Annotated in this window: 54 protein-coding genes and 2 pseudogenes (2 of these 56 only partly in view); 20 read left to right on the forward strand and 36 right to left on the reverse strand. The window is 73.0% G+C overall.

Annotation, left to right across the window (positions count from 1 at the left end; translation table 11 throughout):
• Positions 1 to 8, forward strand: partial view of a WD40 repeat domain-containing protein gene (locus I3F54_RS06625; protein WP_240117668.1) — the final stretch only. 4,129 nt of this gene lie to the left of the window's left edge; only the last 8 of its 4,137 coding nucleotides appear in the window; the start codon falls outside the window, past its left edge; it ends in the stop codon at positions 6 to 8.
• A 234-nt stretch (positions 9 to 242) separates the two neighbouring features.
• Positions 243 to 1,028: a glycosyltransferase family 2 protein gene (locus I3F54_RS06630; protein WP_240117669.1), complete on the forward strand. Its 786-nt coding sequence runs from the start codon at positions 243 to 245 to the stop codon at positions 1,026 to 1,028.
• Here I3F54_RS06630 and I3F54_RS06635 read toward each other — a convergent pair.
• Both I3F54_RS06635 and I3F54_RS06640 read right to left on the reverse strand, forming a co-directional pair.
• Positions 1,006 to 1,200, reverse strand: coding sequence for a ferredoxin (locus I3F54_RS06635; protein WP_240117670.1), 195 nt, complete (start codon positions 1,198 to 1,200; stop codon positions 1,006 to 1,008). The genes I3F54_RS06630 and I3F54_RS06635 overlap by 23 nt on opposite strands.
• Before the next feature lie 106 nt (positions 1,201 to 1,306).
• On the reverse strand, positions 1,307 to 3,127 hold the full coding sequence (locus I3F54_RS06640) for a prolyl oligopeptidase family serine peptidase (protein ID WP_240117890.1): 1,821 nt from the start codon (positions 3,125 to 3,127) through the stop codon (positions 1,307 to 1,309).
• Positions 3,128 to 3,313: 186 nt separating this feature from the next.
• On the opposite strand from I3F54_RS06640, the gene I3F54_RS06645 reads away from it, so the two are divergent.
• Positions 3,314 to 4,120: an SURF1 family protein gene (locus I3F54_RS06645; protein WP_240117671.1), complete on the forward strand. Its 807-nt coding sequence runs from the start codon at positions 3,314 to 3,316 to the stop codon at positions 4,118 to 4,120.
• 79 nt (positions 4,121 to 4,199) lie between these two features.
• On the opposite strand, the gene I3F54_RS06650 is transcribed toward I3F54_RS06645, so the two are convergent.
• The 7 genes from I3F54_RS06650 to I3F54_RS06680 all read right to left on the reverse strand — a co-directional run bounded on the left by I3F54_RS06650 (position 4,200) and on the right by I3F54_RS06680 (position 11,003).
• Entirely contained in the window at positions 4,200 to 5,573 is a 1,374-nt protein-coding gene (locus I3F54_RS06650) for a hypothetical protein (protein ID WP_240117672.1), read from the reverse strand.
• Complete coding sequence (locus tag I3F54_RS06655) at positions 5,570 to 6,247, reverse strand: SigE family RNA polymerase sigma factor (protein WP_240117673.1); 678 nt, start codon at positions 6,245 to 6,247, stop codon at positions 5,570 to 5,572. Before I3F54_RS06655 ends, I3F54_RS06650 begins: the two co-directional genes overlap by 4 nt.
• Before the next feature lie 347 nt (positions 6,248 to 6,594).
• A complete protein-coding gene (locus I3F54_RS06660) occupies positions 6,595 to 7,647 on the reverse strand; it encodes an aspartate-semialdehyde dehydrogenase (RefSeq protein WP_240117674.1) in 1,053 nt (350 codons plus the stop codon).
• A 28-nt stretch (positions 7,648 to 7,675) separates the two neighbouring features.
• Positions 7,676 to 8,953 (reverse strand): aspartate kinase, encoded by a 1,278-nt coding sequence (locus tag I3F54_RS06665; RefSeq protein ID WP_240117675.1) that lies wholly within the window; start codon positions 8,951 to 8,953, stop codon positions 7,676 to 7,678.
• Positions 8,954 to 9,347: 394 nt separating this feature from the next.
• Complete coding sequence (locus tag I3F54_RS06670) at positions 9,348 to 10,007, reverse strand: DUF5063 domain-containing protein (protein WP_240117676.1); 660 nt, start codon at positions 10,005 to 10,007, stop codon at positions 9,348 to 9,350.
• Positions 10,000 to 10,599: a recombination mediator RecR gene (gene recR, locus I3F54_RS06675; RefSeq protein WP_240117677.1), complete on the reverse strand. Its 600-nt coding sequence runs from the start codon at positions 10,597 to 10,599 to the stop codon at positions 10,000 to 10,002. Before recR ends, I3F54_RS06670 begins: the two co-directional genes overlap by 8 nt.
• 59 nt (positions 10,600 to 10,658) lie before the next feature.
• On the reverse strand, positions 10,659 to 11,003 hold the full coding sequence (locus I3F54_RS06680; protein WP_240117678.1) for a YbaB/EbfC family nucleoid-associated protein: 345 nt from the start codon (positions 11,001 to 11,003) through the stop codon (positions 10,659 to 10,661).
• Positions 11,004 to 11,285: 282 nt separating this feature from the next.
• Between I3F54_RS06680 and I3F54_RS06685 the strand changes: the two genes are divergently transcribed.
• Complete coding sequence (locus I3F54_RS06685) at positions 11,286 to 12,038, forward strand: SLATT domain-containing protein (protein WP_240117679.1); 753 nt, start codon at positions 11,286 to 11,288, stop codon at positions 12,036 to 12,038.
• Between the two features lie 60 nt (positions 12,039 to 12,098).
• Here the strand turns inward: I3F54_RS06685 and I3F54_RS06690 are convergent, their stop codons facing one another.
• Positions 12,099 to 14,330: a serine/threonine-protein kinase gene (locus I3F54_RS06690; protein ID WP_240117680.1), complete on the reverse strand. Its 2,232-nt coding sequence runs from the start codon at positions 14,328 to 14,330 to the stop codon at positions 12,099 to 12,101.
• A gap of 327 nt (positions 14,331 to 14,657) precedes the next feature.
• On the opposite strand from I3F54_RS06690, the gene I3F54_RS06695 reads away from it, so the two are divergent.
• The 3 genes from I3F54_RS06695 (at position 14,658) to I3F54_RS06705 (ending at position 17,774) form a co-directional block, all read left to right on the forward strand.
• Positions 14,658 to 16,016 carry an aspartate aminotransferase family protein gene (locus I3F54_RS06695; RefSeq protein WP_240117681.1) on the forward strand — a complete coding sequence of 453 codons (1,359 nt, stop codon included), beginning with the start codon at positions 14,658 to 14,660 and terminating at the stop codon, positions 16,014 to 16,016.
• A gap of 302 nt (positions 16,017 to 16,318) precedes the next feature.
• Positions 16,319 to 17,020 carry a GntR family transcriptional regulator gene (locus I3F54_RS06700; protein WP_240117682.1) on the forward strand — a complete coding sequence of 234 codons (702 nt, stop codon included), beginning with the start codon at positions 16,319 to 16,321 and terminating at the stop codon, positions 17,018 to 17,020.
• Between the two features lie 103 nt (positions 17,021 to 17,123).
• Positions 17,124 to 17,774: a hypothetical protein gene (locus tag I3F54_RS06705; RefSeq protein WP_240117683.1), complete on the forward strand. Its 651-nt coding sequence runs from the start codon at positions 17,124 to 17,126 to the stop codon at positions 17,772 to 17,774.
• An 82-nt stretch (positions 17,775 to 17,856) separates the two neighbouring features.
• Here the strand turns inward: I3F54_RS06705 and I3F54_RS06710 are convergent, their stop codons facing one another.
• The gene (locus I3F54_RS06710) at positions 17,857 to 18,051 is read right to left on the reverse strand and encodes a hypothetical protein (protein ID WP_240117684.1); all 195 of its coding nucleotides are present in this window, start codon (positions 18,049 to 18,051) and stop codon (positions 17,857 to 17,859) included.
• 129 nt (positions 18,052 to 18,180) lie between these two features.
• Positions 18,181 to 19,464: an adenylosuccinate synthase gene (locus I3F54_RS06715; protein ID WP_240117685.1), complete on the reverse strand. Its 1,284-nt coding sequence runs from the start codon at positions 19,462 to 19,464 to the stop codon at positions 18,181 to 18,183.
• 195 nt (positions 19,465 to 19,659) lie between these two features.
• Between I3F54_RS06715 and I3F54_RS06720 the strand changes: the two genes are divergently transcribed.
• Complete coding sequence (locus I3F54_RS06720; protein WP_240117686.1) at positions 19,660 to 20,508, forward strand: acylglycerol kinase family protein; 849 nt, start codon at positions 19,660 to 19,662, stop codon at positions 20,506 to 20,508.
• A gap of 62 nt (positions 20,509 to 20,570) precedes the next feature.
• Here I3F54_RS06720 and I3F54_RS06725 read toward each other — a convergent pair whose 3' ends face one another.
• On the reverse strand, positions 20,571 to 21,077 hold the full coding sequence (locus I3F54_RS06725) for a GbsR/MarR family transcriptional regulator (protein ID WP_240117687.1): 507 nt from the start codon (positions 21,075 to 21,077) through the stop codon (positions 20,571 to 20,573).
• A gap of 103 nt (positions 21,078 to 21,180) precedes the next feature.
• Between I3F54_RS06725 and I3F54_RS06730 the strand changes: the two genes are divergently transcribed.
• On the forward strand, positions 21,181 to 22,149 hold the full coding sequence (locus I3F54_RS06730; protein ID WP_240117688.1) for an ABC transporter ATP-binding protein: 969 nt from the start codon (positions 21,181 to 21,183) through the stop codon (positions 22,147 to 22,149).
• A gap of 4 nt (positions 22,150 to 22,153) precedes the next feature.
• On the forward strand, positions 22,154 to 23,755 hold the full coding sequence (locus I3F54_RS06735) for an ABC transporter permease (RefSeq protein ID WP_240117689.1): 1,602 nt from the start codon (positions 22,154 to 22,156) through the stop codon (positions 23,753 to 23,755).
• Between the two features lie 42 nt (positions 23,756 to 23,797).
• Here the strand turns inward: I3F54_RS06735 and I3F54_RS06740 are convergent, their stop codons facing one another.
• The 3 genes from I3F54_RS06740 to I3F54_RS06750 are packed head-to-tail and all read right to left on the reverse strand — an operon-like array spanning position 23,798 to position 26,085.
• Positions 23,798 to 25,015 (reverse strand): cytochrome P450, encoded by a 1,218-nt coding sequence (locus I3F54_RS06740; protein WP_240117690.1) that lies wholly within the window; start codon positions 25,013 to 25,015, stop codon positions 23,798 to 23,800.
• A gap of 9 nt (positions 25,016 to 25,024) precedes the next feature.
• Positions 25,025 to 25,192, reverse strand: coding sequence for a hypothetical protein (locus tag I3F54_RS06745; RefSeq protein WP_240117691.1), 168 nt, complete (start codon positions 25,190 to 25,192; stop codon positions 25,025 to 25,027).
• Between the two features lie 23 nt (positions 25,193 to 25,215).
• A complete protein-coding gene (locus I3F54_RS06750) occupies positions 25,216 to 26,085 on the reverse strand; it encodes an alpha/beta hydrolase (RefSeq protein ID WP_240117692.1) in 870 nt (289 codons plus the stop codon).
• A gap of 197 nt (positions 26,086 to 26,282) precedes the next feature.
• Here I3F54_RS06750 and I3F54_RS06755 point away from each other — a divergent pair, with 197 nt between their 5' ends.
• On the forward strand, positions 26,283 to 26,900 hold the full coding sequence (locus I3F54_RS06755) for a TetR/AcrR family transcriptional regulator (protein WP_240117693.1): 618 nt from the start codon (positions 26,283 to 26,285) through the stop codon (positions 26,898 to 26,900).
• Positions 26,901 to 26,963: 63 nt separating this feature from the next.
• Here I3F54_RS06755 and kynU read toward each other — a convergent pair whose 3' ends face one another.
• The 11 genes from kynU to I3F54_RS06810 form a co-directional block, all read right to left on the reverse strand.
• Positions 26,964 to 28,151 carry a kynureninase gene (gene kynU, locus I3F54_RS06760; protein ID WP_240117694.1) on the reverse strand — a complete coding sequence of 396 codons (1,188 nt, stop codon included), beginning with the start codon at positions 28,149 to 28,151 and terminating at the stop codon, positions 26,964 to 26,966.
• Positions 28,144 to 28,992 carry a tryptophan 2,3-dioxygenase family protein gene (locus I3F54_RS06765; RefSeq protein WP_240117695.1) on the reverse strand — a complete coding sequence of 283 codons (849 nt, stop codon included), beginning with the start codon at positions 28,990 to 28,992 and terminating at the stop codon, positions 28,144 to 28,146. The genes kynU and I3F54_RS06765 overlap by 8 nt, the downstream gene beginning before the upstream one ends.
• A gap of 147 nt (positions 28,993 to 29,139) precedes the next feature.
• A complete protein-coding gene (locus I3F54_RS06770) occupies positions 29,140 to 29,553 on the reverse strand; it encodes a DUF3151 domain-containing protein (protein WP_240117696.1) in 414 nt (137 codons plus the stop codon).
• 212 nt (positions 29,554 to 29,765) lie between these two features.
• Positions 29,766 to 31,280, reverse strand: coding sequence for an MFS transporter (locus tag I3F54_RS06775; RefSeq protein WP_240117697.1), 1,515 nt, complete (start codon positions 31,278 to 31,280; stop codon positions 29,766 to 29,768).
• A 6-nt stretch (positions 31,281 to 31,286) separates the two neighbouring features.
• Positions 31,287 to 32,309, reverse strand: coding sequence for a class II fructose-bisphosphate aldolase (gene fbaA / locus I3F54_RS06780; RefSeq protein WP_240117698.1), 1,023 nt, complete (start codon positions 32,307 to 32,309; stop codon positions 31,287 to 31,289).
• Positions 32,310 to 32,442: 133 nt separating this feature from the next.
• Entirely contained in the window at positions 32,443 to 33,015 is a 573-nt protein-coding gene (pyrE, locus tag I3F54_RS06785; RefSeq protein WP_240117699.1) for an orotate phosphoribosyltransferase, read from the reverse strand.
• Positions 33,016 to 33,025: 10 nt separating this feature from the next.
• Positions 33,026 to 33,814, reverse strand: coding sequence for an aldose 1-epimerase (locus tag I3F54_RS06790; RefSeq protein ID WP_240117700.1), 789 nt, complete (start codon positions 33,812 to 33,814; stop codon positions 33,026 to 33,028).
• 38 nt (positions 33,815 to 33,852) lie between these two features.
• Positions 33,853 to 34,800 (reverse strand): SRPBCC domain-containing protein, encoded by a 948-nt coding sequence (locus I3F54_RS06795; RefSeq protein ID WP_240117701.1) that lies wholly within the window; start codon positions 34,798 to 34,800, stop codon positions 33,853 to 33,855.
• A 71-nt stretch (positions 34,801 to 34,871) separates the two neighbouring features.
• Positions 34,872 to 36,509, reverse strand: a complete 1,638-nt coding sequence (locus tag I3F54_RS06800) for a polyamine aminopropyltransferase (protein WP_240117702.1) — start codon at positions 36,507 to 36,509, stop codon at positions 34,872 to 34,874.
• A gap of 129 nt (positions 36,510 to 36,638) precedes the next feature.
• A complete protein-coding gene (locus tag I3F54_RS06805; protein ID WP_240117703.1) occupies positions 36,639 to 37,157 on the reverse strand; it encodes a DUF2617 family protein in 519 nt (172 codons plus the stop codon).
• Between the two features lie 362 nt (positions 37,158 to 37,519).
• Positions 37,520 to 37,861, reverse strand: a complete 342-nt coding sequence (locus tag I3F54_RS06810) for a hypothetical protein (RefSeq protein ID WP_240117704.1) — start codon at positions 37,859 to 37,861, stop codon at positions 37,520 to 37,522.
• Positions 37,862 to 38,000: 139 nt separating this feature from the next.
• On the opposite strand from I3F54_RS06810, the pseudogene I3F54_RS06815 reads away from it, so the two are divergent.
• Positions 38,001 to 38,764 (forward strand): annotated as a pseudogene (locus tag I3F54_RS06815) (aminotransferase class I/II-fold pyridoxal phosphate-dependent enzyme); the annotation flags it as partial.
• A 232-nt stretch (positions 38,765 to 38,996) separates the two neighbouring features.
• On the opposite strand, the gene I3F54_RS06820 reads toward I3F54_RS06815, so the two are convergent.
• Complete coding sequence (locus I3F54_RS06820) at positions 38,997 to 39,419, reverse strand: cysteine/serine endopeptidase inhibitor (protein ID WP_240117705.1); 423 nt, start codon at positions 39,417 to 39,419, stop codon at positions 38,997 to 38,999.
• Between the two features lie 26 nt (positions 39,420 to 39,445).
• Entirely contained in the window at positions 39,446 to 40,387 is a 942-nt protein-coding gene (locus tag I3F54_RS06825; protein ID WP_240117706.1) for a glycoside hydrolase family 19 protein, read from the reverse strand.
• 339 nt (positions 40,388 to 40,726) lie between these two features.
• On the opposite strand from I3F54_RS06825, the gene I3F54_RS06830 reads away from it, so the two are divergent.
• The 3 genes and pseudogenes from I3F54_RS06830 to I3F54_RS06840 all read left to right on the forward strand — a co-directional run.
• Complete coding sequence (locus I3F54_RS06830) at positions 40,727 to 43,144, forward strand: LuxR C-terminal-related transcriptional regulator (protein ID WP_240117707.1); 2,418 nt, start codon at positions 40,727 to 40,729, stop codon at positions 43,142 to 43,144.
• A gap of 41 nt (positions 43,145 to 43,185) precedes the next feature.
• On the forward strand, positions 43,186 to 43,344 hold the full coding sequence (locus tag I3F54_RS06835) for a hypothetical protein (RefSeq protein WP_240117708.1): 159 nt from the start codon (positions 43,186 to 43,188) through the stop codon (positions 43,342 to 43,344).
• Between the two features lie 287 nt (positions 43,345 to 43,631).
• Positions 43,632 to 43,886, forward strand: a pseudogene (locus I3F54_RS06840) (aminotransferase); the annotation flags it as partial.
• Between the two features lie 566 nt (positions 43,887 to 44,452).
• Here the strand turns inward: I3F54_RS06840 and I3F54_RS06845 are convergent.
• From I3F54_RS06845 to I3F54_RS06855, 3 genes are all read right to left on the reverse strand, one after another.
• Positions 44,453 to 44,716 carry a type II toxin-antitoxin system RelE/ParE family toxin gene (locus tag I3F54_RS06845; RefSeq protein ID WP_240117709.1) on the reverse strand — a complete coding sequence of 88 codons (264 nt, stop codon included), beginning with the start codon at positions 44,714 to 44,716 and terminating at the stop codon, positions 44,453 to 44,455.
• Complete coding sequence (locus tag I3F54_RS06850; RefSeq protein ID WP_240117710.1) at positions 44,709 to 44,978, reverse strand: type II toxin-antitoxin system Phd/YefM family antitoxin; 270 nt, start codon at positions 44,976 to 44,978, stop codon at positions 44,709 to 44,711. The genes I3F54_RS06845 and I3F54_RS06850 overlap by 8 nt, the downstream gene beginning before the upstream one ends.
• 209 nt (positions 44,979 to 45,187) lie before the next feature.
• Positions 45,188 to 45,718 (reverse strand): YbjN domain-containing protein, encoded by a 531-nt coding sequence (locus tag I3F54_RS06855; protein ID WP_240117711.1) that lies wholly within the window; start codon positions 45,716 to 45,718, stop codon positions 45,188 to 45,190.
• A 209-nt stretch (positions 45,719 to 45,927) separates the two neighbouring features.
• On the opposite strand from I3F54_RS06855, the gene I3F54_RS06860 reads away from it, so the two are divergent.
• Positions 45,928 to 46,506, forward strand: coding sequence for a hypothetical protein (locus I3F54_RS06860; RefSeq protein ID WP_240117712.1), 579 nt, complete (start codon positions 45,928 to 45,930; stop codon positions 46,504 to 46,506).
• 32 nt (positions 46,507 to 46,538) lie between these two features.
• Here I3F54_RS06860 and clpB read toward each other — a convergent pair whose 3' ends face one another.
• Positions 46,539 to 49,136, reverse strand: a complete 2,598-nt coding sequence (clpB, locus tag I3F54_RS06865; RefSeq protein ID WP_240117713.1) for an ATP-dependent chaperone ClpB — start codon at positions 49,134 to 49,136, stop codon at positions 46,539 to 46,541.
• Between the two features lie 558 nt (positions 49,137 to 49,694).
• On the opposite strand from clpB, the gene I3F54_RS06870 reads away from it, so the two are divergent.
• Positions 49,695 to 50,108 carry a TIGR03618 family F420-dependent PPOX class oxidoreductase gene (locus I3F54_RS06870; protein WP_240117714.1) on the forward strand — a complete coding sequence of 138 codons (414 nt, stop codon included), beginning with the start codon at positions 49,695 to 49,697 and terminating at the stop codon, positions 50,106 to 50,108.
• 174 nt (positions 50,109 to 50,282) lie between these two features.
• Here I3F54_RS06870 and I3F54_RS06875 read toward each other — a convergent pair whose 3' ends face one another.
• Complete coding sequence (locus I3F54_RS06875) at positions 50,283 to 50,621, reverse strand: hypothetical protein (protein WP_240117715.1); 339 nt, start codon at positions 50,619 to 50,621, stop codon at positions 50,283 to 50,285.
• 277 nt (positions 50,622 to 50,898) lie between these two features.
• On the opposite strand from I3F54_RS06875, the gene I3F54_RS06880 reads away from it, so the two are divergent.
• Entirely contained in the window at positions 50,899 to 51,936 is a 1,038-nt protein-coding gene (locus I3F54_RS06880) for a helix-turn-helix transcriptional regulator (protein ID WP_240117716.1), read from the forward strand.
• A gap of 85 nt (positions 51,937 to 52,021) precedes the next feature.
• A complete protein-coding gene (locus tag I3F54_RS06885) occupies positions 52,022 to 53,011 on the forward strand; it encodes a helix-turn-helix transcriptional regulator (protein ID WP_240117717.1) in 990 nt (329 codons plus the stop codon).
• Here the strand turns inward: I3F54_RS06885 and I3F54_RS06890 are convergent.
• Positions 52,974 to 53,999, reverse strand: coding sequence for a helix-turn-helix transcriptional regulator (locus I3F54_RS06890; RefSeq protein ID WP_240117718.1), 1,026 nt, complete (start codon positions 53,997 to 53,999; stop codon positions 52,974 to 52,976). The genes I3F54_RS06885 and I3F54_RS06890 overlap by 38 nt on opposite strands.
• A 315-nt stretch (positions 54,000 to 54,314) precedes the next feature.
• Here I3F54_RS06890 and I3F54_RS06895 point away from each other — a divergent pair, with 315 nt between their 5' ends.
• Positions 54,315 to 54,884, forward strand: a complete 570-nt coding sequence (locus I3F54_RS06895; RefSeq protein ID WP_240117719.1) for a DUF4352 domain-containing protein — start codon at positions 54,315 to 54,317, stop codon at positions 54,882 to 54,884.
• Between the two features lie 69 nt (positions 54,885 to 54,953).
• Here I3F54_RS06895 and I3F54_RS06900 read toward each other — a convergent pair whose 3' ends face one another.
• Positions 54,954 to 55,591, reverse strand: partial view of a substrate-binding domain-containing protein gene (locus tag I3F54_RS06900; protein WP_240117720.1) — the 3' portion only. Its footprint extends 469 nt past the window's final position; the window shows 638 of its 1,107 coding nt (coding positions 470-1,107); its start codon lies beyond the right edge, outside the window; it ends in the stop codon at positions 54,954 to 54,956.

Here is a 55,591-nt window from a genome sequence, read left to right on the forward strand (position 1 = left end):
ACGCGTGACCGAACCCCCGGGTGCAGTGATCCGGGTCACACAGCGCACCCTCAGTCCGGCGGGCGGCTCCCACAGCCGGGGCCGCCCTGTTAGCCTTGGCCACAGCCCGATCGCTGGTGCATCCCCCGTCGCCAGCGGTCGGGCCTTTTCCGTGCCCCGGACCCGGTGTGCCGTAGTCTGATCATGTGCTCCAGGCCCACGACGAGACCCCAACTGCCCTTCGCCACACGCCTGGAGAGGCGGTGAGCGCCTCCGTGCCGGACCGGCGCATCGTCGTCGTCACCGCCGTCCACGCCCCCTCGGCCCACTATCTGCCGCACGCCCACGCCTCGCTGTGCGAGCAGCGGCTGCCGGACGGCTGGGACTGGCGCTGGGTCGTCCGGGAGGACGGCACCACCGACGCCGTACGCCCCCACGTCCCCGACGACGAGCGGATCGTCTTCCGCCAGGGGCGGCCCGGCGGACCGGGGGTCGCCCGCACGATCGCCCTGTCGGACGCCGACGGGACGTACGTGAAGATCCTCGACGCCGACGACCGGCTCACGCCGGGCGCCCTCGCCCGCGACCTGGCGGCCCTGGAGGCCGACCCCGACCTGGGCTGGGCCACCTCCCGGGCACTGGACCTGCTGCCGGACGGCTCCACGGCCGGATTCGCCGGCGATCCGCCCGAGGGCCCGATCGAGCGCGGCGCCGTGCTCGACTTCTGGGCGGCCCACGACCACCGCGCCCAGGTCCACCCCGCGACCCTCTTCGTCCGCCGCGACCTGCTGCTGGCCCTCGGTGGCTGGATGGCCCTGCCCGCCTCCGAGGACACCGGCCTGCTGCTGGCGCTGAACGCCATAAGCCGTGGCTGGTTCTCGGCCGAGACCGGGCTGCTCTACCGCAAGTGGGACGGCCAGACGACCGGCCAGAGCGCGCACACCGACCCCGCGGAGCGCCGGGCCCGCATGGCGGTGGTGGCGGCGCGGGCTCGGGCACTGGCCGAACTGGGCTGGAACTGGCCGGCTATTCCGGCCGCCCCAGCGTGATCGCCTGCGACGGGCAGCCCTCCGCCGCGCTCCGCACCGCCGGATCGTCGCCCGCGTCCTCGCGGCCCGGCAGCACGGCGCCGAAGCCGTCGACGACGGTGAAGACGGACGGAACCCGGTAGACGCAGTCGCCGGAGCCGTAGCACCGCTCCGGATCCACGGAGATCTTCATCTGCACTCCCGATCTGTACGAGGGGCCGTCACCGGTCCTGCTGCCCCGCGCGGCACCCGGCCGAACCCCGGGCGGGTCCCCCGCCCGGCCGGTGCACCGCACGGCTCTACTGCGGCAGATACCGGCGCGCGAAGTCCAGTTCCAGCCCGACCTGCCGGATCCGCTCGTCGACCACCAGCGAACCGTGCCCCGCGTCGTAGCGGTAGACCTCGTGGACGGCGCCGCGGGCCGACAGGCGGTCGACGTAGTTCTCGATCTGGCGGATGGGGCAGCGGGGGTCGTTGACGCCCGCCGAGATGTGGACGGGCGCCCCGACCTCGTCCACGTAGGTCAGCGGTGACGACGCCGCGAAACGCTCCGGGACCTCCTCGGGCGTGCCGCCGAGCAGGGTCCGGTCCATGGCCTTCAACGCCTCCATCTCGTCGTGGTACGCCGTGACGTAGTCGGCGACCGGGACCGCCGCGATGCCCAGCGTCCACGCGTCGGGCTGGGTACCGAGGCCGAGGAGGGTGAGGTAGCCGCCCCAGGAACCACCGGTGAGGATCAGCCGGCCGGGGTCCGCGAGGCCCGAGGCGATCGCCCACCGGCGGACCGCCTCGATGTCCTCCAGCTCGATCAGGCCCACCCGGTGCTTCAGGGCGTCCGTCCAGGCCCTGCCGTACCCGGTGGAGCCGCGGTAGTTGACGCGGACCACCGCGTAGCCGTGGTCCACCCAGGCCGCGGGGCCCGCCGCGAAGGAGTCGCTGTCGTGCCAGGTCGGGCCGCCGTGGATGTCGAAGACCGTCGGCAGCGGGCCCTCGGCCCCCGCCGGCCGCTGCACCAGGGCGTGGATGCGCCCGCCGGGGCCCTCCACCCACACGTCCTCCACCGGTACCGAGCCCGGCGACTTCATGCCGGGCGGGTCCAGGACCACCCCGCCCGCCGTGGACCGGACCACGGGCGGCTCCGCCGCCGACGACCACAGGTACTCCACGGTGCCGTCGGGGCGGGCCGTCGCCCCCGAGACGGTGCCCGGCGGGGTGGGGATCCGCTCCAGCTCACGGCCGGTCAGGTCGTACCGGTACAGCTCGCTGCGGGCCTCGAAGCCGTGCGCGACGAGCAGGGCGCTGCCGTCCGGATACCACTCGGCGCTGACGTCGCCCGGCAGGTCCAGGGCGAGATCGCTCTGCTCGCCCGTGGCCACGTCCCACACCAGCGGCTCCCAACGGCCCCGGCGCTGGTGCCCGATGAGCAGGCGGGTGTCGCCGTCGACGGGTGCGAAGCCGAGCACCTCCAGGCCCAGCTCCTTCGTGCCGCCCTCGGTGTCGTCCAGTTCGGCGACGGCCGTGCCGTCGGGGCGCACCACCCGCAGCGCCGAGTGCATCGCGTCGCCGTGCTCGGTGTGCTCCAGCGCGATCAGCGACCCGTCGTGGGAGAGGTCGCCCACACCCGCCGACTCGCGGTGCCGGTAGATCTCCACCGGCGGCTCGCCGGTCCGGGCCAGGTGGATCGTGGTGCCCTCCTCGTCCGTGGAGCGGCCGACGACCGCCGTCCGGCCGTCCCGGCCCAGGGCCAGGCCCGCGGGGTAGGAGGGGTCCAGCCCGGGTGCGGCCAGCTCGTCCTCGCCGCCGGAGAAGGGGCGGCGGCGCCATACGCCGAACTCGTCGCCGTCCTTGTCGTCGAACCACCAGATGCCGGCGCCGTCCGGGGAGAGCACACCGTCCGTGGTGCCGTTCGGCCGGTTGGTCACCTGGTGCTGCTCGCCGGTCGAGCGGTCCCAGGAGTACAACTCGTACGTGCCGGTGGCGTTCGACACGAACAGGGACCGGTGCGGGGCGTCCTGCGCCCAGTCCGGAAGGGACACCCGCGGGGCACGGAACCGCTTCTCCCAGTCCGGCATCTCCCGGGGGACCTCCCCGGAAACGCCCTCAGAAACGTCCTCAGACATCAGCGCGCCCGCCTCCCGGTCCCCTGTGGTGGACCTGTTGCTCTCAGTCATGTGGCCATCCTGCCCGCTCGGGCCTGGTATCGACCGCCCAGGTCCCCAGCCTGTGGACATCCCGCCCGGACCCGCCGCACGGGATGGACGAGCCCGCGTGCGGGAACCGCCGCGGGGCACCGTACCGTGGAGGGCGTGTACCGGTTCCTGCTGACGCCCCGCTGGTGGGGGATCAACGTCTTCGTGCTGCTGGCCATCCCCTTCTGCGTGTTCATGGGGTCCTGGCAGCTGAGCCGGTTCGAGGCGCGCGTCGACGAGCACCGCAACGCCGAGGCCGATGCCGCGGCGGCCCGGGTGGCTCCGGCCCGTCCACTGGCCGACCTGCTTCCCGTCGACAAGCGGACGTCCGGCAAGCAGGTCACCGCGACCGGCCGGTACGGCGAGCAGCTCCTCGTCCCCGACCGGGAACTGGACGGCCGGAGCGGCTTCTACGTCCTGACCCTGCTGCGCACCGACTCCGGAAAGGCCCTGCCGGTGGTCCGCGGCTGGCTGCCCGGCGCCGCCGACGCGGCGAAGGCACCCGCCCCGCCGGAGGGCCAGGTCAGCGTCACGGGAGCGCTCCAGGCCTCGGAGACGCCCGGTGACAACGGCGTCAGCGCCCGCGGCGGCCTGCCGGCCGGGCAGACGGCCGCGATCAGCGCGGCGTCGCTGGTGAACCTCGTGCCGTACGACCTGTACGACGCGTGGGTCACCCTCGACCGGGCCGACGCCGGGATGACGGCCGTGCCGGCCGCCTCGCCCACGGGCAGCGGACTGGACCTGAAGGCGTTCCAGAACCTCGGCTACACCGGTGAGTGGTTCGTCTTCGCCGGGTTCGTGGTGTTCATGTGGTTCCGGCTGCTGCGGCGCGAGGTGGAGCACCAGCGGGACGCCCGGCTGGGGATCGTCTCCGGTCAGGAGCCCGCGGGCGTCCCGGCACCGGCCCGGGCACCCGGGGCGTGAGGGACGTCCCGTTGCGGTACGGGCTCCTCGCCCGTACTTCCGCCACGGCGTCCCGGCCCCTCCCGCGGCGGCTCTGCCCCTACTGCGGCAGCAGCCCCGTCCGGTACACCGTGCCCGCGCAGGCGTGGGGCACCGTCACCGTGACGGATGCCGTGCCCGTCGCCGGGGTGTAGGAGACGACGACACCGCCGTCCGTGCCGTTCTCGGCGACCATCTGGGTGGTGGTGCCGGTACTGCCGCCGGTGGCGATGCCGGTGGTGGCCGGGCTGGGCGAGGGGGCGGGTGAGGGCGTGCCGGTGCCGCCGCCGTCGCCCGCGCCGCCGTCGCCGCCCCCGCCGGTCGTCGGGCAGGTCTCCGCCGGGACCCAGGCGAACCTCACGTCGAACGCGGAGCCGGGGGCCAGGACCAGTTCGGAAAGGCTGAGCGAGGGGTCGGGCAGACCGGGGGCGGCGTCGCCCGCGGTGTGCTGCACGACCGTGATCCTCGACGGGTCGGCGGCGCCCTTGGCGAGGAGGGTCATGCTTCCCGCGCCGCCCACCACGCACTTGGTGTCCGAGACGTTGACGAGGTGGAACGTGCCGTACACGATGCCGGCGGAGTCCGGGCCGTCGGCAGAGGCCTTGGCGCCGCCGAGCCGGTCGGCGGTGCACCGCGGGGGCTCGGCGGGCCCGGTGGCCGCCGGGCCGGGGTCCGGCGAGGCGGAGGCGCCCGCACCGGCGCCCTTGCCCCGGCCGGTGTCCCTGCTGCCGCCCTGTTCCTCGCCTGTGACCGGGCCCGATACGCTGCCGGTCGTGTTCTCGTGACCGTCGGAGGTCCTGCCCTCGCCGGTACCGCCCTGGACCTGCGAGCTGCTGCCGGCGACGGAGGGGGCGGCGTCGGTGCCGGTGGCCCTGGAGACGTGCAGCAGCGCGGGCACGGCCGTCCCCAGGAACAGGGCCGTGGCGGCGAGGCCGACGGCCGCCTGGCGCTTGCGGGCCCGGCGTGCGGGGACCGCCCGCTGCAGGTGCTCCAGGACGCCGTCGCGCGGCTCGATCTCCTGGACCGCGTGGTGCAGCATGCGGCGCAGTGCCAGCTCGTCCGAGTCGAGCCCGCCGGGGCTCTGGTCGTCCAGGCCGTCGTTCACAGTTCCGTTCCCAGCGTGCAGGTGTTTCGGGTCGTGCGTGCGGGGCCGCCGCGCAGGCTCGGCTCCGAGGTCCGGCGCGGGGGCGGTGTGCGGCGTACGGTCCCGGCCCGGCCTGCCGCCCGGGTCCGCCCCGGGGTGCTCGGGCACCGGGCGGTCGCCGGTGGGCCGGTGGTCCGGGGACCGCCCGGGCCGGGGGCGGCCGTGCGCGTCGGGGGTGTCGGGGGCGCGGGGGGCTCCCGGAGCGTGCCGCGCGTCGTCCCCGTGCGCGTCCTTCCCGGCCTCCGCCCCGTACCCGCCCGGGCCCCCGTCGCCGCCCGTGCCGTGCGTCATGCCCGGGCCTCCATCACCTTGCGCAGCGCGGCGATGCCGCGCGAGCCGTACGCCTTGACCGAGCCCAGCGAGATGCCGAGCGTCTCGGCGACCTGAGCCTCGGTCATGTCCGCGAAGTAGCGCAGCACGAGCACCTCGCGCTGCCGGCGTTGGAGCCCCTTCATCGCGTCGATCAGCGAGTCGCGCTCCAGCAGGTCGTAGGCGCCCTCCTCCGCGCTGGCCATGTCCGGCATGGGCTTGGACAGCAGCTTCAGTCCGAGGATGCGGCGGCGCAGCGCCGAGCGGGAGAGGTTGACCACCGTCTGGCGCAGATAGGCGAGCGTCTTCTCCGGGTCGCGGACCCGCCTGCGTGCCGAGTGCACGCGGATGAAGGCCTCCTGCACGACGTCCTCACAGGAGGCGGTGTCGTCGAGGAGGAGGGCGGCGAGGCCCAGCAGTGAGCGGTAGTGGGCGCGGTAGGTCTCGGTGAGATGGTCGACGGTGGTGCCGGCGGCCGCGGTCCGACCGGCTCCGTCGCGCTGACTGGGTATGCGGGCGGGCCGCGCTGCGGGCATCGGCGCGATCACCGGCATGCCGCCGGGCGCGCCTGTCCTGCGGGGCCGGCGGCTGCCCGCCCGCGGGGGCCGCCGGGCGGTCCCGCGCGCCGCCGCGGTGAAGTCGAGTACCTCTGCCACGCCGGTTGGACACGCGTCCCCCCGTCGGGGTTGTACGTGCCGGGCGTCACTTCTGCGCCGACCATGAGTCCCGCTCTTCCCCTAAGTCCGAACGAACGGGCGTCCCCACGCCCGCTCCAGGCCGTCCCCACGTCCCGGATGACACGCGTCACCTCCGCCCCAGCACAGGGCCACCGCAAAGACGCTCCCCGCGCTCCGCACGGTTGCGGAAGGCGGGGAGAAAAATCTTCGGCCGCCCCGGGGGCGGTACTCAAGTGGACCGGGCCATTGCCCTGATCACATGTTCCATGTAGATCCTATAAACGGGCCGCGGGGGTGGGCACGCGATTTCCCGTCGCGGGAGGGCACTACGCCAACTCCTCCGCCACCAGTTCCGCGATCTGCGCGGTGTTCAGCGCGGCCCCCTTGCGCAGGTTGTCGCCGCACACGAACAGCTCCAGCGCCGTCGGGTCGTCCAGCGCCCGGCGGACCCGCCCCACCCAGGTCGGGTCGGTGCCCACCGCGTCGGCGGGTGTGGGGAACTCCCCGGCGGCCGGGTTGTCGAACAGCACGACACCGGGCGCGGTGGCCAGGATCTCCTGAGCGCCGTCGACGGTGACCTCGCCCTGGAAGCGGGCGTGCACGGTCATCGAGTGCGTGGTGACGACCGGCACCCGCACACAGGTGACGGCGACGGGCAGCCGCGGCAGCCCGAGGATCTTGCGGGACTCGTCCCGCACCTTCATCTCCTCCGACGACCAGCCGTCCTCACGCAGCGACCCGGCCCACGGCACCACGTTCAGCGCGACCGGCTCCGGGAACGGCCCCGTCCGGTCGCCGACCGCCCGCCGCACGTCGCCCGGGCTCGTCCCGAGTTCGGTGCCGGCGACGAGGGACAACTGCTCCCGCAGCGTGTCGATCCCGGCCCGGCCGGCCCCGCTGACCGCCTGGTACGACGACACCACCAGCTCGCGCAGCCCGTACTCGGCGTGCAGCGCGCCCAGGGCGACGATCATCGACAGCGTCGTGCAGTTGGGGTTGGCGACGATCCCGCGCGGCCGGTTCCGCACCGTGTGCGCGTTGACCTCGGGCACGACCAGCGGCACGTCCGGGTCCATCCGGAAGGCGGCGGAGTTGTCGACCACCACCACGCCCTTGGCCGCGGCGACGGGCGCCCACTGGGCCGCGACCTCGTCGGGCACGTCGAACAGGGCCACGTCGACGCCGTCGAAGGCCGCTTCGCCGAGCGCCACCACCTCGACCTCCTCGCCGCGCACGGCCAGCTTGCGGCCGGCCGAGCGCGGCGAGGCGATCAGGCGGATCTCGCCCCAGACGTCCGCCCGCTGGGACAGGATCTGGAGCATGACCGCGCCGACGGCTCCGGTCGCTCCCACGACCGCGAGCGCCGGTCGGCCCTTCATCGCCGTGCGCCTCCGTACGAACGGGAGGTCATCGGCCGGTGCCCCCGTAGACGACGGCCTCGTCGCTGTCGGAGTCCAGCCCGAAGGCGGTGTGCACGGCCCGGACGGCCTCCGGCACGTCGTCGGCGCGCGTCACGACCGAGATGCGGATCTCGGAGGTCGAGATGAGCTCGATGTTCACACCCGCGTCGGACAGCGCGGTGAAGAAGTCCGCGGTGACACCGGGGTTGGTCTTCATCCCGGCGCCCACGAGCGAGATCTTGCCGATCTGGTCGTCGTAGCGCAGCGAGTCGAAGCCGATGCCGCCCTTGTTCTTCTCCAGGGCGTCGATGGCCCTGCGGCCCTCGGTCTTCGGCAGGGTGAAGGAGATGTCCGTCAGCCCGGTGGACGCGGCGGACACGTTCTGCACGACCATGTCGATGTTGATCTCGGCGTCGGCGATGGTCCGGAAGATGGACGCGGCCTCGCCCGGCTTGTCCGGCACACCGACGACCGTGATCTTGGCCTCGGAGGTGTCGTGCGCGACACCGGAGATGATGGCCTGCTCCACCTTCTTCTCCCCTTGCTGAATCGGCTCGTTGCTGACCCACGTGCCCTGCAGCCCGCTGAAGCTGGAGCGGACGTGGATCGGGATGTTGTAGCGGCGGGCGTACTCCACGCACCGGTGGAGCAGCACCTTGGACCCGGACGCGGCCAGTTCGAGCATGTCCTCGAACGAGATCCAGTCGATCTTCCGGGCCTTCTTCACCACCCGCGGGTCGGCGGTGAACACGCCGTCGACGTCGGTGTAGATCTCGCAGACCTCGGCGTCGAGCGCGGCGGCCAGCGCCACGGCCGTGGTGTCGGACCCGCCGCGCCCGAGGGTGGTGATGTCCTTGCTGTCCTGGCTGACGCCCTGGAAGCCGGCGACGATGGCGATGTTGCCCCCGTCCAGCGAGTCGCGGATGCGGCCCGGCGTCACGTCGATGATCCGCGCTTTGTTGTGGACCGAGTCGGTGATGACACCCGCCTGGCTGCCGGTGAACGACTGGGCGCTGTGCCCCAGGTTCTTGATCGCCATGGCCAGCAGAGCCATGGAGATCCGCTCTCCGGCGGTCAGCAGCATGTCGAGCTCACGCCCGGCAGGGATCGGGGAAACCTGCTCGGCGAGATCGATCAGCTCGTCCGTCGTGTCGCCCATCGCGGAAACCACGGCGACGACCTGGTGGCCGTTCTTCTTGGCTTCCACGATCCGCTTGGCGACGCGCTTGATGCCTTCGGCATCGGCTACGGAGGAGCCTCCGTACTTCTGCACGACAAGGCCCACGTGCGCTCCTCGCTCCGTTTGTGTTCTTTCCGCAGGTACGGCGGTGCACTGCGGTCGGTTCAGTCTATCGAGCGTCCGAAATCCACCCTCCCGATATCGCATGGTGAGATATCGAGGGGCTGCTCCGGCCGCTCGCGTCCAGAGGGCTCATGCCCAGGGGCCGCGAACACACGCGGGAATGTGGGTCGGGTCACATGTTCGGGAGGGGGCCCGGTCGGCGCACCTGACAAGAGCGAGGGCCCTGCCCGCCGTCCGGGCGGCCCCCGGCCCCGACGCCGCCGGCCGCTGCCCCACCCGTGCCCACCGCGTCACGGACCTGCCCGGCACCGACGACGCGGTCTACGTCCGGGGCACCCAGCCGGGCACCGCGGACTGCCGCCCGCCGGCCGCGGCGTCAGTCCGCCTCCTTGATGCCCAGCGGGCCCGCGATCTCCTGGGCCATGACCTCGCCCGCCTCGAACTCCAGGGCCTCGTCGCCCAGGCCCTGGTCGGTGTCCAGGCCGTCCAGCTCCTGAAGGGGCTGGTTCAGCCGGACGTGCGCGAGGACCGAGTGGAGGGCGCGCAGGGTCGCGGACGCCGTCGAGCCCCAGTTGGAGAAGTACGAGAACTGCCACCACCACAGGGCCTCGCTGGTCCGGCCTGCGCGGTAGTGGACCATGCCGTGGCGCAGGTCGGTGATGACGTCGGCCAGGTCGTCGGAGATGCGGGCCGGGACGGGCGCCTTGCGGGGCTCGTAGGGGTCGAAGACCTCGGAGTAGACGTCGATCGGCTCCAGCAGGCGCGCCAGGTTCTCGCGCAGCCCGTCGGCGTCCGGCTCCGGACCGGGGTCGGGCTCGTAGCGCTCGTCGGGAACGACGTCCTCGTGCGCGCCCAGGCGACCGCCGGCGAGCAGCAGTTGGGAGACCTCCAGGAGGAGGAAGGGGACTGCCGAGGCCGGCTCGTCGCCCTTGGCGACCTCCGTGACGGCCACCAGGAAGCTCTCCACCTGGTCCGCGATCTGGACCGCGAAGTCGTCCGGGTTCCGCCCGGTCGCATGCAGCGTGGCGTCAGACATCTAGGAGTCGTCTCCCCTCGAAGGCGCGGCCGAGGGTGACCTCGTCCGCGTATTCCAGGTCGCCACCCACCGGGAGGCCGCTGGCCAGGCGGGTGACCTTCAGGCCCATGGGCTTGATCATGCGTGCGAGGTACGTGGCCGTGGCCTCGCCCTCGAGATTCGGATCGGTGGCCAGGATCAGCTCCGTGACCGTCCCATCGGCCAACCGCGCGAGAAGTTCTCGTATACGCAGGTCGTCGGGCCCCACGCCCTCGATCGGGCTGATCGCTCCGCCCAGCACGTGGTAGCGGCCCCGGAACTCACGGGTGCGCTCGATCGCGACGACGTCCTTGGGCTCCTCGACGACGCAGATGACCGACGGGTCGCGGCGGGGGTCGCGGCAGACGGCGCACTGCTCCTCCTGCGCCACGTTGCCGCAGACGGCGCAGAAGCGGACCTTCGCCTTCACTTCGAGCAGGGCCTGGGCGAGACGCCGGACGTCCGTGGGCTCCGCCTGGAGGATGTGGAAGGCGATCCGCTGCGCGCTCTTGGGACCGACGCCGGGCAGCCGCCCCAGCTCGTCGATGAGGTCCTGCACCACGCCTTCGTACAACGGACTGCCGTCCTTCCTGGTTCTGCTTCTCTACGTACGGTAGATGCCGCGCGCCTGTCTTAGAAAGGCAGACCGGGAATGCCGCTGCCGCCACCCAGTCCCTGGGCCAGCGGGCCCAGCTTCTGCTGCTGGAGGGTCTGCGCGTTCTCGTTGGCCGCCTGCACGGCCGCGACGACCAGGTCGGCGAGGGTCTCGGTGTCCTCCGGGTCCACCGCCTCCGGGTCGATCTTCAGTGCGCGCAGCTCACCGGCGCCCGTGACCGTCGCCCGTACCAGGCCGCCGCCGGCCTGGCCCTCGACCTCGGTCTGCGCCAGCTCCTCCTGGGCCCGGGCCAGGTCCTGCTGCATCTTCTGGGCCTGCTGGAGCAGCTGCTGCATGTTCGGCTGGCCACCACCGGGGATCACGGATCAGCTCCTGTCATAGCTGTCGTCAGCCGCCGTCGGCTGACGCGGACCTCGTCCGGGTCCACCTGGCACGAGCCTACGTGGTCTGCCCCGGCGTCGCCGCAGCACTCTTTCGAGTGAGTCGGTTGCCCGGTCTATAGCTGATCAAGACCCACTTCCGGGCGGAAAAGTGAGCTGACCGGTCTCTTCGCCACCCATTGGGCGGTAGGAAGGGTCCGGCTCAGAGCACACGTCAGCATCATGTGTCACAGACTGTGACCGTTCGTCATTAGGGAGTGCCGGGTGGGTCAGCCGGAGATGCAGCCCGAGGGTCCGCCACAGGACGGGCGGGGAGAGGGCGGGGCGGACCTGCGGCCGGGTGAGCTGACCGGGCGGGTGTTCCCGCTCGGGGACTGGGGGGAACCCGCCCAGCGCCTGGACGACCTGTACCGCTGGGTGGAGCGCGGTGCTCTGGAGACGGCGGCCTGGTACCTGACCGACCGGGTGTGGAAGCGGCGTGGGGCGCGGGTGCTGCGGTCGGGTGCGGCGGCGGGCGCGGTGTCGGCGGCGGCGCTGCCGCTGCTGGATCTGACCGGCGTCATGGGCGGGGTCGCCCCCTGGGGATATCTCGCGCTGCTGCTGGCCGTGGCGTGTGTGGGCGTGGACCGGTTCTTCGGGGTGACCTCGGGGTGGATAAGGGACGTCGCCACCGCCCAGGCGGTGCAGCGCCGGCTCCAGGTGCTGCAGTTCGACTGGGCCTCGGAGAGCGTGCGGGAGGTGCTGGGCCCGACGGACGGGACGGCCGGCGAGGCCGCCGAGCGGTGCCTCGGAGTGCTGCGGCGCTTCTCGGAGGACGTGACGGAGCTGGTGCGGACGGAGACGACGGACTGGATGGTGGAGTTCCGCACCGGTTCCGCACCGATGGGGATCCAGTCGGCGGTGGCCGCGGGCGGCGCGGCACGGTCGGATACCGCGGGCTCGGGCGGACGCTTCCCGGTGCCGCCGGGCGGCGCGCGGCCCAACATGCCCCGGCAGCGCCCCCCGGAGCCGCGCTGAGCCTCCACCGTCCCCGGGGGGCCACGGACGGGGCGGCGGCCACCGGACGGGCCCGCCGCCTCAGCCCTGCCTGGTGTAGGTCAGCTTCTTCCCGGTGCTCGTGTTCAGCCGCTCCAGTCGTCCGTCCGGCAACAGCGTGACCGTCGTGGGAGCCCCCGGCGAGCAGGACGAGGCGGGCTCCCCGGTCGTCACCGAGGACGCCCCGATCTCCAACGGTCCTTGCGGGCGCGGTCGTTGGATCAACTTCGCCTCGAACACACAGTGGTAGGTGCTGGTGCCGGCGGGACCGTCGGCGACAAGGGTGAGGACCGTGTCGCCCACCTGGCCCTGGCGAATGGTGAGCCGGCGGGGGTTGGCGCCGCTCGCGTTGTCGATCGTCGTCGCCCAGGTGCCCACATACCCCTCGGGGACCGCGCCCGCTTGCGGCGAGGCGGATTCGGTGGACGGCGACGCGGACGGCTCGGTGGCCGTCGGCGCGGTCGAGGGCGACGTGCCGGCCCGCGTGGGTGCCGCGGAGGGCGTCGGCTGCGCGGCGGGGGTCTCGCTCCCCCTCATCAGCGCGTACACCGTGCCGCCCGCGGCCAGCGCCACGACCAGGGCGATCGCGACGAGGAGGACCGTGGTGCGGGGGTTGCGCCCGGACGGGGGCGCCGGGTCGCCGGGCGGAGCGGCCGTGGTGGCCGCGATCGGCGGCGGACCGTAGGGAGGCGTGGAGCCGAGACCGCCGCCGGCACCGTGGGGCGGGACGCCGGCGCCGGGTGCCTGTCCCCCGGGGCCGTAGGGCGGGCCGGCGTAGGGCGGGCCGGCGGTTCCGGTCTGCCTCCCGCCGGCTCCGTACGACTGCCGGGGCGGGTACGGCTGCTGGGGCTGCTGGGGATACGGGGTCTGCGGCTGCGGGATCGCGGGCGGGCCCGCCGCCCAGCCACCGGGCTGCTGGGGATGGCCGTGCACGGGCGGGGCGTACCCCGTCCCGGGTCGCGGCTGCTGGGCCTGCTGGGGGTAGCCGTACGCCTGAGACTGCTGGGCCTGGCCGTACGCCTGCTGGGGCTGCTGGGGGTAGCCGTACCCCTGGTGGGGCAGAGGGGTCTGCGGGGGCGCGGGCGGCGGCACGGGCGCCTGGCCCGCGCCCGGGACGTCTCCCGGGCCGGCGACAGAGATCGGCGTGGGGCGGCCCGACGGCCCGGGCGGACCGGGATCCGGCGCCGCGGCCGGCGCAACGGCGGGGGCGGCGGGCGCGGCAGGGGCTGCGGGCGCGGCAGGTGCCGGTGCCGGTGGGGCTGAGGGCGCGGCAGGTGCGGCGGGACCGGCCGGCTGCGGGGCGGCGGGCGTGCCTCCCCCCGCGGACGCCTGCGGCGCCGCTCCCGTGGGACCCTCCGGATCCTCCGTGTCCAGCAGCCGCACGGCGTGCCGCCCCAGCTGGGCCACCAGGGAACCCGGCAGCCAGGGGTCGCGGGAGCGGCCGTCGGCGACGGTGTCCTCGGCGCCCGTCCGATCCAGGACGCGGTCGAGACCGGGGCGGGCAGCGGGGTCCTTCTCGAGGCAGTCGCGGACCAGGTCGGCGATGCCCTCGGGCACACCCTCCAGGTCCGGTTCCTCCTGGGCGATGCGGAACATCAGCGCGTGCACACCGCTGTTGGCCGAGCCGAAGGGGAGGCGGCCCGTGGCGGCGTAGGCGAGCACCGAGCCGAGGCAGAAGACGTCGCAGGCGGGGGTGATGCGGTCGCCCCGCACCTGCTCCGGAGCCATGAAGCCGGGCGAGCCGACCAGTGAGCCGGTGCGGGTGAGCCCGCCCTCGGTCACCGTCTCCAGGGCCCGCGCGATCCCGAAGTCGATGACCCGGGGCCCGTCGATCGTCACGAGCACGTTGGACGGCTTGAGGTCGCGGTGGACGATGCCGGCGGCGTGGATGTCCTGCAGGGCGTGCGCGAGCCCGGCCGCCAGGATCCGCACCGAACGCTCGGGCAGGGCCCCGTGGTCGTGGCCGACGACCTGCTGGAGGCTGGGCCCGGCCACGTAACCGGTGGCCACCCAGGGCACGGCCGCCTCGGTGTCGGCGTCCAGCACCGGCGCGGTCCAGTGACCGCCGACCCGCTGCGCGGCCCCCACCTCCTGCCGGAACCGCTCCCGGAACTCCTCCTGCGCGGCGAGTTCCTCGCGGACCAGCTTGACGGCGACCGTGCGACCCCGGTCGGACCGGGCCAGGTACACCTGGCCCATGCCGCCCGCACCCAGCCGCGCCAGCAGCCGGTACGCCCCGATCCTCTGCGGCTCCCCGGGCCCCAGTCGCTCCATGGCCGACCGCCCCTCCCCCCGTGCACGCCCCTCCGACATCCCGAGGATAGTGCCGGATTCCGGCAGGTGGGCGGGCCGGCCTCTACGGTTGGGTAACAGGTGCTCCGGCTCCCGGGCGGGCGGCGCAGCGCTTCCGGGTAAGCCGGGGAGCCGTTGCCGGCGGCGAGGCGGCGGCGCGCGGTGAAGGCGCGCGGCGCCGGCAACGGCCCTGCGCGCCGCCCGTCGCCCGTCGCCCGCCCCCGGATCGACAACCTGTCGCGGATCGCCCCCGACCGCAGACAGGACGCCGATACCGCGTCCGCATCCCGGACACCTACGCTCGCCCGCATGACCCCTCATCTGCCCGACCCCCAGGCCGGCGCCGCCGTGAAGGCCGCGGACCGTGCGCATGTGTTCCACTCCTGGTCCGCGCAGGACCTCATCGACCCGCTCGCCGTCGCCGGTGCGGAGGGGTCGTACTTCTGGGACTACGACGGCAAGCGGTACCTCGACTTCACCAGCGGTCTCGTCTACACCAACATCGGCTACCAGCACCCGAAGGTCGTCGCCGCGATCCAGGAGCAGGCGGCGACGATGACGACGTTCGCGCCCGCCTTCGCCGTCGAGGCGCGGTCCGAGGCGGCACGGCTCATCGCCGAACGCACTCCCGGCGACCTGGACAAGATCTTCTTCACCAACGGCGGCGCCGACGCCGTCGAGCACGCGGTGCGCATGGCCCGGCTGCACACGGGCCGCCCGAAGGTGCTGTCGGCCTACCGCTCGTACCACGGCGGCACGCAGCAGGCGGTCAACATCACCGGCGACCCGCGCCGCTGGCCCAGCGACAGCGGCACGAACGGCGTGGTGCGCTTCTGGGCGCCTTTCCTGTACCGGTCCCGCTTCTACGCCGAGACCGAGGAGCAGGAGTGCGCGCGGGCACTGGAACACCTGGAGACGACGATCGCGTTCGAGGGTCCGGGGACCATCGCGGCGATCATCCTGGAGACCGTCCCGGGCACCGCCGGGATCATGATGCCGCCCCCGGGCTACCTGGCCGGGGTGCGCGAGCTGTGCGACAAGCACGGCATCGTGTTCGTACTGGACGAGGTGATGGCCGGGTTCGGCCGCTCCGGTGAGTGGTTCGCGGCGGACCTCTACGGGGTCGTGCCGGACCTGATGACCTTCGCCAAGGGAGTGAACAGCGGGTACGTGCCGCTCGGCGGTGTCGCGATCTCGCCGGAGATCGCCGAGACCTTCGGCCGGCGGCCCTACCCGGGCGGTCTGACGTACTCCGGGCATCCGCTGGCCTGTGCCGCCGCCGTCGCCACGCTGCGGGTGATGGCGGAGGAGCGCGTCGTCGAGAACGCGGCCCGGCTCGGCGCCTCGGTCGTCGAGCCGGCCCTGCGGGCACTGGCCGAGCGGCACCCGAGCGTCGGCGAGGTGCGCGGCACCGGCCTGTTCTGGGCGCTGGAGCTGGTGCGGGACCGTGAGACGCGTGAGCCGCTGGTGCCGTACAACGCGGCCGGCGAGGCGAACGCGCCGATGGCGGCCTTCGCGGCGGCGGCCAGGGAGCACGGGCTGTGGCCGTTCGTGAACATGAACCGGACGCATGTGGTGCCGCCGTGCAACGTCTCCGAGGCCGAGCTGAAGGAAGGCTTCGAGGCACTGGACGCGGCCCTGTCGGTGGCCGACCGGTACACCGGCTGACGCACGCCCGCCGCGCGGCACCGCCCGGGCCGCCCCGGCGCGGACCGGCCCTCCGGTGCCGCGCGGTCCGCGGCCCGCACCGGCTTCCCGGCGGGCCGGCGGGGAGCCGCCGGACGGTGACGCTACGCGGGTAGGGCGGCCCGGCTTCCGGAAGCGTAAGGTGGCGTGCTCGTAGAGGCGGATCCCCAAGATCGCTGAGACCGCTGAGATCGCCGGGCGCGATCGCAGGGATCACAGAGGTCGCGCGGATCGCCGAGTCCGACGAGCACGCCACCCGCACGTGGAGAGGGAGCCACCCGACCATGCCCGGCAGCACCGGCAGCGGCACCGTGACCCGCAGCACCCTGCGGCAGCAGATCGCCGACGCCCTTCGCGACGAGGTGCTGGCCGGCCGGCTGGGGCCGGGGCGGGCGTTCACGGTGAAGGAGATCGCCGAGCAGTACGGCGTCTCCGCGACCCCGGTGCGCGAGGCCCTGGTGGACCTGTCCGCGCAGGGCCTGCTGGAGGCCGACCAGCACCGGGGCTTCAGGGTCCGCGAGTACTCCGTGGAGGACTACCGCGACATCATCGAGGCCCGCAGTCTCGTCATCGAGGGGATGTTCCTCGCCCTGGACGGCGGCCACCGGGGCTACCGGAACCTGGAGGACCCGCGGCTGGCGGGTGACGTGGCCGGGGTGCGGCGGCGCGGCGAGGAGGCGCAGCGGGCGGCGGCGGCCGGCGACCTCATCGTGCTGATCGGGTACGACCTGCGCTTCTGGCGCGAGCTGAGCGCCCTGTTCGGCAATCCCTATCTCGCCGACTTCCTGCACCGGCTGCGGGTGCAGTCCTGGGTGTGCGCGGTGCAGCATCTGCGGCGCCTGCCGGATCTGCGCGGCCGGCTGTGGTCGGGCCACACGGAGCTGGTCGACGCCCTGCTGCGGCGGGACACCGAGGCGGCGCGGGCGATCGTCACCGCGTACAACACGCACTCGCTCGCCGTGATCGAACGGCTCGCGGAAGGCTGAGGACCTCCGGTGGGGGTACGGGACCTCCGGGGCACCGACTAATCTGCCTTGACCACCGCGTGTGCCCCCCTGTTGCCGTGCGTTGTCGTGTGAGGAGCCTTCTTTGGCCTGTGACCTGTGGCTGGTACCGCTCGTCGACGTGTTGTGCCACGCGCCCGACAACCCGTTCGCCGAGGAACTCGCGCAGTACAACAAGGTGCTCGCCGACTCCGGGCTCCCGCCGGTGCCGGTGTACCAGTACATGCCGGGGCTGTCCGGCGAGGTCGCCCCGGTGGCCGGCTTCGACTACGACGCCCTGCACTTCCTGCGGCGCGCCTACCTGCTCCAGGTGTGCGGACTGCCGGTGACACCGGTCGACGAACTGGGCGGCGACTACGAGCAGTTGCTGGAGATGTTCGAGACGACGGCCCAGCAGTCGCACCTGGTCTGGCACTACGACCACGCGGGCGCCTACGTACCCCTGGACTTCCCCACCCCCCTGTTCAGCGACGAACTGCTGGCGGGGGGCGGCCCGTTGGGCTCCGCGCATGCGCTGCTGCGGGAGCTGGAGCAGGTCGCCGCGGCGATCGGCATCGACCCGGCCAACCCGCCGGCCGCGCCCGAACCGCCGCCCGCCCCGACGGACCTGGAGCAGCCGGCCGCGCCGACGCCGCACGATCCCAGCCCGTTCGCCCGGGAGCGCCACGTCTGGCTGGGACTGCATGCGGCGGCGACGCGGAGCCTGGCCCAGGGTTCGATGATCGTGTTCAGCTGACGGCCGCCCCGGCCCGGCCGCCGGTGCCCGCGTCGCCCGCCGCTGGCGCGGGCGTGGCGGGCGGCGCCGGGCGGGCCGGGGCTCACGCGACGAGCCGGATCTCCGGCGGCCACAGCACGCCCTCCGCGAGCAGGAGTGCCGGCCCCAGGTGGACGGGGCACACGTACAGGTGGGGGCGCCGGTAACGGATGACCTCGAACCGGGCCGGCTCACCGCACCCGGTGCCGTCGACCTCCCCGCCGTACGGGCCGCGGCACCGCACCACACGCTGGGTCATGCTCCGATTCGAACGCGAAACGGGCGCCTCCGCTTGCTGGAGGCGCCCGCTTCCCGGCGCCGTTGCGGACGTGTGACCCGCGGGTGATCCAGGCTGGTACGGGCCGTGCGGCCCGCGGGAACCACGGAACTACAGGAACGAGTTGATCTCGATCGTCTCGTCCCGGCCCGGGCCCACGCCGATCGCGGAGATCGGGGCGCCGGACATCTCCTCCAGCGCCTTGACGTAGTTCTGGGCGTTCTTCGGCAGGTCGGAGAAGGACTTGGCCTGGGTGATGTCCTCGGACCAGCCGGGCAGCGTCTCGTAGACCGGCTTCGCGTGGTGGAAGTCCGTCTGCGAGTACGGCAGCTCCTCGACGCGCTTGCCGTCGATCTCGTACGCCACGCAGACCGGGATCTGCTCCCAGCCGGTGAGGACGTCGAGCTTGGTGAGGAAGAAGTCGGTCAGTCCGTTGACGCGGGTCGCGTACCGGGCGATGACGGCGTCGAACCAGCCGCAGCGCCGGTCACGGCCGGTGGTGACACCCCGCTCACCGCCGATGCGGCGCAGCGCCTCGCCGTCCTCGTCGAAAAGTTCCGTCGGGAAGGGGCCGGCCCCGACGCGGGTGGTGTAGGCCTTGAGGATGCCGATGACGCGGCCGATCCTCGTGGGGCCGACACCGGCGCCGGTGCAGGCACCGCCGGCGGTCGGGTTGCTGGACGTGACGAAGGGGTAGGTGCCGTGGTCGATGTCGAGCAGGGTGCCCTGACCGCCTTCGAACAGCACGACCTTGTCCTCGTCCAGCGCCTGGTTGAGGACGAGTACGGTGTCGGCGACATACGGCCTGATCTGCTCGGCGTAGCCCAGCAGCTCCTCGACCACCTGGTCCGCGGCGATGGCGCGCCGGTTGTAGAGCTTGGTGAGGACCTGGTTCTTGACGTCGAGGGCCGCCTCGACCTTCTGGTGCAGGATCGACTCGTCGTAGAGGTCCTGCACGCGGATGCCGACGCGGTTGATCTTGTCGGCGTAGGTGGGGCCGATGCCGCGACCGGTCGTGCCGATCTTGCGCTTTCCGAGGAAGCGCTCGGTCACCTTGTCGACAGTGACGTTGTAGGGCGTGATGATGTGCGCGTTGCCGCTGATGAGGAGCTTGGAGGTGTCGACGCCGCGCTCGTTCAGGCCGCTCAGCTCGGAGAGCAGGACCGAGGGGTCGACGACGACACCGTTGCCGATGACAGGCGTGCATCCGGGGGAGAGGATTCCGGAAGGGAGAAGGTGGAGCGCATACTTCTGGTCGCCGACGACCACCGTGTGGCCGGCGTTGTTGCCGCCCTGGTAGCGCACGACATAATCCACCGAGCCACCGAGCAGGTCGGTCGCCTTTCCCTTGCCTTCGTCACCCCACTGAGCACCGAGCAGCACAAGTGCGGGCACGCGCGTACACCCCTTCCGGGCGGGGCATGTCCAAGGTCAGGGGCGGACGCGGAGGGTCTTCCGCCGCGTGCACCGCGACCGTCGTTGGCCGCCAACCGTCGGACCGGGTGCCCCGGAATAGACGAAGCCCCTGGCGCAATAGCGCAAGGGGCTCTTGCACAAAGATGCTACCCGAGGAAGCGAGGCAGGACCGAGGTGGCGACTTATCCGGCGTCCGAACAGCTGCTGGTGATCATCGACCCGGTCGCCCGGCGGACGGACGGAGAGTCGGTCCGGATCGCGAAAGACGTGCTCAGCGCGGGTGCGGCGACGAAACTGTGCCTGCCGAACGGACCCGAGGAGTTCGCCCGGGCCCTGGCGCGGCGCGGGTCGCGGCGGCCGGTGGTGGTGGGTGACGACCGGGCGCTCGTCCGGGCGGTGTCCCTGCTGCACCGGCAGCGGGAGCTGGCCGGGTCCGTACTGTCGGTGGTCCCGGTCGGGAGCACGCTGTCGCTGGCCCGTTCACTGGGCGTGCCGACCGGCGCGGTGGCGGCGGCGAGGGCCGTGCTGGACGGGGACGTGCGGCGGCTGGACGTCCTGGTGGACGACAGCGACGGGGTGGTGCTCAGGGCGGTGGGGATCCCGCCGGTGCGGGAGGGGGCGGCCCCCGGGGCCGGAGCGGAGCCCGCGGACGGCCGCCCATGGCTGCGGACCTGCCAGTCGCTGGTGCGCACGCTGGTGCCGCTGCGCCCCGCCCGTACCCTCACCGCGCCCGAGCCCGCCCGGCTGCGCGTGGAGGTCGACGGCGCGACGGTGGTGGACCTGGACCAGCCGGTCGAGGCGGTGTCCCTGACGCCGGGCGCCGCGGGTTCGGCGCTCGTCGAGGTCCGCCCCGTCTCGGCGGGGGCGGAGGCGCCACCGGTGCGGGCGGAGGGGCGGACGGTCTCCGTCTCCGGCGGGGACTTCCGCTACCGGGCGGACGCGCAGGTGGTGGGACCGGTACGGCGGCGCACCTGGACGGTGGCCGAGGGCGCGCTGGGAGTGACCCTGCCGACGCCCGTGTGACCCCGGCTCCGGGACGGCCCGAGGGCGGCCGGCGGGCGGTGGGCAGGCGGCCGGTGGGCGGCTCAGGGCGTCCCGAACAACCGCTCGCGGTGCACCCGCCAGCGTTCCATCATCTCGGCCACGTCCTTCTCGATGAACTCGAAGAAGGCGAGGGTCTCGGCGAGGCGGCGGCCGGCCGGGGTGTCGGGGCCCAGGCCGGCGACGCCCTCGCGCAGGGCGTCCTCCCACCGTCTGATGATCGCCTCGCGGTTGGTGAGGGCCTCGTACCACTGGTCGCTGTGCACGCGGTAGCGCTCCCGGCGCGACCCGGGCTCGCGCTCGCGGGAGAGCATGTGGACCTGGGAGAGGTAGCGGACCGCCCCGGAGACGGCCGCGGGGCTGATCTGCAGCTGCTCGCCCAGCTCGGCGGAGGTCAGGGTGCCGGTGTCGGAGGCGAGCAGCGCGGCGAAGACCCGGGCGGGCATCCGCGGCAGCCCGGCTTCCACGAGCTGCGCGGCGAAGTGCTCGACGAAGCGGGAGACCACCTCGGGATCCCTGGGGTACCCGTCCGCCACCGTCGGCTCGGTCATGCCGCGATCATCTCCCCTGTTCAGGCATCGTCCACGAGTCTAACGTCGATTCACTCCCTTCCTTAACTTCACAAATTTCTGAAGCAAGCGTACGTTCGGGTCCATGACGAAGGCAATCACCGTCTCCGGGCTGCACAAGGCGTTCGGCCGCACCCTGGCGCTGGACGGCCTCGACCTGGAGATCGGCACCGGAGAGGTCCACGGCTTCCTCGGCCCCAACGGCGCCGGCAAGAGCACCACCCTGCGCGTCCTGCTCGGCCTGCTGCGCGCAGACGCCGGCACGGCACGGGTGCTCGGCCGCGACCCCTGGCGGGACGCGGTGGAGCTGCACCGGCACATCGCGTACGTCCCCGGCGACGTCACCCTGTGGCGCAACCTCTCCGGCGGCGAGGTCATCGACCTGTACGGGCGCCTGCGCCAGGGGGGCCGCACGGAGCACGGCGGGCGACGCGCGGGCGGGCTCGACCCCGGGCGGCGTACGGAGCTGATCGAGCGGTTCGAACTCGACCCCACCAAGAAGGGGCGGACCTACTCCAAGGGCAACCGGCAGAAGGTCGCCCTCGTCGCCGCGTTCGCCTCCGACGTCGACCTGCTGATCCTGGACGAGCCGACCGCCGGGCTGGACCCGCTGATGGAGGAGGTCTTCCAGCGCTGTGTGGCGGAGGAGCGGGAACGCGGCCGGACGATCCTGCTGTCGTCCCACATCCTGAGCGAGGTCGAGCAGCTCTGCGACCGGGTGAGCATCATCCGCAGGGGCCGCACCGTCGAGAGCGGGTCGCTGGCCGACCTGCGCCACCTGACCCGGACGAGCGTCACCGCCGAACTGGCCGGCCCGCCCGACGGGCTGGTGCGCCTGCCCGGCGTCCACGACCTCGACGTGCAGGGCCACCGCGTCCGCCTCCAGGTCGACACCGACAAACTGGACGCCGTGCTGCGCCGGCTGAGCGAGGCCGGGGTGCGGTCACTGACGTCGACGCCGCCGACGCTGGAGGAACTGTTCCTGCGTCACTACGCAGCGGACTCGGCGGACGCAGCGGACTCGGCGGACTCGGCCGGCGAAGGGGCGAGGTGACGTCGTGACGACCGTCTTCGCGGTGCGGACCGGCAGCACACGGCAGCTGGCGGGCACCGGCACCCTGCTGCGTTTCGCGCTGCGCCGCGACCGGGTGCTGCTCCCGGTGTGGATCGCGGTGAACACGCTCATGGTCCTGTCGATGCCGAACACCCTGGGGACCCTGTACCCCACCGAGGCCGACCGCGCCGGCCTGATGCGGCAGATGCAGGCCAACTCCTCCCTGCGGGCGATGGTCGGCCCGGTCTTCGGCGACTCCGTGGGCGCCCTGACGGCCTGGCGCATCGGGGTGTTCGCCGCCGTGCTCGCCGCCGTCATGAGCCTGCTCGTCGTCGTCCGGCACACCCGTGACGAGGAGGAGAGCGGCCGGCAGGAGCTGGTGGCGTCCGGGATGGTGGGCCGCCGCGCCTCCCTGACGGCAGCGCTGCTGGCGGCGGCCGTCGCCGACAGTGTCCTGGCCCTGCTGCTGACGGTGGGCCTGGCCGGGCAGGGCTTGGCGGGGGCGGTGGCCTTCGCGCTCGGCGTCGCGGGGTCGGGGCTGCTCTTCGCGGCGCTCGCGGCGATCGCCGCGCAGCTGACGGAGAGCGCACGGCTGGCGCGCGGCCTGACGGCCGCCGTGCTGGGCGCCGCGTTCGTGCTGCGTGCGGCGGGCGACGCGGCGACGGACGACGGTTCGTCGCTGCTGACCTGGCTGTCGCCGCTGGGCTGGGCGGAGAATCTGCGCGCCTACGCCGGGGAACGCTGGTGGGTCCTGCTGCTGTTCGCGGCGGCGGTGGCGGTGCAGGGGGCGGTGGCCTACGCCCTGGCGGGCCGGCGCGACGTGGGGATGAGCTTCCTGTCGACGCGGCCGGGACCGGCGGCGGGCCGGCTGGGCTCGGCGGGTGCCCTGGCGTGGCGGTTGCAGCGCGGCAGCGTGCTGGGCTGGTCGGCCGGCTTCCTGATCGCCGGGGTGGTCTACGGCGGACTGGCCGAGGGCGCGGCCGACCTGGTCGGTGACAACGCACAGGCCCGCGAGATCTTCGAGCGGATGGGCGGGCAGTCGGCCCTGACGGACGCCTTCCTCGCGGCGATGGCGGGAGTGATCGGTCTGGTCGCCACGCTGTACGTGGTGGGGTCGGTGCTGCGCCTGCACGGCGAGGAGACCTCGGGCCGGGCCGAGACGGTCCTGGCGGGGCCGCTGGGCAGGCTGCGCTGGGCCGCCGGCCACCTGGTGGTCGCCTTCGGCGGCGCGGCCTGGCTGATGCTCCTGGCGGGCCTCGGCCTGGCCGCCGGTCACGGCCGGGAGGCCGGACCCCTGGTGGGTGCCTGCCTGGTGCAGGTGCCGGCGGTGTGGGTGCTGGGCGGGGCGGCGGTGCTGCTGTACGGCCTGGTGCCGCGCGCCGCACCGGCCGCGTGGGGTGTCGCCGGCGCCGTCCTGCTGATCGGCTGGATCGGCCCGGCGCTGGACCTGCCGCAGGTGGTGCTGGACCTCTCCCCCTTCGCCCACCTGCCGAAGCTGCCGGGCGGGGCGATGCACTGGTCGCCGCCGCTGGTGCTGCTGGGCCTGGCCGCCGCCCTCACGGCCGCCGGACTGGCCGGCCTGCGCCGGCGGGACGTGACCACCTGACTCCGCTGCCCGTCGAAGGGCCCCGGCGGCTGCGCCACCGCCTCAGATCTCGACGGGCAGGGCGGTGAGCCCCCGGATCACGAAGTTCGGCCTGCGGGCGGGCTCGGCGGCCGGGGCGAGGGCGGGGGCCCGGGTGAGCAGGGCCCCCATGGAGGCCGCCAGCTCGACGCGGGCGAGCGGGGCGCCGATGCAGTAGTGGATGCCGGCGCTGAAGGAGATGTGGGGGTTGTGGGAGCGGGTGAGGTCCAGGCGCTCGGGCGCCCGGAAGACCTCCGGGTCGTGGTTGGCGGATCCGAAGAGCATGGCGATCTCGGCGCCGCGCGGGACCGTCGTCCCGTCGATCTCGATGTCCTCCAGCACCCAGCGTTCGAAGAGCTGGAGCGGGGTGTCGTACCGCATCAGCTCCTCCACCGCGGTGGGGACCAGCGCGTGGTCGGCGCGCAGGGCGGCCAGCTGCTCCGGATGCCGGAAGAGGGCCCACCAGCCGTTGACCGTGGCGTTGACGGTGGCCTCGTGGCCGGCGTTGAGAAGCAGGACGGCGGTGGAGACCATCTCCTGCTCGGTGAGCCGGTCGCCCTCGTCGTGCGCGGCGATCAGCCCGGAGATCAGGTCGTCGCCGGGCTCCCGGCGTCGGGCGGCGATCAGTTCGCGCAGGTAGCCGGAGAACTCCACCGAGGCCCGTACGGCCCGGCGGGCCACCTCCTCCGGCGGATTCAGCTCGTACATCCCGCAGATGTCCGCCGACCAGGGGCGCAGCTGGTGCCGGTCGCCCTCGGGGATGCCGAGCATCTCGGCGATCACGGCGACGGGCAGCGGCTCGGCGACGTCCGCGAGCAGGTCCCCGCCGCCGCGCCGCACCAGGCGGTCGACCAGGTCGCCGGCCAGCCGCTCGACGTACGGCACCAGCCGCTCGACGGTGCGCGGGGTGAACGCCTTCGACACCAGGCGCCGGATCCGGGTGTGGTCGGGGGGCTCCAGGTCGAGCATGCCGTGGTCGTTGAGGGTGTGGAACGGCTCGTGCTCGGCGGGCGGCGGTGTCCTCCCGAAGTCCTCGTGCGCGAACCGGTGCAGGTACGTGCGCCCCAGCCGCCGGTCCCGCAGCAGCGCGGACACGTCCGCGTGGTGCGGGACCAGCCACTGGTCGGTCGGCTCGTAGTACAGGACCCGCCCGAGCCCGCGCAGCTCGGCGTAGGCGGGGTAGGGGTCGGCGAGGAACGCCGGGGCCCAGGGGTCGAAGGCGAGGCGGGCGGGGGCTGACATGCCGGGACGCTAGCGCGTGCGGGCTCGCCTGACCAGGGTGCGGCCGGCCACGGCGCCCCGTCGGCCCGGCGTCACCGGCCTCGCCTCGTACGCGAACACCGCCGCCCGGGTGCGGTCCCGCAGGCCGAGTCCGACGAGGACGCGCCCGGCGTGGGCCCTGATCGTCGACTCGGCCACCGGGGACCGTTCCGGGCCCGGTCTCACCAGGCCAGCTGCGCGATCTCCTCGGCCACCACCGCGCACGCGTCGGCCGCGGGGTCGATCAGCGGGAAGTGGCCGACGTCCTCCAGCAGCGTCAGCCCGACGACCTCGCCCGCCTTCGCCGCCGCGTCCGCGTAGGCCTCGGCGACCGCCTGCGGCACGTCGATGTCGGCGCGGCCCTGCACCAGGGTGGTGGCGATGCCGGTGGGCAGGAGCAGAACAGGGTCGGCGTACGGCCGGCGATCGACGAACCCCTCCTCCCCGCCGAGCAGTTGGAGCGAGGCGTTCCCGCACACGCCGAGCTTCTCGGCGACCGCGAGGTCGGCGATCGGGGCGAGTGCGACCACGCCGCGCAGCGGGACGGGGCTCTCGGTGCGCCAGGGGGCGTCGGCGGGCAGGACGTGCCGGGCCGCCGCCCAGAGCGCCAGGTGCCCGCCCGCCGAGTGGCCGGTGAGCACGGTGCGGCGCGGGTCGGCCTGCGGCAGCGCCTCGCGGGCGAGGCCGGGCAGCGCGTCCAGCGCGGCGGCGACGTCGTCGAAGGTCTCCGGCCACCGGCCGGCCAGGGCGGCGTCCTGCTCGGCGCCGCGTCGGTACTCCACACTGGCCACCGCGAACCCGCGCCGGGCCAGGAACCCGGCGAACGGGCTGATGTGCCGCCGGCCGTGGGGGGACCGCCATGCGCCCCCGTGCAGGACGGCGACCAGGGGGGCGAGTCCGCCCGGGCCGCGCCGGCCGCGCGGGGCGTAGAAGTCGATCACCTGGTCGGGGTGGTCGCCGTAGGGGGCGCTGGCGTCGGGATCGACGGGCGGGTGCGAGAGGGCCGACTCCTCCTCGGCGGCGGCCCGGGTTGCGGCGACGTCGTCCGGCATGCTCCAACCTCTCAGCGACGAAACGGACTTGGTGAACCGGGTGGTGGCGGACCAGGAGTGGAATAGGCCGTTGGCCGGGACGTTATCAGGCCGATGACGTGCACCGACACCGTGGATGTGACGCAGGGTGAGGGGTAAACGGTTCTGCAGTTTCGTTACGCTGCCCGGGTAGCGTCCGCGTGCCCGAGGAGACCGTCATGTCCGCCCGACCCGGCACCGTACGTCCCGGAGGGCGTACCGCGCGTGTCCGTACCGCCGTGCTGCGGGCGGCCGGCGACATCCTGGCCGAACAGGGCCTCGCGCACCTCGACCTCGCGGACGTCGCCCGGCGGGCCGAGGTCGGCAAGACCACCGTGTACCGGCGGTGGGGGTCGGTGACCGGGCTGGTCGCCGACCTGCTCGCGGAGCTGGCGCACGACGTGGCACCCCGCCGGGAGACCGGGTCCCTGGCCGGGGACCTGCGGGCCTACGCCCTGCTCGTACAGCGGGAGGCGGCCGACGCGCGGCAGGGGGCGCTGCTGCGGGCGGTGGTCGCCGCGGCCACGTGCGACGCGCGGACGGCGGCGGCGTTGCGGCGGTTCTTCGAGGTCCGGGTGGCGCAGTGGGTGCCGTGCGTGGACCGGGGCGTCCTCCGCGGGGAGTTGCCCCCCGGCACGGACGCGGCGGCCGTGGTGCGGGCGGTGTCCGCACCGCTCCACCAGGAGCTGCTGACCGCCGGCGCGGCCCCCGGCCCCCTCGCGGCGGAGCGCGCGGCACGGGCCGCGTACGCGGCGGCGGTGGCGGGGGCGTACACCGCCGCCCCCACCGGCCGGTGAGCATCCGCCGGCCACCACCGCGCACGCGGCGAGCGCGCGTGCCGCGGGCACCGCACCGGACCCCTAGGAGGTCAGGACCCCGGCCAGCACCCGGGCCGCCCGTTCCACGTCCGCGAACCCGACGTACAGGGGCGTGAAGCCGAAGCGCAGGACGTCGGGTGCGCGGAAGTCGCCGACCACGCCCTCCTCGATCAGCCGCTTCATCACGTCCCCGGCGTCGTCGCACCGCAGGGCCACCTGGCTGCCGCGCTCCGCGTGGGGAACCGGGGTCAGGGACTCGACACGGCCCGGCGGCACGTACCGCTCCACGCACTCCAGGAAGAAGTCCGTCAGGGACAGGGACTTGGCCCGCACCGCCTCGATCGGCACCCCGTCCCAGACCTCCAGGGCGGCCTCCAGGGCGAGCATGGACAGGATGTCCGGCGTGCCGACGCGGCCCCGCCGGGCACCGGCCGCCGGTGCGTAGGCCTGCCGCATGCCGAACGGCTCGGCGTGCGAGTTCCAGCCCGGCAGAGGGGAGTCGAAGCGGGGCTGGAGGTCCCGCCGGACGTACAGGTACGCCGGGGAACCCGGGCCGCCGTTGAGGTACTTGTAGGTGCAGCCGACGGCCAGGTCGACGCCGTGCTCGTCGAGCCCGACCGGCAGCGCGCCCGCGCTGTGGCACAGGTCCCAGACGGCGAGGGCGCCGGCCTCGTGGACGGCGGCCGTCAGCGACGGCAGGTCGTGCAGCCGGCCGGTGCGGTAGTCGACGTGGTTCAGGAGCACCGCGGCCGTGCGCTCCCCCAGCGCCCGGGGCACCTGCGCCGGCGGCACCGGACGCAGCGTGCAGCCCGTCATCCGGGCCGCGGACTCGGCGATGTAGCCGTCGGTGGGGAAGGTCGTCGCGTCCACGACGATCTCGTCCCGGCCGCCACCCGCCGTCCTGACCGCGGCGACCAGCGCCTTGAAGACGTTGACGCTGGTGGAGTCGCCGACCACGATCTGCCCGGCCGCGGCCCCCACCAGCGGTGCGATCCGGTCACCGATCCGCTCGGGGGCCGCCCACCAGCCGCTCTCCTCCCAGGAGCGGATGCGCAGCTCACCCCACTGGCGGCGGACGACGTCCTCGACCCGCCCCGGCACGTTCGACGGCAGCGCGCCGAGCGAGTTGCCGTCGAGGTACACGACGTCGTCGAGGACGAACCGTCCGCGCACCGGCGCCAACTCGTCCGCGGAGTCCAGCTCCCGCGCCCGCTCGACCGGCTCAGACATGGGACCTCGCCGTCCACAGCTCGGGGAACACGTTCTTCCGTGCCCGCTTCTCCAGCCACGCCACACCGGCGGAGCCGCCCGTGCCGGGCTTCGCGCCCATCGCGCGCCGGGTGGCGACGAGGTGGTCGTTGCGCCATCGCCACACCAGCTCGGCGACATCGGTCAGCGCCTCGCCCAGGCGGGCCAGCTCGTCGGCGGGATCACCGGCGTAGACGGCCGCCCAGGCCGCCTCGATCTCCTCGGAGGGCTCGTGGCGCAGGGCCGCGTCCCGCTGGAGGACGGAGTCCGGGATCGCGTGGCCGCGCCGCGCGAGCAGCCGTACGACCTCGTCGTACAGGCTCGGCTCGTGCAGCGCCTTCTCCAGCTCGGCGTGGACGCGCGGGGCGCCCCGGTGCGGGACCAGCATCGACGCGGACTTCTCGCCGAGCAGGAACTCCATGCGACGGTACATCGCCGACTGGAAGCCGGAGCCCTCACCGAGGGCGCTGCGGTAGGAGTTGAACTGGGCCGGCGTGAGCTGGCCGAGCGGCGTCCAGGAGGCGTTCAGCGCCTCCAGTTCCCTGACGGACCGCTTCAGCGCCGACAGCGCCGTGGGGACGTCGTCCCCGCGCAGGGCCCGTGCCGCGGTCTCCCACTCGTGGACGATGACGGTGAACCACAGCTCCATCACCTGGGTCGTGACCAGGAAGACCATCTCTCCGGGATCCTCGGAGAGGGTGTGCTGGAGGTGGGTGAGGACGTCGGCCTTGACGTAGTCCTCGTACGGCGTCGTGCCGTGGAAGTCGAGATGCGGGGTCTCGGGCTCCTGAGCCACGTGGGACTGATGAGCCTGGTGGGACATCGCTGTCTCCTGCTGTACTCCGGGTAGCGGTCCGCCCCTGCCGTTACCGGCACGGGGGCCCCGGTCCCCACCCGCATCCTGCGCATCCGCCCGGGAAACCGCAAGGCCCGCCCGATCACGGACGGGCCTCGTGTCACCGGGGGCGGTTCAGCGGAGCGTCTGCGCCGCCGTCTCCGAGGAGTCCTTCAGGAACTGGGTGCAGCGCTCGTACTCCTCCTGCTCGCCGATGGCCTGCGCGGCCCGGGCGAGGCCGTGCAGGGCGCGCAGGAAGCCGCGATTCGGCTCGTGCTCCCAGGGGATCGGGCCGTGGCCCTTCCAGCCGCTGCGGCGCAGGGCGTCCAGGCCGCGGTGGTAGCCCGTCCGGGCATAGGCGTACGACTCCACGACCGAGCCCCGCTCGAACGCCTCGTCGGCCAGCCTGGCCCAGGCCAGCGAGGACGTCGGGTACTTCGCGGCGACGTCCACCGGCGCCGTGCCGCCGGCCAGCAGCTCCCGCGGCTCGGGGTCGTCGGGCAGGTGGGTCGGGGGCGGGCCCCCGAGGAGGTTCTCGTGCATCGTCATACGGTCCAGTCTGCTGCATCGTCCCTGATCGGTGACAGCCGCCCGGGCCCCGCGCGGAACCGTCCCTTCCACGAGAGGGCCGGTTACCGGGCGCCACCGGCCACGCTCACGGCCACGGGGGCCCGCGCGCCCACCACGAGGACGGCAGCCGTCGCCGGCTCCTGCTCGCCGGGGCCCTCTCCGCCACCGCTCCGACGGCGGCCGACGCGGCCCTAGGACGCCGGCCGGTCGCCGCGCCGCGGCTCCAGCGGGGGCGCGGCGACGGAGCAGTGCGTGTGGCACTCCGGGTGGCGGCAGCCCGGGACCGGGCGCCGCACCGTGGTGTAGGCGAGCAGCGCCCCGACGACGAGGACGCCCGCGCAGATCGGCATGGCCCGCCGGAACGCGGCGTCGAAGGCGGACGCCGACCGGTAGGCCTCCGGGCCCATGCCGGCCAGCAGCGGCAGCGCGGCCACCGCGACCAGGCCGGCCGCCCGGGCCGCCGCGTTGTTGATGCCGCTGGCCAGGCCCGCCCGGGCGTTGTCCACGGAGGCGAGGACGGTGGCGGTCAGCGGCGCCACGAGGGTGACCATGCCGGCGCCCATGACCAGCAGCGCGGGCAGCACGTCGGTCGCGTAGTCGGCGTCGGTGCCGACCCGCAGCATCAGCAGCATCGCCGCCGCACACAGCAGGGGACCGACGGTCAGCGGGACGCGCGGGCCGATCCGGTCGGCGAGGGCGCCGGAGCGCGCGGAGAACAGCAGCATCAGGATCGTCGTCGGCAGCAGTGCCGTACCGGCCTGGAGGGGGGAGTAGCCGCTCACGACCTGGAGCTGGAGCGCGGTGAGGAAGAAGAAGCCGGCGAAGGCCGCGTACACGCACAGGGTGACCAGGTTGACCGCGGTGAACTGGCGGGAGGCGAAGATGCCGAGCGGCAGCATCGGGTCCGGGCGCCGCCGCTCGACCAGGACGAAGGCGACGGCCGCCAGCGGCCCGGCCACCGCGGCCACGACGACGGCGACGGACCCCTGGCGCGCCTCGATCAGCGCGTACGTCAGCAGGGCGAGCGCCAGCGCCCCCAGCGACGCGCCGAGGACGTCGAAGCGGCCGTGGTCCCGGGTGTCGGACGACTCGGGGACGTGCCGCAGCGCCACCGGCACGCACACCAGGGCCAGGGGCACGTTGAGCAGGAAGACCCAGCGCCAGCCGGGGCCGTCCACCAGCCAGCCGCCCAGGAACGGCCCGACGGCCGCCCCGACGCCCCCGAACCCCGACCACAGGCCGACGGCCCGCCCGCGGTCGTCGGGATGGAAGGACGCCTGGATCAGGGCGAGCGAGCCCGGGGTGAGGAGCGCGCCGCCGATGCCCTGGAGGGCGCGGGCGGCGATCAGCACGACGGCGTTCGGGGCGAGGCCGCACAGCAGCGAGGCCGCCGCGAACCACACCACGCCCAGCACGAAGATCCGGCGGCGGCCGTAGCGGTCGCCGAGCGCGCCGCCGAGGAGGATCAGGCCGGCCAGCGTGACCATGTAGGCGTTGACGGTCCACTGCAGGGCCGCCAGGCCGGTGCCCAGGTCGCGGCCGATGCGGGGCAGGGCGACGTTGACGACGGTGGAGTCCAGCAGCGCCATGCTGGAGCCGAGAACCGTCGTGAGGAGGATCCAGCGGCCCGTGGAGGCGCTGGGACCGCTCAGACGCACGGAGGCCGGGGCGGGGTGCTCCTCGGTGCCCCCGCCCCGGCCTGCCATCACGTGCTACTTGATCTTCGTACCGGCGGAGCGGAGGCTCTGGCAGGCCTCGACGACACGCTTGGCCATGCTGGCCTCGGCCAGCTTGCCCCAGGTGCGCGGGTCGTAGGTCTTCTTGTTGCCGACCTCGCCGTCGACCTTCAGGACGCCGTCGTAGTTCTTGAACATGTGGTCGGCGACGGGACGCGTGAAGGCGTACTGCGTGTCCGTGTCGATGTTCATCTTGACGACGCCGTTCTCCAGCGCGGTGCGGATCTCCTCCACCGTGGAGCCGGAACCGCCGTGGAAGACGAAGTCGAACGGGGACGAGGTGCCGAACTTGGCGGCGACGCCGTCGCTCAGTTCCTTCAGCAGCTCCGGGCGCAGCACCACGTTGCCCGGCTTGTACACGCCGTGCACGTTGCCGAAGGAGGCGGCCAGCAGGTAGCGGCCCTTCTCGCCGAGGCCCAGCGCCTCCGCGGTGCGGATCGCGTCGTCGACCGTGGTGTACAGCGAGTCGTTGATCTCGTGCGAGACGCCGTCCTCCTCACCGCCGGTCGGGGTGATCTCGACCTCCAGGATGATCTTCGCGGCGGCGGCGCGGGCCAGCAGCTCCTGAGCGATCTCCAGGTTGTCGGCGAGGGTCTCGGCGGAGCCGTCCCACATGTGCGACTGGAACAGCGGGTTCTCGCCGCGGGCGACGCGCTCCTCGGAGACGGCGATCAGCGGGCGCACGTACCCGTCGAGCTTGTCCTTCGGGCAGTGGTCGGTGTGCAGGGCGACGGTGACGTCGTACTTCTGGGCGACGATGTGCGCGAACTCGGCCAGGGCGACCGCGCCGGTCACCATGTCCTTGCTGTGCTGGCCGCCCAGGAACTCGGCGCCACCGGTCGAGATCTGGATGATGCCGTCGCTCTCGGCCTCGGCGAAGCCGCGCAGAGCCGCGTGCAGGGTCTGCGACGAGGTGACGTTGATGGCCGGGTAGGCGAACTTGCCTGCCTTCGCCCGGTCGAGCATCTCGTTGTAGACCTCGGGGGTTGCGATGGGCATCTGTCCGCTCCTTGTATGTGCGGGTGGGCGTTCTTGGTGCTTACGGCACTGTCCAAGACCGTGGGGGCGACGTCATCGTCGGCCCCATCCTTCCAGACTCGGCCGGAAGGTCCAGGTGCCGTCCGCGGGCCGGTCAGTCCAGGCCCAGCTCGTCCTTGGAGTAGGCGAAGAGGTACGGAACGCCCGCACCGTCCCGGATCTTCTCCGCGGCGCCGGTGGCACGGTCGACGATCGTCGCGACGGCCACGACCTCGGCGCCGGCCTCGCGGACCGCCTCGACGGCGGTCAGCGGGGAGCCGCCCGTGGTGGAGGTGTCCTCGACGACGAGCACGCGGCGGCCGGCGATGTCCGGGCCCTCCACGCGTCGCTGGAGGCCGTGCGCCTTGGCGGCCTTGCGGACGACGAAGGCGTCCAGGCGCCTGCCGCGGGTGGCGGCGGCGTGCAGCATCGCGGCGGCGACCGGGTCGGCGCCCATGGTGAGACCACCCACCGCGTCGAACTCCAGGTCGGCGGTGAGGTCCAGCAGCACCTGGCCGACCAGCGGGGCGGCCTCGCCGTCCAGGGTGACGCGGCGCAGGTCGACGTAGTAGTCGGCCTCCAGGCCCGACGACAGGGTCACCCTGCCGTGCACCACGGCCTTGTCCTTGATCTGCTGCAGCAGCGCGCCGCGCGTGCCGTGCGGCGTTGTTCCGTTGACGTCCGTCATGTCTGTCAGCTTAAGGGCGGAGCCAGCTCCAGGTCGTGGCGGCCTCCAGCGGCTCCAGCGGTGTGACCAGCCGGGGGAGGGTGTTCAGGCCGTTGGGCGGACCGGTCTGCGGCTCCACGCAGACCGCCTCCGCCTGCTCGTCGTAGACGACCACCCACTCCTGGCGGCTGGTGACCCTCAGCTCCAGGCGGCCCGGCCAGGTCAGCGTCACGTCGACGCCGCCGGGCATGCCGAAGCAGTCGTCCCAGGGCCCGGGCTGCGGGGCGGTCCGATGACCGGTGGGCAGGTGGTCGTCGCCGCGCTCCTCCTGCCAGGCGGGCGCGAAGTCGATCTCCGCGTCGACCCCGCCGAGGTTCCGGTTGAACCAGGGGTGCCAGCCGATCTGGGCCGGGAAGGAGGAGTCGATCGTCTCCACGGACATCGTCAGCGTCAGCGAGTCGGGGGTCAGGGCGACGGCCTGGGTGACGCGGCCGGGGTAGGGCCAGGGTTCGACCAGGTCGAACGTGATCACCGCCTCGTCCTGCGCCCGGCGGGCGACGCGCCAGGCTCCGTCGCGGGCCGTGCCGTGGATCGCGTGCGGCGGGGAGTTGAGCGGCATCCGGTGGGTGGCGGCGCCGTCCTGGAACTTCCCGTCCCGGATCCGCCCGCACCAGGGCACCATCGGGAAGCAGCCGAACCGCTCGCCCTGGCGAAGCAGTTCGACGCCGTCGACGCGCAGCCCGGCGATCCGCCCGCCGTTCCCGGGCGCCACTACCGCTTCCGCGTCACCCGCGGTCAGTGTGATGTCTTCGTCACTCACGGGACGACCCTACTGGCCCGGCGGCGGTCAGGGACGGCTCAACGCCGCTTGCGCAGCACCCGTCCCACCACGACCGCGGAGGCCACCGCGGCCACCGCGGCCGGCACCGCCCAGCGCAGCGCCGACACGGGGGAGACCGGCTGCGGTGCCGGCACGGGCGCGTACCGTCCGCGCGGCGGTGCGTGGTCGACCTCCTCGGCGCTCCGGCCGATCATCGTCCGGCGCGCGTGGGCGGCCTCGGCGACGGCTCTGCCGTCGTCCGCCGCCGGGTCCGGCGACGGGGGCACCTCGGCGTCGGAGAGGGGGGTGCCGTCACCGGCGTCCCCGGTGGCCGGGCCCTCCGCGGCGTCCGGGGCCTCTGCGGCCTCCGGGTGGTCCTCGCCCGCCGGGCTCCGCGAGGCCTGTCCGGCGTCCCCGGCCTCTCCGCCCGGGCCCGGCGCCGGCGCGTCGTCCGCGTCCGGCGTCGTCTCGAAGTCGCTGGTCGCCGCCGCCTCGAACTCCCCCGCGGACAGCAGCTCGGGCGACTCGGCCTCCCCGGCACCGGCGTGCCCCGGCTGCCGGGCGGCCGCCTCCTGACCCAGGCGCTCGACGAAGCGGTTCAGCAGCCGGGCCACCGCCCCGGCGACCTCCTCCACGGGCAGCTCGGTGACCCGGCCGCCGGCCGTCGCCGTACCGCCGAAGGAGACGAGGGTGCCGCCCTCCGCATCGCGCAGCCGCACCGTGAGGGCGAGCTTCACCGTCCCGCTCCCGCGGGCCTCGCCGGCGTCGCCCTCGACGTGGTGGGAGCCGTCGTCCCGGGCGGTGATCCGCAGGGCGCCCCGGTAGGTGATGCTGTGGCCGCCGATGCGCAGCTTGAGCCGTCCGGCCAGAGGCGCGCCGCCGGCGTCCTGCTGGAGCCCGGGAACGGCCCGGGCCACGCGCGCGGGGTCGGCCAGCACCGCTCTCAGCCGCTCGCCGGGCACCGGAACGAACACCTCATGCTCCATGGCGCGGACTCTACCCAGCGACGGCACGGAGCACCCTCACCCGGACGCCGATTCGTGCGCGCATTCGGGGGTCAGTAGCGCGGATGCACCAGCGTCGACACCCGCAGCCCCCGGATCCGGGTCCGCTCGGCCGCCCGCGCGTCCGCCGCCAGCCCGGCCGTGGTCAGGGTGCGCGGCGGCGGCTCGCCGGGGGCGAGCCCGAGGGCGGGCCGCCGGCCGGCGGCGGCGAGGACGAACCCCCAGTCGTGCGGCGCGCGGGAGGTGCCGGCGGCCCGGTCGGGCCCGGTGGCGAAGCCCGCGTCGCGGGCGGCGACCCGGTAGGTGGAGACCCGCAGGCCGGCGGCGCGGATCGTCGTCGCGGCGGTCCAGAACGCCCGCGGCCGGGAGGACACCCGCCCGGCGTGCACGGCGAGCCGGCCGCCGGGGGCGAGCACACGCCGCGCCAGTCCGTAGAACTCCTGCGAGTACAGCTTCGTGCTGGCGGTGATGCCCGGGTCGGGCAGGTCGCAGACGACGACGTCGTACGAGGCCCTCGGCGCGGTGCGCAGCCACGTGAAGGCGTCGGCGATCGCGACGTGGACGCGCGCGTCGCCGAAGGCGTGCTCGTTGAGCCGGGACAGCGCGGGGTCGGTGCGGGCCAGCCGGACCACGCCCGCGTCGAGTTCGACGACGTCGACCCGGCGCACCCGCGGGTGCCGCAGCACTTCCCGCGCGGCCAGTCCGTCGCCGCCGCCGAGGATCAGCACACGCGCGTGCGGGCCGTTCATCGCGGGGTGGACGAGCGCCTCGTGATAGCGGCGCTCGTCACGCCCGCCCACCCGGAGCCGGCCGTCGAGGAAGAGGTCGAGGGGCCGGCCGCGGGTGCCGCCGGTGAGAACGACCTCCTGGACGTCGGTCTGACGGGCGACGCGGACGTCGTCGCCGTAGACCGCATGTCGCGCGGCCCGTTCGAAGTCGTCGACGAGGGCGGCGGCACAGGCGAGGACGCCGAGCACCGCGAGGTTGGCGGTGAGCAGGATCCAGCGGGCCCGGGGGCCGAGGTCGCGGCGGAAGAGGCCCAGAACGAGGGAGCCCCCGGCGACGACGTTGACGGCCCCGGTCAGCAGGGAACTGGTCAACTGGCCCAGGAAGGGCAGCAGGAGGAAGGGGAAGGCGAGGCCGCCGACGAGTGCGCCGACGTAGTCCGCGGCGAACAGGTCGGCCACCGCACCGCCCGCGTCCTGCCGGCGGACGCGCTGGATCAGTTCCATCAGCAACGGCACCTCGGCACCGATGAGCAGACCGATGGCGAGGGAGAAGGCGACGAGCAGGCAGCGCGGGCCGCTCGCCCACAGGCCTCCCCAGTTGCCGGTCCAGGCGAAGACGGCGTACAGCGCGAGCGCGCTGCACCCGCCGACCAGGGCGAGGAGTGCCTCCAGGGCGGCGAAACCGGTGGCCGCGTGCCGGCGCAGTCGCTTGGCCGCCAGCGAGCCGATGCCCATCGCGAACACCATGACCGACAGCACCACGGACGCCTGGGTGACCGAGTCACCGATCAGGTAGGAGGCCAGGGCGACGAGTTCGAGCTCGTACACCAGACCGCAGGCGGCACAGACGAACACGCACGCCAGCACGAGGAACCGTCCCGTGCCCGGACGGACGGGCAGCCGCGCGGGGCCGCCCCAGGGCGGCGTGTTGCCGGGCGGGGCGGGCGCGTGCGGTTCGATCACGAAAGCGACGTTACGTCACGCCTCTGGGACGCTACGTCACCCACACGTGTGGAACTGGGAGTTGGCGCTCCACCGAGGTTTGCGCCCGGCGCACCCGCGAGGGCCCGCCACGCACCCCGGCGGGCACCGTCACAGCGGGGCCGGCACCCGCGCGCCCACCCGCGTCCGCGTCGCCACGAGCTGCCCGTCCTGCGGGTAGGCGTGCCAGGTGCGCCAGTGCACATGCTCGCCCTGCCGCTGCGCGAGCAACGCGGTGAACGCGTGCGGGCTGCCGGGGAAGACCCCGGCAAGGCCGTTGGGGTGGTCGGCGACGAGGGCGAGGAGTTCCTGCGCACGCCCGGCGAACGAGCCCGGCGAGAGCACTTCCACCCGCGCCGCGAACTCGTACTCCCAGTCGCCCACCCGCTTGGCCACGCCCAGCGGGAGGGGCGTGCTGCTGCCGGGAATGCAGGCCACCGTCTCCGAGCAGGTGCCCCGCTCCTCCTCCAGCAGCACCTGGTGGGATGCGCCGAGCAGCCGCAGCTGAAGTCTCGTGTCCGCCAGTTCGAGATCGAGCGTGGCCAGCGCGGGGAGCGGTTCGCGCCCCAGGGCCCAGGCCAGGTCGGCCGCGCGCGTGTCGGTGTAGGAGGTGTTCAGGGTCGTGAGCATGGATCGGCTCCGCTAGAACGCAAAGAGGAGGGCGTTGGTCCGGCACACCCCGGTCGATACCGGGAGATCGGCCCGGTCAACCCAGTCGGGGAGGCATCCGCGCAAGACGTCCGAGGGGCTGGGGTGGTGTTTTAGAGGGAATCATGAACTGTGGCGCTGCCACAGCGTTTTTACCCAACTTCGGAGGGTTTCCATCCCTCAGAGGGCTGCACAGCTCAACTGTTCAACCAGGGAGTGCGCCCCCTCATACCCGCCAGCGCCCCCGCGCATCGGGGCCGGGAACACGACCGCGGGGTCCGGCCCAGGCCCGGACCCCGCGGTTCGGATGCGGTTCCCCCTTGCTGGAGCTCAGCTGCCCCGTGTCAGCTGCCTCCCCCGCATCCGCTCCCGCAGGACGACCCGCCTCCGCAGGACGAGCCGCTACCGCAGGACGAGCCACCACCGCAGGAGTGACCGGAGTGACCGGAGTGGCCCGAATGACCCGAGCCGCCGCTGTCGTTCGAGGACGAGCCGCACGACACGCCACCCCCGCCCGCCCCGCCGGCCCACCAGCTGTTGCGGCCGGAGCTGCGGCTGTACGCCCGGCCGGACCCACGCCGGGCACCCTTCCGGTACGCCCGGGCGCCGCGCCCGCTGCGCGCGCCGGAGACGACCGCCGCGACCAGCACGACGACGACCACTGCCAGGATGATGCCGCTGAACATGACGTCACCCTCCTTCCGAATCCTTCGAAAGCCCCCCGAAGCAGCCCCCGTGGGTGCCTCGCGCCCTGCGTGAACGGGAGATGCCCGCGCACCGCGCGTCCCAAAGCAGAGTTGAGGAACTCCAGAGCTTCGGAGCACGATGGCCCGCATGACCACCACGCCGCGCCCCCTCCTCAACCGGCGCCTCGCCGAGTCCGGGACGACGATCTTCGCAGAGATGTCCGCCTGGCCGTGAGCACCGGCTCCATCAACCTCGGCCAGGGCTTTCCCGACACCGACGGCCCCGAGGAGATCCGCGAGGCAGCGGTGCGGGCACTGCGCGACGGGCGCGGCAGCCAGTATCCGCCGGGCCCGGGCGTGCCCGAGCTGCGCACCGCGGTCGCGGCGCACCAGCGACGCCGGTACGGGCTGGCCTTCGACCCGGACACCGAGGTCCTGGTCACCGCGGGCGCCACGGAGGCGATCGCCGCGGCGCTGCTCGCGCTGCTGGAGCCGGGCGACGAGGTCGTGGCGCTGGAGCCGTACTACGACTCCTACGCGGCCGGCATCGCCATGGCGGACGGGCGGCGGGTGCCGGTCACCCTGCGCCCGCACGAGGGCGCCTTCCGCCTGGACCCGGACGAGCTGCGCGCCGCGGTCACCGACCGCACCCGGCTGCTGCTGATCAGCACGCCGCACCATCCGACCGGCACGGTCCTCACCCGCCAGGAGCTGACCGCGATCGCCGAGCTGGCGGTGGAGCGGGACCTGCTGGTGGTGACCGACGAGGTGTACGAGCACCTGGTCTTCGACGACGTCGAACACGTGCCGCTGGCGACCCTGCCGGGCATGCGGGAGCGGACGGTCACGATCGGGTCTGCGGGCAAGACCTTCTCCTTCACCGGCTGGAAGGTGGGCTGGGTCAAGCCCTCTTCGCCTACCTGTTCGCCGGCAAGCTGACCATGCGCAGGTACAACGTCACGCCCTGCCCCTAGCAGCCCGGAGCAGGGCGGAAGTCAATGAGACGCGGTTCCTCTGAAGGGAACGGTTGAGCCGGAGGAACGATCAACCCAGCTCTTGGAGATACTGAAAACGACCTCTGAAGGCGCCGCACGACCCGTCCGACCTGCGACCGGACGGGCCATCAAGCGGCAGGTCAGCTGCGGACGAACTTCCAGGTGACTGGGATGACGCCGAGGTCGGGGGCGGCGAGGGAGCGGAACGCCGGGGCGCTCAGGTCGATGTGGCCCGGAGCGCAGGACCAGCACTTGTCGCGGACCGGGACGGTGATGGTCCGGCCGTTGTAGCTGACCTGGACCGATATCCCCGAGCAGAGGGGGTCCAGGTTCGGGTTGGCCGAGGTCCAGTAGGACGGCGAGACCGCGACCAGGATCTGGGACGAAGCGTCGATCGGCGTGCCGCAGGCGCCGTAGCCCGCATCGTTGTACCAGGTCGCCGTGCCGCTGACGGGCTGGCCGATCGGGACCGCCGCGTAGGCCGGGTCCGTGCCGAGGGCCGCCATGGTCATGGCGACCGCCCCGGCGGCGAACCAGAGGCGTGCCCGCTTGATTGCCTTCACTGCTGCTCCTTCGTGGATGGGCTGCTTCAGCAGCCCAGGTTCGGGCCCGGGACCGTGCCCAGGATCTGGACGAAGCGCTGGTAGGTGGCGACCCGGTCCTGGACCTCGGCCGGGTTGCCGCCGTTGCACTCGATGGCGCCGTTGATGCTGCGGATGGTGGCGCCGAAGCCGTAGCCGTCGACGATGGCGTTGTGCGCGGAGGTCGTGCCGGCGCCCTTCCGGGTGTTCCAGAACCACAGGGCGGTCTTCCAGCTCACCGTCGAGTCGGTCTGCACCAGGCCGGGGTTGTCGAGCAGGTCGATGCCGAGGGCGTCGCCGGCGGCCTTGTAGTTGAAGTTCCAGCTGAGCTGGAGCGGTCCACGACCGTAGTAGGCCGACTGGCCCGCCGGGCAGCCGTAGGGCTGCGTGGTGTCGCAGTAGTGCGAGTAGTTGGCGGTGTTCTGCTCCACCACGTAGACCAGTCCGCCGGTTTCGTGGCCGACGTTGGCGAGGAAGGCTGCGGCCTCCTGCGCGCGGACGGCGGCGCTGCCCGTGGCCGCGAATCCCGGGTAGGCGGCCAGGGCGCCGAGCAGGCCCTGGTATGTGTAGAACGGGCTGCGGTTCGGGAACATCTGGTTGAACTGCGCCTGGCTGACCGGGAATCCGGTCGGCGCAGGAGTCGAGGTCGGGCTCGGTGTCGGACTGGGCGAGGGGGCGCAACTGAACGGCGCCCAGTACCAGGTGCTGACCACCGGGCTGTAGCCAGGATTGTCGTGCAGGGCCTGGTAGTAGTGTCCGTTCGTGTACTGGACGACGGTTCCGGCGGAGTAGAACTGGCCGCTCACCCAGGCGGGGTAGGTCGCACAGGGGCCGGCCTGGGCCGCCGGCGTCCCGGCGGTCGCGTCGGCCGAGGCGACCGCCGGGAGGGCGAGTGTCGCGAGTGCGGCGACAATCGCCGAGAGCACTGCGAGCGTGCGCTTCGTGGACATGGCGTCACCCTTCTGCGGTCTCGGGGCGGACCGCGAAGTCATGGAGGGGGCGTGTCCGCAGGCGTGGGCCAGGGGGGGTTGCCCGCCTGCGGGCAGCACCATGGTCGGATCGGCGGCCGGGCGACCACCTCCGTACGAACCGCAGCCCCCGCGAGGTCCGCAGTCGCTCGCGTAACGGCGGTGAACACCGATGCGCGCCCAGGTGGACGCCGGTTCCGCCGTCAGCTGTCGCTGTCGGGTCTCAGTCAAAGAATTGTCAAAGGTCATACCAATCACGCCGCGCATGCGTGCAAGCTGGGCAGAGGTTGTCTATACCTGTACATCTGACTGGAGCTGGAGATGCCCCACCGCGGGACCACCTCGTGCGAGGTCTGCGGACGATCCGTCGGAAGTCCCCTCGGCGACGGGCGCACATCCGCCCGACCTGCGCCGGCACCCCGCTACTGCTCGAACGCCTGCCGACAGCGCGCGTACCGCCGGCGCGCTCAAGGGCGCTCGCTCCTGCTCACACAGCTGACCAGCTTCGTCGGCCGCGAGCGCGAACTGGAGGAGACGGCACGCCTGTTGCGCGGCACCCGGCTGCTCACCCTGGTGGGGCCCGCAGGCGTGGGCAAGACGCGCCTCGCCGCCGAGCTGGCGGCAGCCGAGCAGCGCGGCGGCCGCCGCGCGCTCGCGGTGGTCGAGCTGGCCTCGTACGTCGACGGTGCCGCGGCACGCGTGGCCGCGGCCGAGGCCCTGGCCGGCGCCACCGCGACCCCGGCCAGCGAGGTACTCGTCCTCCTGGACAACTGCGAGCACCTGCTCGACGACTGTGGCCGACTGCTCGGCGAACTGCTCTCCCGCCATGCGGCGTTGCGGGTGCTGGCCACCAGTCGCGAACCTCTCGACCTGCCCGGCGAGGTCGTCTTCAGTCTCAGCGGGCTCAACCTGCACCCGAAGACGGCCCCAGCCGTCCCTGCGGGCCGCGAACTGTCCGACGCCGCACGGCTCTTCGTGGACCGGGCCAGGGCGGTCGCACCGGATCTCCGATTCGAAGCCCGCGACGCCGCGCAGATCGCGGCCATCTGCGCCCGCCTCGACGGCCTTCCACTCGCCATCGAGCTGGCGGCGCGCCTGGCGCGGGCCTTCCCGCCCGCCGAGATCAATGAGCGGCTCACCGACCCGCTCTCCTTCCTGGCCGGCGGCTGGCGCACGGCACCGGGGCGGCACCACAGCCTGCGCGCCGCACTCGACTGGGGGCACCGGCTGCTGGACGGCCCGGAGCGGCAACTGTTCCGCAGGCTCTCCGTGCTGCCGGGCCCCTTCGGGGCCGAGACGGCCGCGGCCGTGGCAGGCACGGAGGACGACGGCGTCCGCGCGGCGGCCGTTCCGCACCTGCTCGCCCGCCTGGCGGCGAAGTCCCTGGTCGCCTGCGACGTCGACGTCGACGGCCTCGGCTCGGCGCGGTTCCGGATGCTGGAGCCGATCCGTCACCATGGTCGCGAGTGCCTGCGCGCGGCAGGCGAGGAGGCGGCGACCTACAACCGGTTGACACGGCATCTGCTCGCCCTGTCGGCCCCGCTGCTGCAGTGGCCTGCCACACCCGACCGGCCACTGCAACGGCTGTGCACCGAGCGGGACACGCTGCGCCACGCCGTCGAACGCCTCGGCTCGGACGGGGACGAGCGCGCGCTCGCACTGACGGTCGGCCTCGTCCTCGCCGCCATTCACCAGGGCCGGACCCAGGGCGTCCGCGAGTCGGTCCGCCGCGCGCTGGCCCGCACCGGGCCGGAGGCGCGGCACCGTGTCGGGGCGTTGGCCGCCGCCGCGCTGCTGGCGGCCTGGGAGTTCGACTATCCGGTGGCGGCCTGCCGCGCCGCCGAGGCCAGGGCCGTGGCCTCAACCGCACCGGAACCGCTGCCCGACAGGCTGCCGCTACTGCTGTGCCTGGTCGAGGAGGCCTGTGCCCCGAAGCGCCGCCCGGGGAGGTTGGCGTACTACCTGCGGACCGGCCGCTCGACGCAGGATCCCCTGCTGACCTCGTTCGCCAACAACGCCCTGGCCTGGCATCTGGTGCAGCACGGCAGGCCGAGGGAGGCGTCGACGCTCGTCGCCGAGGTCCTCCCTGCGCTACGGGACCAGGCCGCGCCCGGCCCGCTGGGTCTGATGCTGCGCACCGCGGGGGCGATGGCACTCGCGGTGGGCGACGACACGGCGGCGCGGGCCTCCTTCGCGGACTCGCTGGCGGGCTCGGCAGACTGGGCGAACTGGCCGAACGGCACCGCCTGGTCCGTGGAGGGCCTAGCCGTCGTCGCGATCCGTGCGGGTCGGTTCGAACACGGCCTGCGGCTGCTGGCCGCCGTCGAGGCCATCACCAGCAGGGACTTCGACGCGGGCGGCGACTGGTGGCAGAACTGCGTCGCGGACGCCTCCGCGCGGGCCTTCGCCGCGTTGCCCGCGGCCGCGGCGGAGGCGGCCCTCGCATCCGGAGTGGCACTGACGCCGGAGCAGGTCGTCGCCCACGCCGTCCGGCCGGAGGGCCCGCCCGCAGCGGGCCGGGGCGACGGCGCGCCGCTCAGCGGCCGGGAGCGGGAGGTGGCGGCGCTGGTCACCGAGGGCCTGAGCAACCGCCAGATCGCGGCCCACCTGTACGTGTCCGTGCGGACGGTGGAGACTCACGTCCGCAACATCCGCACCGCCCTCGGCCTGCACTCCCGCGCCCAGATCGCCGCCTGGGCCGCCCGGCAGGATGCCGATCCGCTCCAGAAATCCGTTTAGGAAGCGTTCCTTCCGGGCGCAACCGGGGACTGGCCGTTGACGTGCTGGGCCTGGTGATCGCGGTGGTGGTGCTGGCCGCCTCCGTCCACGACAACGGCGTCGGCGCCGCGCTGCTGGACAAGGTGGTCGTCGGCACCGAGCCGGACACCGTGAAGAAGACCCTGGCGGACCAGGGCATGGAAAGCAGCGTCCAAGCTTGACGTTCCGACACAGCTCTCGACAAGGAATGGCCGAGCGCCACCGGAGCGGTAGAGGGCGTCTGCCGCCACCTGGTCGCCGACCGCCTCGACATCACAGGCGCCCGCTGGGGCCTTCACGGAGCCGAAGCGATCCTGTGCCTGCGTGCCGAGCTCGCGGACGGCATGTTCTCGATCAGCATCCACAGACGGCCTCCGCCACTGGCTGGATCAACCTCGGGCAGGACTTCCCACGCGCCGACAGCCCACCCGGAACCGCCGAGGCCTCCGCTCAAACCAACCGCTCCGTCACCGAACGCGATCTGCTCGGGACGGGCCTGGAGCAGGCGGGCTTCACGGTCTTCCGCCCGGCGGGCACCTACTTCATCACCGCCGACATCAGGGCGCTGGGTGAGAGCGACGGCTTCGCCTTCTGCCGCGCCCTGCCGGAACGTTGCGGGGTCGTCGCCGTCCCGAACGCGGTCTTCTACGACCATCGCGAGCAAGGCGCGCCTTTTGTTCGATTTGCTTTCTGCAAGCGGAAGGGTGTGATAGAAGCAGCAGTAGGCGACCACCCGGAAGTGGTGTACGTACTGGGTGACCAGATGAGCCACGGCAGACGCGTAGATGTAGAGCGCGCGGTCCAACTCGTGGACGTTGCGGATGTAATCGGGCATGGGCGGGGAGTCCGACCCGGCGGACTTCCAGACCCAGCGGTTCAGCCCGGCCCACCTGGGCAGTTCGATTCGAAATTCTACGGATGGAACCCTTTCAACCCTGGACACGTGTAACCCCCTGCAACTTGCCTGCGCAACGCGATTCGCACAGAAATTCGACCCTAACGAGTTCGTGCATGGTTGGTGCGTTTACCTTGCACCTCTGCAAGCGGCCAAGCGTGCTGGAGGAGGCCGCATCCCGGTTCAAGTCGCCGGGCGCGTAACAGCTGTACGGACTGGGCTCCTGGGTAGACCTCACCCCCGCACCGGAGGAGCCACGTGCCGGTAGTCCAGGCCGGTGCGCTGGCCGTCGTCGTGGCAGGAAAATGGGGCCGGTGTCCGTCCGGGACGCCGATGGATCTGTTCCACCTTCCGGATCGGTGCTGCCGGACATTCTGCCCCGATGCCAGGAGTGCTCAGGTGTCGTGGACGGTGGAGCGATGCCCGACGTGGACGACCCACACCACCGGCTCGCCGTTGTCGATGGTGTAGATCACGCGGTAGTCGCCTACTCGCAGGCGGCGCCGGTCGGGCTGGGAGCCGAGGGCCGTGGTGCTGAACCCCGTCGGGTCGCTCTCCAGCTCAGTCAGCCTGGCCAGAATGCGGAGGGCCGTGCCACGCGGGACCTTGCGGAGTTCGGCCTGAGCCTCGGCTCGGACGACGGTGCGGTACTCACTCACTGCGCGCCAGCGTCTCCCTCATGATGTCCTCGATCGGGATGCCGGGCGCCGGGTCGGCCATGCGCTCGTCGATGATCCGGTTGATCTCGCGCTCTTCCCACTCCTGGTATTTGCGCAGCACCTCAATGGACACCACGGCAGCGACCTGCTTGCCGCGCCGGGTGATGACGGTGGGTACATCGTCCCGGTCGGCCCGCTCAACGACCTCGGCCAGGTGTGCCCGGACATCGCGGATGGACTCCATGGGCATGGGCTGCGTCATGCGCTCAAGAGTACCGAGTGTCTCATGTGTACACAAAGGCGCGCTCAAGGTGCAGACCTGTGAGCCCGCATGCGAATGAGTCCGGAAACGCCAGAGCCCGGCCCTGGCACGCGACCGTGATGGTCGGTGCCCTGGCCGGGCTCGGTTCGGCTGCCGGCGCGGGTCCGGTCGTGATCGCGGACGCGTCGCCGCGGGAGCCGGGCGGCGGACTACTCGTCGCCCTCTTCGGGCTTCTCTGCCTCGTTGACCTCCTGCTCCAGGCCGAGCTGCTCCACGAGCCAGCGGTCGAACTCGATCGCGGCCCGCACCCAGCTCACCGTGGAGGAGACGAAGAACTCCAGGTTGACACCCGTGCCGATCAGCATCTGTGCCTCGCCGATGAGGCGGACCGTGCCGTCGTCGTGGGTGTGCGTGTAGACCTTGGGCCACAGGGTGCGGCGGTTCCAGTCGTCGATGGACTCCAGCAGCTGAGGCTTCTCGTCGATCTCGTGGGGCCGGTCGTAGAACGTCCGCACGGAGAAGACCTGCTGGTCACCCTCACCGCGGAACATGAAGTACGTACGGAACTGCTCCCACGGAGCGGCGAGGTCGCCTTCCTCGTCGATGACGTACTTGAGCTCCATCTGGTCCAGGAGCTGCTTCACGAGATCCTGATCCGGGACGACGGGGCCCGCCGGTCCTTGGGGCTGCGGCTCGGGCTGGCCCCCGAAGTTCGGAATCGAGGACGGGTCGATGCTCACCGTGTATTTCCCTTCGTACGGATTCCGCCATCCTCCCTCACCGGGGGAGGGGGGAAGCAAGCCCCGGCGTGCCCTGTCAGCCGTCGGCTGACATGATCTGGCCGGTCGGAGGCCAACCGGGACGGGGGAGGGGCGGGCGCACGACGGGGGCGGCAACGAAGGCCGTGCCGGCGCGGACCGCGGTGCCCGGGCGGACCAGGTGGTCGGTGGTGGCGGTGATCCTCGCCCTGCCGCCGTCGCTCCTGGCCGACCTGGCCGCGCCGGCGGTGCCCTTCCTGATCTCGGACGACCCGCTCGGCGGCACCTCGGAGAAGGCGCCGTGCGCCGACGCGCTCGCCTTCGGCGGGGCGCGGCCGCCGGCGGGCGTGTACGCCACCGGCCGCCGGGTGGAGTCCCGGCTGCACCCGTACCGCGCGGGCACCTTCCGCATGCCGCGCGCGGCGGTCCGAGGCTGGCTGACGGGCCCGTCCCCGCAGGGGGGGAGCCCGGGACGGCGGGGTGCGATCACGGAGCGGATCTCTGTCTCGAACTCGGCGCCGAGAAGCAGGGTGGGCTCCGGCAGGCGCCGAGGCCCACGCCGTGACCGGGAACGTGACGCAGGAGGACGCGACCACCGCACGGGTGCGGTGGTCGTCCGCCCTCCCTGCACCGGGCCGCGCCGCGTGGACGTGAACGCCCCGGTGCCCTACGACGGGGAGCACGGACACCGGGCGGCGGGGCATGTCGGTCCGAAGGGCGCGGACGAGTCTCCCGACACCGTCCCCGTCGCCTTCGACGCGTTCACCTGACCGTTCGACCGCCGGCCCGGGCCGTGCGGCGGCTACAGCGTCTTGCCGGTGGCCGGTCCGACGGCCAGCCCGTCGCCGTGCGTGTCCACACGTACCGTGTCGCCGTCCTTGACCTCGCCGGAGAGGATCTCCCTGGCCAGGCGGTCCCCGATGGCCGTCTGCACCAGCCGGCGCAGCGGGCGTGCTCCGTAGGCCGGGTCGTTGCCCTCGTCGGCGAGCCAGGCCAGCGCCCCGGGGGTGACCTCCAGTGTGAGCCGCCGCTCGGCGAGCCGCCTGGCCAGCCGGTCGATCTGGAGCTGTGCGATCCGCTCCAGTTCCTCCTTGCTGAGGGCGGAGAAGACCACGAGGTCGTCCAGCCGGTTGAGGAACTCCGGCTTGAAGGAGGCCCGCACGATCTCCAGCACCTGCTCCTTCTTCTCCGTCTCGGTGGTCAGCGGGTCGACCAGGAACTGGCTGCCCAGGTTGGACGTCAGGACGAGGATCGTGTTGCGGAAGTCGACCGTGCGTCCCTGACCGTCCGTCAGGCGGCCGTCGTCCAGCACCTGGAGGAGGATGTCGAAGACCTCGGGGTGGGCCTTCTCGACCTCGTCGAGCAGCACGACGGAGTACGGCCGGCGGCGCACCGCCTCGGTGAGCTGGCCGCCCTCCTCGTAGCCGACGTACCCGGGGGGTGCGCCGACGAGCCGGGCGACGCTGTGCTTCTCGCCGTACTCGCTCATGTCGATGCGGACCATGGCCCGCTCGTCGTCGAAGAGGAAGTCGGCGAGCGCCTTCGCCAGCTCCGTCTTGCCCACGCCGGTGGGGCCGAGGAAGAGGAAGGAGCCGGTGGGCCGGTCCGGGTCGGCGATGCCGGCACGGGAGCGGCGCACCGCGTCGCTCACCGCCCGCACGGCCTCCGCCTGGCCGATGAGCCGCTTGCCCAGCTCCTCCTCCATACGCAGCAGCTTCTGCGTCTCGCCCTCCATCAGGCGTCCGGCCGGGATGCCGGTCCAGGAGGCGACGACGTCGGCGATGTCGTCCGAGCCGACCTCCTCCTTGACCATCGTGTCCTTGGCGGCCTCCTCCTCGGCCTCGGAGGCGGCTTCCAGGTCCCGCTCCAGGGCCGGGATCTCGCCGTACAGCAGCTTGGAGGCGGTGTCGAAGTCGCCGTCGCGCTGGGCGCGCTCGGCCTGGCCGCGCACGTCGTCGAGGCGCTCCTTCAGCTCGCCGACGCGGTTGAGGGACTGCTTCTCCTTCTCCCAGCGGGCGTTGAGGCCGCGCAGCTCCTCCTCCTTGTCGGCGAGGTCGCGGCGCAGCTTGTCCAGGCGCTCGCGAGAGGCCGGGTCGGTCTCCTTGTCGAGGGCGAGCTCCTCCATCTTCAGCCGGTCGACGGCGCGTTGGAGTTCGTCGATCTCGACGGGCGAGGAGTCGATCTCCATGCGCAGCCGGGAGGCCGACTCGTCGACCAGGTCGATGGCCTTGTCGGGGAGGAAGCGGGAGGTGATGTACCGGTCGGAGAGGGTGGCCGCGGCCACCAGCGCCGCGTCCGCGATCTGCACCTTGTGGTGGGCCTCGTAGCGTCCCTTGAGCCCGCGCAGGATCGCGATGGTGTCCTCGACGGACGGCTCGGCGACCAGCACCTGCTGGAAGCGCCGCTCCAGGGCGGGGTCCTTCTCGATCCGCTCGCGGTACTCGTCCAGGGTGGTGGCACCGACCATGCGCAGCTCGCCGCGGGCGAGCATCGGCTTGAGCATGTTGCCGGCATCCATGGCCGAGTCGCCACCCGCACCGGCGCCCACGACGGTGTGCAGTTCGTCGATGAAGGTGATGATCTGCCCGTCGCTTTCCTTGATCTCGGCGAGGACGGTCTTCAGGCGCTCCTCGAACTCGCCGCGGTACTTGGCGCCGGCGACCATGGCACCGAGGTCGAGCGCGACGAGCCGCTTGTCCCTGAGGGACTCGGGCACGTCCCCCTTGACGATCCGCTGGGCCAGTCCTTCGACGACGGCGGTCTTGCCGACCCCGGGCTCGCCGATCAGCACGGGGTTGTTCTTGGTGCGCCGGGACAGCACCTGCACGACCCGGCGGATCTCCTGGTCCCGCCCGATGACGGGGTCGAGCCTGCCCTCGCGGGCGGCGGCGGTGAAGTCGGTGCCGAACTTCTCCAGGGCCTTGTACTGCCCCTCGGGGTCGGCGGTGGTGACCCGCCGGCCGCCCCGGGCCTTCTGGAAGGCTTCGAGCAGCTTCCCGGCGGTGGCGCCCTGGCGGGTGAGCACGTCACCGGCGCTGCCGCCCTTGCCGGCGATGCCGATCAGCAGGTGCTCGGTGGAGAGGTACTCGTCGCCGAGTTCGCGGGCCTTGGCCTGGGCGTCGGCGATGACCGCGAGGAGTTCCCGGTTCGGCTGCGGGGGCGCGACGGTGGACCCGGTCACGCTGGGCAGCGAGGCGAGCACCTTGTCGGCCTCCGCCCGCACGGCGGCCTGGTCGGCGTCGACGGCGGCGAGCAGATCGACGATGTTCTCGTTGTCCTGCCCCTGGAGCAGAGCAAGGAGCAGGTGGGCGGGGGTGAGGTCGGGATTCCCTTCGGTCACGGCGCGCTGGCTGGCGGCGTTGATCGCGTCCCGGCTCCGGTTGGTCAGCTCGGCGTCCACGTTCGTCTTCTCCTCCTAGCGTGAGCTGTCGGCCTCGTCACTCCAGCACTGACTCGGTCAAGGTAACAAAGTTGAGTCTATTCCACTCAAGGTGTGGACGGGAGCCCATGGCCCGACCGGACCGGACCCGGGGCCGAGAGGCCCCATCCACCCGGACCACCCCGGACCGTCCGGCCCGCCCCAGCCAACCCTCCGACGGCGCCACCCACCCCTCCGATACGGAGGAACCGCCCCCGAGGGCGAGGGCGGCCGCCCCGGAACCCGGAGGGCACCCGGAAAGGCCCCGGAAGATCCCGGAAGATCCCGGGACCCCCTGGGAGCCGGGGTGCGCCCGGTCCACCCGGCCGCACCGCCGGAAGGCCGCGACCTGACCGGAAACCGACCCCCGGGCGCAACGGGTCCGGCCGGAAATCGCCCTGCCGCGGCGGCCCCGACCGGCCGCCCGCAGCGGCGCTCCCCGCCCCGGCCGACTCCCTTCCGCCCGGATCCGCAGGCCTGTCCCGACATGGCCGGATACCCCTCCCGTGCGCCCACGCCCCATGGACTAGGTTCCACCCCATGGCCGCATATCCCCAGGATCCGGGCGCGCCCGACGCGCCGTACCTCGCCTTCTGGCGCGAGAGGCATCTGTGCACGCTGACGACCCTGCGTCCGGACGGCACGCCGCACGTCGTCCCCGTGGGCGTCACCTACGACCCCGGGGCACGGCTGGCCCGGGTGATCACCGACAAGGGAAGCGCGAAGGTCGCCCATGTCCTGGCCGCCGGACCGGACGGTGCACGGGTCGCCGTCTGCCAGGTGTCCGGGCGCCGCTGGGCCACGCTGGAGGGCCGCGCCTTCGTCCACACCGAGCGCGAGCGGGTCGCGGAGGCGGAGCGGCGCTATGCCGAGCGGTACGAGAGGGCGCCGTCGCCGAACCCCGCGCGCGTGGTGATCGAGATCGAGCTGGACCGCGCGATGGGGCGTGGCTGACGGCATGTCCCCCACCACGGCCGAGGACGCACGACACGGCAGACACGGCAGACGCCGAACGGCCCGCTTCCGGAAACGTCCCCAGGAACTACAGCGGCGTCACCGTGTTCAGGTCACGGTGACGCCGCTGCGGGGGGAAGCGCCTGAGCGATCTTTTACGACGGGGGAATCGCGTCAGGCACTGCGGGGGGTGGCTGAGATGGTGCGCGGGGCGGTGGGGGCCGCCGGCTCGGCCAGCTGGTGCTCGCGCTGGTCGAGGTTAACGAAGATCATTCCGTACCGGATGGCACATCGCACTGGCTGCGGCGCCCCCCGAGGCCGCCGCAGACATCGGTACGCCCGCACGTCCCCGTCGTCGTCACGGGTGACGACGACCGGCTCGCCGAACACGGTCACCATCAGCGAGTCACCGCTGTGGGGGATGGCGGTGACCAGGTCGATGAAGTGCCAGCCGGAGCGATAGGCGGTGGCCATTTCCCGTCGGAAGGATCGGTCGTCGGGTGGTGTGGTCATCACGATCAGTCCCACGACGTGTCGTCGGTGTGATCGCCGCCGACACTCACCGCAACAGAACTCGTGTTCGCTCGCACGTCACTCGACTTGCTGGCGAGGCCGCTCACAGTGCCGAGAACCGCGACGGCGGAGAGAGCAGCGGCAAGTACCGAGCGAAGCATTCTCTTACGCATGGTCGGCTTCGTCCTCACTCGATGGTCTCCTCTTCCCCCGTCCGGTAAGACGATGGCTCATTCAGGCACGTCATGGCCACACAATCGATGCATCATGTTCCTGCATGTTCAGGACCCTGGGGGGTGGAGAATTGGGGACAAAAGGTACGCAAGCTGTGCATCCCCACCCGATAACCGATCTGTGCGACGAAGGCAGTCGCCTCTACGCCCATGCCCTGCGCACCGGACGAATCGCGCGCGCCGACGTGGAGTCGGCCCCGTGTCTCATGGAGTACGCGCTGCTGCACCCGGACCCCGACGACGGTAACTGGTTGCGCCCCGTCCCCCCGTCCGTCGCGCTGGCCCAGCGCCTGCATCCGATCGAGCGGGAGATCACGGAGCGCAGGCGGCTCTCCATCGAACTGGCCGACGTTTTCGAGCCGTTCATGGCCGCGAGTGCCCAGGGCGCGGCGGCGACCCATGCCATCAGCGTGCTGGAGGGCAAGGACAGGATCAACGCGGCGCTCAACAACGCCGTGTCGGAGTCGCAGACGGAAGTGCTCACGGTACAGCCCGGCGGCCGGCGCCTGGAGGCCAACCTGATGAAGGGTCTGGAGCGCGACCGGCCGCTGATCGAGCGAGGGGTGCGGCTGCGCACGCTCTACCAGCACACCGCGCGGCACAGCCCCGAGACGCTGGCCTACGTGGAGCAGATAGCCGACGGCAAGGTCGAGGTGCGCACCATCGACGAACTGGTCGAGCGCCTCATCATCTGCGACGAGACCGTCGCGTTCATCCCCACCCGCGACGACCGGCAAGTCGCCCTGGAACTGCGCCACCCGGGCCTGGTCCGCTACCTGATCAAGGTGTTCGAGTTCATGTGGAGCCGCGCCGTCCCGCTGAACGCGGGCGCCCCCTACGAAACGGCCCCCGACGGCATCACGGACATCCAGCACTCCATCGCCAAGCTCCTGGTGGAGGGGCACGTGGACGAGGCCATCGCCCGCCGCCTCGGCATGAACGTGCGCACCTGCCGCGCCCACATCGCCAAACTGGCGCAGGCCCTCGGCAGCGGCAGCCGGGCCCAACTCGGCTTCCTCATCGCCCAGTCCGGAATCCTGGACCAGGACCAGCGGGTGGCTCAGGGAGAGAGCGGCCCGTGACGGCGAGGACGCACGGCCACGGCGTCGAGCCGCGCCACGCGCGGGAGCGGCCGGGGGTCCCCGGTCAGGAGGGAGGGTCCGGCGCATGAGCCCGGCAGCGCATCAGGAGCACGGTGTGGAGGACCTGTGCGCCGCCGGTACCCGGCTGTACGAACGCGCCCTGCACGAGGGCCGGATCCCCGGGCCGGACGCCGAAGAGGCCCCCTGCCTGCTCGACTTCGGCCTGCTGCACCCGTCCGTCGAGGACCTGCACTGGCTGGAGCCGGTACCGCCGGCCGTCGCCCTCCACCGGCTCCTGCGCACGTCGGAGGCCCGGATCGCCCAGGAACGGAGGCGGGAGGCGCGGCTGGCCGAGGAGTTCGAGCGGCTCATGCGGCTCGACAGCCGCAGCGGGGCGATGGCGGACACCGCCGCGCTCCGGGTTCTCAGCGGCACGACCCGCATCAACGACGCCATCACCGAGGCGATGGACGAGGCCCGCCAGGAGGTCCTCTGCGTCCAGCCCCACACCCACTACAACACCGCGCGGGGTGCCAGGGCCCAGGTGGTGGCCATGTCCCGCGACCAGGCCCTGCTCGACCGGGGCGGCCGGATCCGCACCCTGTACCAGCACACGCAGCGTCACATGCCCCTCGTGCACGCCCGCTACGAGCAGCTGCGCGGTGACGTCGAGGCCCGCACCCTGGACGAGGTCACCGACCGGCTCATCCTCGTCGACCGCACGGTCGCCTTCATCCCCGCCGGCGATGACGGCCTGCTCGCCCTGGAGGTCCGCCACCCCGCCCTGGTCTCCTACCTCGTCACCGCCTTCGACCGGCTGTGGCGCCTGGCCACCCCCATGCACCCGCAGGCCGTCCACCAGCCCACCCTCAACGGCGTCACCCCCCGCCAGCACGCCATCGCGGCCCTGCTCGTCGAGGGGCACACCGACGCCGTCATCGCCGAGCGCCTGGGCATGAACGTCCGCACCGCCCGCGTCCACATCGCCAAGCTCGCCGCCACGCTCGGCAGCGACAGCCGCGCCCAACTCGGCTACCTCATCGCACGGTCGGGGATCCTTGATCAGGGATCGTGAGACGGGTGGACGTGTGGACGTCCAGGCCGGCCTGGGCGATGCGGACGCCCAGCTGGGTGCGGCTGGCCGCGCCCAGGGTCTCCGACAGGCGCGCGATGTGGGCCCGGCAGGTGCGGACGCTGATGCCCAGGCGCTCGGCGATGACCGCGTCCTGGTGGCCCTCCGCGAGCAGGGCCGCGATGGACTTCTCGCGGTGCGAGATGCCCTCGATGCCGGTGTCCGGGATCGGTGCGGCGAGGGGGATCGCCAGGCGCCACAGGCGCTCGAAGACGGTCACCAGGTACGAGATCAGCGCGGGGTGCCGCAGCTCCAGCGCCATCGTCCGGTCGCTGTTGGCCGGGATGAAGGCGACCGTGCGGTCGAAGAGGATGAGCCGGTCGGTGACCTCGTCCAGCGTGCGCGCCTCCACGGCGTCGCCCATCAGTTCCAGGTAGGTGAGCAGGCCCTGGCCGTGCCGGGCCACGTGGTTGTACAGGTCGCGCATCCGCACGCCCCGGCCGCGCAGGGCCAGCGCCCGGTGCAGTCCCTCGGTCAGCTCGTGCTCGCGGCGGATGCCGCCCGGCTGCACGGTGAGGACCTCCGTCGTGCAGGCCGCCGTCGCCTCGTCCATCGCCGCCTGGATGCGGGACAGGCCGTCCAGGACGCGGATCGCCGCCCCCTCCGCGGGGGCCATCGCCAGTTGCCGGCCCAGGCCCGCGTACCACTCGAACGCGGACACCGCCGTCCCCACCCGCCGCTGGCTCGCGGTGACCTCGTCGTAGACACCGCGCAGGAGCCGGGTCATGACCTCCTGAGGCGCGGTGGGCACCAGGAAGTCCATGTCGTCGGGGTCGGGATGCAGCAGGGCCAGCTCCAGCAGGCACGGCACCGTCTCCGCGTCCCGGCGCGACACCCGGCCCCGCCGTACGGCCCGGGAATACACGCGATCCCCGGCTTCGCACAGTCGGTCAGCACCGTGTGGATGCTCATCCGTCCCGTGCCCGGTCATCGCCCATCCCACCCCCGCTGTCCGCTGCTTCCGCAGCGCAACTATGCGCGGACAGGGCGTGGTCCGCAACACGGCTCCCCGCGGCGGGACCGTCGGAAACCACCGGTTCGACCGACTATCTCCCGGCCTCCGCCCCCGGCCGTTGCAACAAGCTGACGGTGGTTGCCGCCGGCGCGGGGGCGCATCGCGCCGACCGCTTCCCCCGGCCGCCGGTGCCCGTCCCGCCTCCGGGTACCGGACGCCGGCCCGGGCGCCCCCCACCCGGCCGGGTCACGACCCTCCCCATCCGGACGCCGGCACCCGACAATGCCGGGTATGCGTCCGAAGGCACTGTGCGCGGCGGCAGGAGCGGCCCTGGCCGTCCTGCTGCCCTCTCTGGCGGCCTGTGACGGGGGCAGCGGGGAACCGGCGGCCTCTCCGGCCGCTCCGGTGCCCGCGCGGGCCTCTCCGGCCGCCTCCCGCCCCGTCGGGGACGGCCACTTCGTCTTCACCGTGCTGTCGCTGCGCTGCGGGCTGCCCGCGGTGACCGGGACCCACAGCGAGGCCCAGCCGGACGGGCAGTTCTGCTCCGTCCGGCTCCGGGTGCGCAACGCCGACCCCGGCTTCCACACCTACGTCGCCGCCCGGCAGCGCCTCCAGGACGCCGACGGCACCCGCACCGGCCCCGACCCGTTCGCGATGGCCGTACGCCGCCAGCACGAGACGGTGGAGGTCGGCGGCCACGACCTGATCGAGGTCGAGGTCTGGTACGACGTCCCCGGGGATGCGCGCATCACGGGCGTGCGCGTGTCCGGGGACCGCGATCCGGCCGGCTACCTCAGCAGCGAGACGGTGGCGTACGACCCGCAGGGCGTCCTCGTGCCCGGTGTCCCGGTCATCGGCTGACCGGCGTCGCCGGGGGCGCCGCCCCGCCCGGGGCACGGAGCGCGCCGCCCGGCGCGGGCCCGGCGCGGTCTACTTCAGCTTCAGCGCCGCGCAGTCGGCCGCGTACTGGGCCGTGCAGATCTCGGAGATCTTGTAGATTCCGTCGGCGACCACGGTTTCCTTGATGTTGCTCTTGGTCAGCGCCACGACGGTCACCAGCTGGGCCGGGATCTTCTTGTTCGTGGGGCTGTCGACGTGGTCGTCGGCGAGGGCGGCGAACTGGATGTCGTGGCCCTGCACCTTGGCGACCGCCATCTCGGCGGCGGCCTCGGCCTCGGCGGGGTAGGACTTGTAGACGCTCATGTACTGCTCGCCGGCGATGATGCGCTGCACCGCGTCCAGTTCCGCGTCCTGTCCGGTGATCGGCGGCAGGTCGGTGACGCCCGCGGCGTGCAGGGCCTTGATGATGCCGCCGGCCATGGCGTCGTTGGCGGAGTAGATGCCGCGGATGTGCGAGGCACCGATCTCGCTGATCGCCTCGACCATGTTGGCCTGGGCGTTCTTCGGGTCCCAGTCCTTGGTGTCGTAGGACCGGGCGATGCTGACCTTGCCGGAGAGCTCGGACTCGGCGCCCTGCTTGAACTGCTTGGCGTTGGGGTCGGTGGGCGACCCGTTCATCATGACGATCTTGTACGACGTGTCGGCGTCCGAACCCAGGGCGTCCAGCA

The sequence above is a fragment of the Streptomyces sp. MUM 2J genome, from assembly GCF_022414535.1.
Classification (GTDB): domain Bacteria; phylum Actinomycetota; class Actinomycetes; order Streptomycetales; family Streptomycetaceae; genus Streptomyces.

Excerpts from the sequence above, each read along its gene's own strand:
- I3F54_RS06635 (WP_240117670.1), bottom strand. The coding sequence starts at position 1,200 with ATGAAGATCTCCGTGGATCCGGAGCGGTGCTACGGCTCCGGCGACTGC.
- I3F54_RS06640 (WP_240117890.1), bottom strand. The coding sequence starts at position 3,127 with ATGTCTGAGGACGTTTCTGAGGGCGTTTCCGGGGAGGTCCCCCGGGAG.
- I3F54_RS06650 (WP_240117672.1), bottom strand. The coding sequence starts at position 5,573 with ATGACGCACGGCACGGGCGGCGACGGGGGCCCGGGCGGGTACGGGGCG.
- I3F54_RS06660 (WP_240117674.1), bottom strand. The coding sequence starts at position 7,647 with ATGAAGGGCCGACCGGCGCTCGCGGTCGTGGGAGCGACCGGAGCCGTC.
- I3F54_RS06670 (WP_240117676.1), bottom strand. The coding sequence starts at position 10,007 with ATGTCTGACGCCACGCTGCATGCGACCGGGCGGAACCCGGACGACTTC.
- I3F54_RS06690 (WP_240117680.1), bottom strand. The coding sequence starts at position 14,330 with ATGGAGCGACTGGGGCCCGGGGAGCCGCAGAGGATCGGGGCGTACCGG.
- I3F54_RS06695 (WP_240117681.1), top strand. The coding sequence starts at position 14,658 with ATGACCCCTCATCTGCCCGACCCCCAGGCCGGCGCCGCCGTGAAGGCC.
- I3F54_RS06700 (WP_240117682.1), top strand. The coding sequence starts at position 16,319 with ATGCCCGGCAGCACCGGCAGCGGCACCGTGACCCGCAGCACCCTGCGG.
- I3F54_RS06710 (WP_240117684.1), bottom strand. The coding sequence starts at position 18,051 with ATGACCCAGCGTGTGGTGCGGTGCCGCGGCCCGTACGGCGGGGAGGTC.
- I3F54_RS06725 (WP_240117687.1), bottom strand. The coding sequence starts at position 21,077 with ATGACCGAGCCGACGGTGGCGGACGGGTACCCCAGGGATCCCGAGGTG.
- I3F54_RS06730 (WP_240117688.1), top strand. The coding sequence starts at position 21,181 with ATGACGAAGGCAATCACCGTCTCCGGGCTGCACAAGGCGTTCGGCCGC.
- I3F54_RS06740 (WP_240117690.1), bottom strand. The coding sequence starts at position 25,015 with ATGTCAGCCCCCGCCCGCCTCGCCTTCGACCCCTGGGCCCCGGCGTTC.
- I3F54_RS06750 (WP_240117692.1), bottom strand. The coding sequence starts at position 26,085 with ATGCCGGACGACGTCGCCGCAACCCGGGCCGCCGCCGAGGAGGAGTCG.
- I3F54_RS06755 (WP_240117693.1), top strand. The coding sequence starts at position 26,283 with ATGTCCGCCCGACCCGGCACCGTACGTCCCGGAGGGCGTACCGCGCGT.
- kynU (WP_240117694.1), bottom strand. The coding sequence starts at position 28,151 with ATGTCTGAGCCGGTCGAGCGGGCGCGGGAGCTGGACTCCGCGGACGAG.
- I3F54_RS06765 (WP_240117695.1), bottom strand. The coding sequence starts at position 28,992 with ATGTCCCACCAGGCTCATCAGTCCCACGTGGCTCAGGAGCCCGAGACC.
- I3F54_RS06770 (WP_240117696.1), bottom strand. The coding sequence starts at position 29,553 with ATGACGATGCACGAGAACCTCCTCGGGGGCCCGCCCCCGACCCACCTG.
- I3F54_RS06775 (WP_240117697.1), bottom strand. The coding sequence starts at position 31,280 with ATGGCAGGCCGGGGCGGGGGCACCGAGGAGCACCCCGCCCCGGCCTCC.
- fbaA (WP_240117698.1), bottom strand. The coding sequence starts at position 32,309 with ATGCCCATCGCAACCCCCGAGGTCTACAACGAGATGCTCGACCGGGCG.
- pyrE (WP_240117699.1), bottom strand. The coding sequence starts at position 33,015 with ATGACGGACGTCAACGGAACAACGCCGCACGGCACGCGCGGCGCGCTG.
- I3F54_RS06795 (WP_240117701.1), bottom strand. The coding sequence starts at position 34,800 with ATGGAGCATGAGGTGTTCGTTCCGGTGCCCGGCGAGCGGCTGAGAGCG.
- I3F54_RS06805 (WP_240117703.1), bottom strand. The coding sequence starts at position 37,157 with ATGCTCACGACCCTGAACACCTCCTACACCGACACGCGCGCGGCCGAC.
- I3F54_RS06810 (WP_240117704.1), bottom strand. The coding sequence starts at position 37,861 with ATGTTCAGCGGCATCATCCTGGCAGTGGTCGTCGTCGTGCTGGTCGCG.
- I3F54_RS06825 (WP_240117706.1), bottom strand. The coding sequence starts at position 40,387 with ATGTCCACGAAGCGCACGCTCGCAGTGCTCTCGGCGATTGTCGCCGCA.
- I3F54_RS06830 (WP_240117707.1), top strand. The coding sequence starts at position 40,727 with ATGCCCCACCGCGGGACCACCTCGTGCGAGGTCTGCGGACGATCCGTC.
- I3F54_RS06850 (WP_240117710.1), bottom strand. The coding sequence starts at position 44,978 with ATGACGCAGCCCATGCCCATGGAGTCCATCCGCGATGTCCGGGCACAC.
- I3F54_RS06870 (WP_240117714.1), top strand. The coding sequence starts at position 49,695 with ATGGCCGCATATCCCCAGGATCCGGGCGCGCCCGACGCGCCGTACCTC.
- I3F54_RS06875 (WP_240117715.1), bottom strand. The coding sequence starts at position 50,621 with ATGACCACACCACCCGACGACCGATCCTTCCGACGGGAAATGGCCACC.
- I3F54_RS06880 (WP_240117716.1), top strand. The coding sequence starts at position 50,899 with ATGTTCAGGACCCTGGGGGGTGGAGAATTGGGGACAAAAGGTACGCAA.
- I3F54_RS06885 (WP_240117717.1), top strand. The coding sequence starts at position 52,022 with ATGAGCCCGGCAGCGCATCAGGAGCACGGTGTGGAGGACCTGTGCGCC.
- I3F54_RS06890 (WP_240117718.1), bottom strand. The coding sequence starts at position 53,999 with ATGACCGGGCACGGGACGGATGAGCATCCACACGGTGCTGACCGACTG.
- I3F54_RS06895 (WP_240117719.1), top strand. The coding sequence starts at position 54,315 with ATGCGTCCGAAGGCACTGTGCGCGGCGGCAGGAGCGGCCCTGGCCGTC.